This is a genomic window from Pseudomonas sp. SWRI99 (assembly GCF_014270125.1).
Taxonomy (GTDB): Bacteria; Pseudomonadota; Gammaproteobacteria; order Pseudomonadales; family Pseudomonadaceae; genus Aquipseudomonas; species Aquipseudomonas hamedanensis.
The window spans coordinates 1-57,671 of the sequence record NZ_JABWQR010000016.1 but is presented as its reverse complement, the minus strand read 5'-3'; the positions used below and the strand labels follow the sequence as shown (position 1 = coordinate 57,671).

Sequence of the window (57,671 nt, the reverse complement as noted above, 5' to 3'; positions counted from 1 at the left end):
GCCGGCGTGTCCGTCACCACCGCCAGCTACGTCATCAACGGCAAGGCCGAACAGCAACGCATCAGCAATGCGACCGTCGAGCGCGTGCGCGCGGTGGTCGATTTGCATGGCTTCACGCCCAATCCGCAAGCGGCCGGCCTGCGCAGCCGGCACACGCGCACGCTGGGTTTTATCCTGCCGGATCTGGAAAACCCCAGTTACGCGCGGATCGCCAAGCTGCTGGAGCAAGGCGCACGGGCGCGCGGTTATCAATTGCTGATCGCCAGTTCCGACGATGCGCCGGACAGCGAGCGGCAGTTGCTGCAACTGTTCCGCGCCCGTCGTTGCGATGCGCTGATCGTCGCCAGTTGCCTGCCCGCTGGCGATGACAGTTACCGTCAGTTGCAAGACAAGGGACTGCCGATCATCGCCATTGACCGGGTCATGGAGCCTGAGCACTTCTGTTCGGTGATCAGCGACGACCGCGAGGCCAGCCTGCATCTGACGCAAAGTCTGCTCGACCCGCAGCTCAAGCAGATCGTGCTGCTCGGCGCCCGCCCCGAGCTGAGCATCAGCCAGGAACGTGCCGCCGGTTTCCGCGAAGCGCTCAGCGACTTCAAAGGCGAAGTGCTGGTCGAACACGCCGAGTCGTTCAGCCGCGAGTGCGGCAAGCAATTGATGGAAGAACTCCTGCAACGTCTGGGGCATTTGCCGGATGCGCTGGTGACCACGTCCTACGTGCTGCTGCAAGGCGTGTTCGACGCGCTGCATGACTTCCCGCTGAAATCCCGCCCGCTGCGCCTCGGCACGTTTGGCGACACGCAACTGCTGGACTTCCTGCCGCTGCCGGTCAACGCCATGGCTCAGCAACACCAGTTGATCGCCGACAAGGCGCTGGAACTGGCGCTGGCCGCGGTCGAACAAGACGATTACCAACCGGGCGTGCAAGCCATTGCGCGGACCTTCAAGCAGCGTATTCATCGGGACTGAATCGTGGAGCTGATTGACAGTCACACCCACCTCGACTTTCCCGACTTCGACGCCGATCGCGCAGAGTTGCTGGCCGAAAGTCGCGCCCTTGGCGTGCGGCGCATCGTCGTGCTGGGCGTGTATGAGGATAACTGGCAACGGGTGTGGGATCTGGCGCAGAGCGATCCGGATTTGTATGCCGCATTCGGTTTGCACCCGGTGTTTCTCGATCAGCATCGCCCCGACGATTTAAACGCCCTCGGTGATTGGCTGACACGGCTACGCGGTCATCGGCAGTTGTGCGCGGTGGGCGAGATCGGCCTGGATTACTTCATCGAAACCCTGGACCGCGAGCGGCAGCAGGCGCTGTTCGAGGCGCAGCTGCAATTGGCGGCGGACTTTGAGTTGCCGCCGCTGATCCATGTGCGCCGCAGCCATGCGGCGGTGATCGCCACGCTCAAGCGCTTCAAGCTCAAACGCGCCGGGATCATCCACGCCTTCGCCGGCAGTCGCGAGGAGGCGCGGGAATACATCAAGCTCGGTTTCAAACTGGGTCTGGGCGGCGCACCGACCTGGCCGCAGGCGTTGCGCATGCATCGGGTCTTGCCTGAACTGCCGCTGGAGTCAGTGGTGCTGGAAACCGACTCCCCGGACATGGCGCCCGCGATGTTCCCCGGTCAGCGCAACAGCCCGGCGCATTTGCCGGCGATTTGCGCAGCGCTGGCTGAGTTGATGAATATCACTCCTGAACAACTCGCCGCTGCCAGCACCGCCAACTGCTGCGAAGTCTTCGGCTGGTAACCGATCCCCTTGTAGGAGTGAGCCTGCTCGCGATAGCGGTGTGTCAGTTACCGATATTTTTTCAGACAGACCGCGATCGCGAGCAGGCTCACTCCTACAAGGGATTTGTGTGGGACTCAGACGCGAAACGCGCTGATAAGTTGTTTGAGTTCAACGACCTGCACCGACAACGCGCGGCTCGCATCTTCGGTCTGGTGTGCCCCCTGCGCGGTGCGCTCGCCGGCGCGGTTGATCTCGACAATGTTCTGATCGATGTCATGGGCCACCGCGGTTTGCTGTTCCACCGCAGCGGCGATCTGCTGGTTCTGATCGACGATCATGCCCACGGCGCCAAGAATGTTTTCCAGCGCCTGCTGCACCTTCTCCGATTGCCCCACCGTGCCGTTGGCCATCTGATGACTGATGCCCATGGCCTTCACCGCCGCGCCGACGCCGCCATGCAGTTTGGCGATCATCTGCTCAATCTCTTCGGTCGATTGCTGCGTGCGTTTGGCCAAGGTGCGCACTTCATCGGCGACCACGGCAAAACCGCGTCCCTGCTCACCGGCCCGGGCCGCTTCGATCGCGGCGTTGAGCGCCAGCAGGTTGGTTTGCTCGGCGATGCTCTTGATCACTTCGAGCACGCGGCTGATCGACTGGCTGTCGCTGGCAAGTTGATTGATCACCAGCACCGACTGATCGATCTCGCTGGCCAGTGCGGCAATGCTGCCTTGTTGCGATTGCACCAGACCGCGACCGCTGAGGGTCTCGTCGTTGACGCTGTGGGCGCTGTTCACCGCCGCGGCGGCGCTGCGCGCGACCTCCAGCGACGTCGCTGACATCTGGTTCATCGCCGTCGCTACTTGCTCGATCTGCGTGCGCTGCCCGGCAACGGCCAGGTTGCTTTGCGCCGACACCACTTCGACCTGCCCGGCCTGACGCTCGACCTCGCCGACGGTCTGGCCCACCCGCTCGATCAGGTCGTGAATTTTCTTCACCGTGCCGTTGAACACCTCGCCCAGCTCACCCAGTTCGTCACGGCTGCTGGCCTTGAAGTTGACCGTCATGTCCCCCGCCGCCACCTTGTCCATCATAGCGCCAAGGCTTTTCAGGGTGGTGCGGGTCGAGGCGTAGAAACCGCCGTAGAGATAAAAAATCAGCACGAACACTACCGACAGTGCAGACGCCTGCAGAATCATGTGCGTGCGGTTCTGCGCCAGGCGTTGCTGCAATTGGCGGTCGAGGAATTTCAGGGTCGCTTCGTTGAGCTGATAAGTCTTGTCGATGAGCACCGTGACCTGATCGTAGAACGCCTGCCACGGCGCATCGAGAGTGTCGGCCATGACCACTTGCTCTTCGAACAGCTCGCTCGCTTGCTTGAGCGAGGCCTTGCTGCTATCGGCGTGTGCGCTGAGGGTATCGCGCGCTGCGCTGCTGGAACCGAGGGCGTCGTGCAGTTTCAAGGCGTACTCGGCCTGGAGTTTTTCAATCTGCGCCAACAGTTCATCAAACCGGGTACTCGATGCGCTGTTGAGAAAGCCCTGCCCCAATGAATACGAGCCCATGGCGCGACCTTCGCCGAGGGTTTGTGTGACCGTCGGCGTCACCAGGGTCAGCAGTTCGCTGAGTTGACGGATGTCACTCTGGTTGTCGCGGCTCAATCCGGCCTGACTGGTGATGATCTGGCTGAAAATCTGCGCGCTGGCCAGTAGCTTGCCAATCAAGGCACTTTTGCTTTGCAGCGAACTCTCCGCCTGCTGGGCCTTGAACGCAGCAATCATCTCATCGCGCTTGGCGTCGAACACTTTGATCTGTTCAGGGTCCTCGGTCATTGCTGTCAGCCCTTGCAGGCGTGCCAACAGGGCCTGTTCGAGCGTGCCGATCTGCGCCTCGACATCACCCGCCTTGCCGGATTGGCCGAGGGTGACGTCGATCTGCACCAGATTGTTCAAGGTTTCCAGATCCCGGCGCAGGCTCAGGCTGCTGCCCAGCAGGTCGAGGCTTTGCAGTTCGACGCGGGTGCCTTGAAATTCGCGATAGGAGTCGCGCACCAGATAGAAATTGGTCACCAGCATCGGCACCAGAAACAGCACGCTGATCAGGCTGAACTTCATGCCGAAGCTCAGACGGTTCATCAGCGAGACGGCGGGATAGAGCAAGCTCTTCACGGGGAGTCTCCCTTGGTTTTTCTTGTTTTTATTGGCAGGCGCAGGGCGACAGCAGATAGCCACTATCGGGCGCTATCTCTGTATAGCTCAAATCGAAGGGAGGTTTTGTAACTTAAGGTTAACAACAGGAGGACAATGAAAGATCACGGTGGCGAGGGAGCTTGCTCCCGCTCGGCTGCGCAGCAGGCGCAAATCAGACGACGCGTTTTGGCTGATTAACAGCGAGGGCGGCTTCGCCACCCGGCGGGAGCAAGCTCCCTCACCACAATGAATTTCACTTTGGCTTGTCAGTGAACCAGAACAGTCCACAGGGCAAACCCGGCATACCACAGCACCGCCGCGCGCAGCAGCAGTTCCCAGAGGCAATCGAGGGTGGTGATGCCTTCCGGACCGGCCACCGGCGGCGGGATTTCTCCGGCCGCCAGGCCGACTTTGTTTATCAGTTGCGCCGCGCTGATGTTCCAGTTGAGCAGTTCATGCAGCATCACCCGGCTGACCGCGACAAAGTTGCCGACCAGGGCCAGGCTCGCCGCGAGCAATCGCACCGGCACCCAGTCGAAGGCGTGACGCATCTGTGCCGCGCGCTCGACCAGCGCCGGGTTTTGCCCGTGCTCTTCGGCCAGCGCCAACAAGCGATAAGCCAGTGCAACCACCGGACCGAGCAGGAAATACCAGAAGATCACCGCGAAAAAGCTTTGATAGGCTTGCCACAACAGGTGCCCCTGCACACGTTCGAGCAACTGCTCGCCGCTGTCGGCGCAGATATTCAGATCGCGCTTGGCAACATGCGCCGCCGCTTGCAGATCCTCACGGCGCCAGGCATCGCGGAACGGCCCGAGGCCGCCGAGCAAATCGCCACGGCCCAGGCTATAAATCACCACCAGCAAATGCACCGGCAGTGCGAGCAAACCGTACGCCACCGGTTCCAGTACCACCAGCAGCAAACCGAGCAAGGCGACCGGCAGCAGCACCAGAATCGTCAGCACCAGCCAGGGCTGTTTCGCCAGCCGCTCGCCGGCTTCGAGTTTGTGCAGTTCGCGGATCCATCCGCCGTCGCGTTGAAGCCGATGGCGCAGGGCCGAAAACTTCTCGATCCACACCGCCAGCAGTAACACCAGAAAACTCATTGTCCTTCCTCTTTTGCCAGGGCGGCGCGGTAGCGTGCCCAGTCGAATGCCGGTCCCGGGTCGGTCTTGCGGCCCGGAGCGATATCGCTGTGTCCGCAGATACGCTGATCGGTGATAGCCGGAAAACGTGCCTGCAACTGCCGGGTCAGCGCAGTCAACGCCTGATACTGCGCATCGGTGAACGGCAGATCATCGGTGCCTTCCAGCTCGATGCCCACGGAAAAATCGTTACAGGTTTCGCGGCCTTCGAACACCGATACGCCCGCATGCCACGCGCGCTCCAGACAGGAGACAAACTGCGTGACCTTGCCGTCACGTTCAATCAGAAAATGCGCCGATACGCGCAAGTCAGCGATGCCTGCAAAGTAAGGGTGTTCGGTGACATCCAGACGATTCTGGAAAAACTCCTGCACTTTGCCCGTGGCAAATTGTGCCGGCGGCAGGCTGATGTTGTGGATGACCAACAGGGAGATTTCGCCCGCCGGGCGTTCATTGAAGTTGGGCGATGGGCAAATCTGCACCCCGTGACACCACCCGCTAGCGGGATCCAACTGCATACCGATTCCTTCAACGCCGACTGTGTTGGCGCCCAGTATGCCGCGATCCGCCCCCACCGCGCGATCACTTGCCGCGATTGAGTCGCCGCAGATGACCCAGCACCGACTCCAGCGCACGGTCGAAGAGCAAGGTGTCGTCCAGTATGCGCACCGTGCCACGGCAAAACGCCTGGGCCAGGTCTGTGCGACTGCGCTCCAGCACTTTCATGCCGGTGCGGTCGACAAAAACGTATTGGCCCGTCGCGTCGATGATCGCGGCGAGCTTGCAGCGCAACGCCTGCCCGTCCTCGTCGTCAAACGTCACCCAATGGCCCATGCGCAGTTGCTCAACCTGGCGCAGGCCGGCGTCGTCCTGTGGCACACCCGCCGACGGTGTCGCGGCAGCAATGGGGTCGGCGCCCAGCTGCAAAACGTCTGGCGACACTTCAATCATGCCCGTTGCGTGGCGATCCGTATCATCAGAACGCTCCAGCACGCGGACATGCAGCGCTTCCAGCGCACTGAAGAATTCACTGGTAGCAAACGGATCGAACGCCGTGCTGCTCAAGCCATCACGCAGCGACTTGAGCAAACCCGGCAGCAGCGCCAGCAGACGCAAGCTGGACTCGGCGTCGTCATGACGCTGCACGCTCCAGATCAATTGTTCCATGGTCTGCACGTCGGCCTGCCACTCGGCAGACTGGTCGCCATGTTTGAGGCAGGTCAACAGCAGCACTTTGCTCCAGGCCTGCTGCACAAACGCAAGCACCGAGGCCGGCAACACTTCGCCCAACAGCGCCTGCTGCAACGCTTGTTCGACGCGACGCCGGGCCAGGTCGGCTTTCGCCCGGCCTTCTTCGGCGTCACGCAAGCGCTGTTCGAGCAGCTCGGTGCGCCGGCGTTCGTCCTGGGTGAAGGCGAGGAAATCGGCGAGCAGTTCGGAGAATATCGCCGGATCATCGACAAACTCCGTCAGCAGGCGCTGCACCACTTGCTCGATGCGCACGTAGAGACTGTCCCGAGCATCGCCGTCACAGTCGCTCCAGCCCATGGCGGCATCGGCGATTTCATTGAGCAGGCGTCGCGCCGGATGCGTGCTGCGGCTGAAGAAACTCTTGTCGAGCACGGCAACCTTGAGCATCGGAATCTGCAACCGGGCAATCAGCGCCTTGAGCGAGTCGGGGACATTGCGATCCTCGAGAATGCACTCGAAGACCATGGCAATCAGGTTGATGACATCTTCGTCGGCGGTGCCGACCACACGGGATTTGCCGCTCCTGACGCTGACCCGGGTCAGCAATTGTTCGAGCTGGTTGCGCAGATCGAAGTCTTCCTGCGCCTCAAGCGCCGGCACGTATTGTTGCAAGTGCGAGAGCAAGCGCAGCAGATCGCGCGTATTGATCGGTTGCGCCGGGGCGCCGGGCTCCAGTGTGGGCGCGACACGGCCACGCACATGCACCAGTAATTGCTGCAACGCCGCGAACGCTTCCTCCACGCCGTCATCCGCTGGGGGCGGATCGTCGTGTACTTCGAAGGAAATGTCGGCTGACGCATGCTCGCTCTTGCGCCGCGTCGTCGCCGGTTTCAAATGCGGCAAGACGCCGGTAGCGAGCAGCAGTTGGTTGGCTTCGGCATACAGCTGTTCGGTGTCGGCCAGCACATAGCGTTCGAACAGCTTGAGCAGGATCAGCTTGACCTTGATTTCGACGCCGAGGTTACGTCCGGCCTGCAAGAAGTACTCGCAGAGCATCGCCGGGCCGAGCGGGTTGTGCGGATTTTCCAGACGGTTGCCAAGCAGCGCACTGAACCGTGCCGTCAGTTGATCAAGCGCGAAGCCATCACGCTTGAGCACGCGGCTGACCATGGTTTGCACGGCAACGGTACGCTCCCTGTCATCGGTGCGCGGCGCCGACTCTTCAATCACCCGCGTGCGTGGCAGGCGATCGGCAGCGGGATCGTATTGGGTAAGGCTGGCAAAGGCTTCGAAGAATTGTTCGAGAAAGCCGCGCTCGATGTTTTTGCGCTTGAGGCGCAAATCGCGCATGGCTTCGAAAAAGATATTCTGATCAACGTCATTACGCGCCCGATCAGCCATTTCAAACAGCGTGTCGTCAGCGTTATCGAACAGCTCCTGCAAGCCGTGGCGCAACTGCTGGGCGGCCTTGTCGCGAACCTGAAGCAGAATCACCGGCAGGCGGGCAAGCGGCGCGCGATCAGCCTGATCGCCAGCGGCCCTGTGCAAAGGCACTACTTTCCCGTCGTTGTGCATCCAAGCCTCCTGGAGCGGTGATTCGGTTCGTCGTTTTGACACTGCCCCGGTGGAGTCGTTCGTCAAAGCCATGACGTCAAATACAAGGCGGATTATCTTGCAAAAGATGTCCGCGATGCTATAGGCGTCAGGGTTTCCCCTATGCCCGCGCCCCTCTGTGACGACGGCGCCGCGCACGCGGCTTACGGAAAAATCGACCAGATGCAGTCAGCCGCGCGCGTTCTCGCCTTGGGTTGGCTCGCGCCCTGCCCCTATAATCGAATCACTTTGTTTGTGGAGTCCGTTATGCCGAATCTACGTCTCGCCGATCTGACCGCCGAAATCGAAGCCAACGTGCGCCGTGCGTTGCTCGAAGACGTCGGCAGCGGCGACATCACCGCGCAACTGATCCCGGCCGAGCGCCTGGCCAAAGCCACCATCATTACCCGTGACGACGCGGTCATCTGCGGCACTGCGTGGGTCGATGCGGTGTTTCGCCAGCTCGATCCGCGCGTGGCGGTGCATTGGCAAGTGGTCGATGGCGAACGGGTCAAGGCCAATCAGCCGTTGTTTCATCTGGAAGGTCCGGCCCGTTCACTGCTGACCGGCGAACGCAGCGCGCTGAACTTTTTGCAGTTGCTTTCGGGTGTGGCGACGCGTGCGCAGTACCTGGCGGACTTCGTCGCGCAAACGCAGGTCAAACTGCTCGACACCCGCAAGACCCTGCCCGGCCTGCGTCTGGCGCAGAAATATGCGGTGACCTGCGGTGGCTGCCACAACCACCGCATCGGTCTCTACGACGCCTTCCTGATCAAGGAAAACCACATCGCCGCCAGCGGTGGCATCGCCGAAGCGGTGGCTGCCGCACACAAGATCGCCCCGGGCAAACCGGTCGAGATCGAAGTGGAAAGTCTTGGAGAACTGAAGGAGGCGCTGGAAGCCGGCGCCGACATCATCATGCTCGACGAGTTGAGCCAGGATGACATGCGCGAAGCCGTACGCCTGAATGGCGGCAAGGCGAAACTGGAAGCCAGCGGTGGCATCAACGAAAGCACACTGCTGCCGATCGCCGAGACGGGCGTGGATTACATCTCCATCGGCGCGATGACCAAGGACGTCAAAGCGGTGGACCTGTCGATGCGCCTCAGCCTTTAAACGCAGCGGCAAGCTACAAGCTACAAGCTACAAGCTACAAGCCAGAGCGCTTTTGCTTTGACTTGCAGCTTGTAGCTTGAAACTCGCAGTTGCTTTTATACGACGAGATTGTTCATCTCGCAGTACTCGTCCCACTCGACACCCAATACTTCAGCCGCCTCTTTATGCAGTTCCAGGCGCTTGGCCTCAAACTCCTCCGGCGTGCTGGTGTATTTGAGGGTCAGCTCCCACGGCTGCAAGCCCTGCGCTTCGGCTTCGTCTTCGAAGGCCCACTGGATCTGGTCTTTCTGATCATCAGGACTCAGGTCCTTGATCTCTTCCCGCAATTGCGGCGTTTCTTCGAGGTACTTAACCAGCGCTTCTTCGTGCCTGGCTTCTTGGGATAATTCTTTAGCGGTCATGGCGTTCTCGCTGATCTGGGAATGGAAGATGGATCTGGATCATCAAGGATCTCTCTGACGCAGGAAGCCATTGGTAGCTCGGTTTTCCTGGCCTTCAGAACCATTCGTGGATCATCTGAAAACAAAGGTGCTTGCTTGTCTGGGACAGAGGAATCCTAACAGAGACGCAAGCCAGTGCAACCGGGGGAATGAAGGGCGGTATGCGCCTGGTTACAGTTTCCTGTTTCCATGCGCGAAATTCACTGCGTATAAATCCCCACCAATCGCCTTTTAGGTTACGACAAACGAAACCTTCACATTGACCGCCCAAGAACATGCAACTATATTCAGTTGCAACAAAAGGCCAGTATGTCAAAGACTGAAAAACTTCTCGCCAAGCTAATCAACGGGCACAGCGCATTCACATGGTCCGAGCTTGTCACGCTGTTAGGTCGGCTTGGTTACTCCCAGCTGGAAGGATCCGGTAGCAGGATCAAATTCGACAATGGGGATCCGAGCGCAATGATCAACCTGCACAAGCCACATCCCGGAAATGAGATCAAGACATACGCAAGACGCCAGATTATCGAGCAACTGAAAACAGGAGGCCTGATTCCATGAGTTCCCAGCTGCACTACAAAGGCTATGTTGGCTCTATTGAAGCGAGCACCGAGGATAAGTGCCTGTTCGGAAAACTCCTTTTCATCAGGGCGCTGGTGAATTATGAAGGACAAACGGTGGCTGAACTGGAAGCAGCCTTTCGCGAGGCGGTAGATGACTATTTACAAACCTGTCAGCACCTCGGGCAGAAGCCTGAAATCCCGTGCAAAGGTTCGTTCAATGTTCGCATCGGGCACGATCTGCACTTGGCAGCGGCTTTGGCAGCAACCCGTCAAAATGTGTCGTTGAATGATCTGACACGCCAAGCACTGAACGAATACCTCCAACACCACGCATAAAACCGAAGGCGAAAAAATTTTTGCCCGAGACAGGAATCGAACCTGCGACCTTCGCGTTACGAGTGCGCTGCTCTACCGGCTGAGCTACACGGGCGGTGGGCTAAACCTAGCACTGGACTCGGGCTGCGGCAAATTTGTGGGCTGCCTGATGGTTTTCTTTTGAAAACTACATTTGTGGCAATTTCTTTATTTCAGGCAAAAAAATGCCCCCGCCGTTTGCACGGCGGGGGCATTTTCATTGGGCTAAAGCGTTGGGGGGATTAAACGCCCGAAGCCTTGGCCGCTGCCACGTCTTTGATGGACAGCTTGATACGGCCGCGGTTGTCCACGTCCAGTACCAGCACTTCCACTTCCTGGCCTTCTTTGAGGATGTCGGTCACTTTCTCTACACGAGCGTCGCTCAGCATCGAGATGTGCACCAGACCGTCCTTGCCCGGCAGGATGTTGACGAATGCGCCGAAGTCGACGATGCGCTCAACCTTGCCGACGTAGATCTTGCCGATTTCGGCTTCGGCAGTGATGCTCAGAACGCGCTGACGCGCTGCTTCTGCGGCATCCTTGGTTTCGCCGAAGATCTTGATCGAGCCGTCGTCTTCGATGTCGATCGAAGCCTTGGTTTCTTCGCAGATCGCACGGATGGTCGCGCCACCTTTACCGATAACGTCACGGATCTTGTCGGTGTCGATCTTCATCGCGATCATGGTCGGTGCGTTGGCCGACAGTTCGGTACGCGACTGGCCAATGATCTGGTTCATCTGGCCGAGGATGTTCAGGCGCGCTTCCAGGGCCTGGCCCAGAGCGATTTCCATGATCTCTTCGGTGATGCCCTTGATCTTGATGTCCATCTGCAGCGCGGTCACACCTTTGGCGGTACCGGCTACCTTGAAGTCCATGTCGCCCAGGTGATCTTCGTCGCCGAGGATGTCGGTCAGGACGGCGAACTTCTCGCCTTCTTTAACCAGACCCATGGCGATACCGGCAACGGGTGCCTTCATCGGCACACCAGCGTCCATCAGCGCGAGGGAAGCACCGCACACGGAAGCCATCGAGCTCGAACCGTTGGATTCGGTGATCTCCGAAACCACGCGGATGGTGTACGGGAACACGTCAGCGGCTGGCAGCATCGCCGACACCGAACGACGGGCCAGACGGCCGTGGCCGATTTCGCGACGACCGGCGCCACCCATGCGACCACACTCGCCTACCGAGAACGGCGGGAAGTTGTAGTGCAGCATGAACGGGTCTTTCTTTTCGCCTTCCAGAGTGTCCAGCAGTTGTGCGTCACGGGCGGTGCCCAGAGTCGCGACTACCAGAGCCTGGGTTTCGCCACGGGTGAACAGCGCCGAACCGTGAGTCTTCGGCAGAACGCCGACTTCGATGTTCAGCGGACGTACGGTTTTGGTGTCGCGGCCGTCGATACGTGGCTTGCCGTTAACGATGTTTTCGCGAACGGTGCGGTATTCGATTTCGCCAAAGGCAGCTTTGACTTCAGCAGCGGAAGGCTGGCCTTCTTCACCGGACAGCTTGGCAACCACCTGATCCTTCAACTCACCCAGGCGAGCGTAACGGTCGGCCTTGATGGTGATGGTGTAAGCCTGGGAGATCGCTTCGCCGAACTCGGCACGGATAGCGCCCAGCAGTTCGGTGGCTTCAGGCGCAGGCGCCCAGTTCCAGGTTGGCTTGGCGGCTTCGGCAGCCAGCTCTTTGACAGCGTTGATCACAACCTGAAATTCGTCGTGAGCGAACAGTACCGCGCCCAGCATCTGGTCTTCGGTCAGCTCTTTGGCTTCCGATTCAACCATCAGCACAGCGTCGGCAGTACCGGCCACGACCATGTCCAGGCTCGAAGCGGCTTGCTGTTCGTAAGTCGGGTTCAGCAGGTAGCCGGTGCTTTCGTGGAAAGCCACGCGAGCGGCGCCGATCGGGCCGTCGAATGGAATGCCGGAAATGGCCAGGGCAGCCGAGGTACCGATCATCGCAGCGATGTCCGGATCGGTCTTCTTGCTGGTGGAAACGACGGTGCAGACAACCTGCACTTCGTTCATGAAGCCTTCTGGGAACAGCGGACGGATCGGACGGTCGATCAGTCGGGAAGTCAGGGTTTCCTTCTCGGAAGGACGGCCTTCGCGCTTGAAGAAACCGCCAGGGATCTTACCGGCAGCGTAAGTCTTTTCCTGGTAGTGAACGGACAGAGGGAAGAAACCCTTGCCCGGATCGGCTTGCTTTGCACCGACGACAGTCACCAACACGCTGACGTCGTCGTCAACGGTGACCAATACTGCGCCGGAGGCCTGACGGGCGATACGGCCTGTCTCGAGGGTAACGGTCGATTGACCGAACTGGAATTTTTTGATTACCGGGTTCACGGTGTCCTACCTTCTTTGTGGCTCTTGGGGGAAACGGTTTCTTGCGAATTCTTGGGCAATCTCGGGAATCGGCCCGAGGGCAATTGTCCGGGTGTTACAGGTAAAGCCATATTGCAGATAAAACTTGAGGCTGGGAGCCTGCAAGGCGCCAGCGGAAAACCGCTGACGTCTGGCAGACAACCAACCTCATAGCGCAATCGCTGATTAGCGACGCAGACCCAGGCGAGCGATCAGAGCAGCGTAACGGCTCACGTCCTTGCCTTTCAGGTAGTCCAGCAGCTTGCGACGCTGGTTTACCATGCGGATCAGACCACGACGGGAGTGGTGATCTTTACCGTTGGCCTTGAAGTGACCTTGCAGTTTGTTGATGTTGGCGGTCAGCAGTGCAACCTGCACTTCTGGCGAACCAGTGTCACCAACAGCTTGCTGGTAGTCAGCAACGATTTGAGCTTTTTCTTGAACGTCGAGAGCCATGAGGCAATCCTTCCTTATCAGGAAACTGTTTCAGGGAAACAGCTTCAACAGGCCAGGGACAAATCCCTGTATCTATAAATGAGTAGTGACCATGCCTGTTAACAGCCACACTCGCCGGCCCGCTTACGCAGACCGGTTCCGGTCATTCTGACCGAATCAAGCGACGCGGCGCGATGCGCCCGTCTTCGCTCACTTCACCGATACCGATGAAGCGACCATTGTGATCCTGTACCCGCACCATGCCGAACTTCGGCGCATCCGGGGCACGCACCGGCTGGCCGTTGAGCCAGTAGAACGCGCTCGCTTCGGAGAAGTGCAGTAACGGCCAATCCTGCAGGCCGCTGTCCGATGGCATCAGGAAGCGATCGACCGCTTCGTTGCCGCCTTCGGCATGTACCGCTTCCAGCTCTTCGAGGGTCACGGTTTGCGCCAGGGTAAAAGGCCCGGCCTGGGTCCGACGCAGTTCTGCGACGTACGCACCACAACCGAGTTGCTCACCGATATCCTCCACCAGGGTGCGAATATAGGTGCCCTTGCTGCAGTCCACCGCAAGTCGCGCAGTATCGCCTTCGAAGGCCAGCAATTCCAAGCGCGCAATAGTAACAGAACGCGGTTCGCGCTCCACTACTTCGCCTGCACGTGCCAGTTTGTACAACGGCTGGCCATCACGCTTGAGCGCCGAGTACATCGGCGGTATCTGACTGATTTGCCCGCGAAATTTCGGCAGCACCGCTTCGACATCGGCGCGACCAACGGTCACCGGACGCTCCTGCAAAACTTCACCTTCGGCATCGGCCGTGGTGGTGGTCTTGCCCAATTGCGCAAGAGTCTCGTAGCCCTTGTCGGAATCGAGCAGGTATTGCGAGAACTTGGTCGCCTCGCCAAAGCACAACGGCAGCACGCCGGTGGCCAGCGGGTCGAGGCTGCCGGTGTGCCCGGCCTTCTCGGCATTGAGCAGCCAGCGCACCTTCTGCAAGGCGGCGTTGGAGGTGAACCCCAACGGCTTGTCCAGCAGGATGATGCCGCTGACGTTACGACGGATACGTTTGACCTGAGCCACCGAATTACTCCTTGGTGTCTTCAGGTGCAGGAGCGGCAACGTGCTGATTGTCTTCAGCCACGGCACGCTCGATCAATGCCGACAGGTGCGCGCCACGCACGACGGACTCGTCGTAGTGGAAGTGCAATTGCGGCACGCTGCGCAGCTTCATTTCACGGGCCAGTTGCATGCGCAGGAAACCTGCGGCGGCATTCAGCACCTTGATGCTTTGCGCGATGTCTTCAGCGTTGTCCTGGCCCATCACGGTGATGAAAATTTTCGCGTGACCGACGTCACGGGACACTTCCACAGCGGTAATGGTGACGAGGCCGACGCGCGGATCCTTGACTTCGCGACGGATCAGTTGAGCCAGCTCGCGCTGCATCTGATCGCCGATACGTTGGGTACGGCTGTATTCTTTTGCCATGATTTGTTACCTGTTACTGCCCAGCGGTGAGATCCGCAAGGTCTGAAAGCGGCAAACGCCCGGCCTGACAAAAGCCAGACCGGGCGTTGCGTTTAGAGTCCGGACGCTGTGCCGTGCATTTGCATGCTACGGCCCATCGTGGCCCTTGAAGTGCGCGAGTCAGAGGCTGCGAGCAACCTGAACCTTCTCGAAGACTTCGATCTTGTCGCCGACTTTGACGTCGTTGTAGCTCTTCACGCCGATACCGCATTCCATGCCGGCACGGACTTCGGAAGCGTCATCCTTGAAGCGGCGCAGGGATTCCAGCTCGCCTTCGAAGATAACGATGTCTTCACGCAGTACACGGATCGGACGGTTACGGTGCACAACACCTTCGATCACCATGCAACCGGCGATCGCGCCAAACTTCGGCGAACGGAACACGTCGCGCACTTCGGCCACACCCAGGATGTTCTCGCGAACATCGCTGCCGAGCATGCCGGTCAGGGCTTTCTTGACGTCTTCGATGATGTCGTAGATCACGTTGTAGTAACGCATATCCAGACCTTCCTGCTCGACGATCTTGCGAGCGCCGGCATCGGCACGCACGTTGAAGCCGAACAGTACAGCGTTGGAAGCCAGTGCCAGGTTGGCGTCGGACTCGGTGATACCACCGACACCGCCACCCACTACGCGCACTTGTACTTCGTCGTTGCCCAGGCCATTCAAGGCACCGTTCAACGCTTCCAGCGAACCACGGACGTCGGATTTGAGGACGATGTTAAGCGTCTTCTTCTCGGCCTGACCCATGTTTTCGAAGATGTTTTCCAGCTTGCCGGCGTGAGCGCGAGCCAGTTTGACTTCGCGGAACTTGCCTTGACGGAACAGAGCCACTTCACGGGCTTTCTTCTCGTCGGCAACCACGCTCATCTCGTCGCCAGCGTCCGGCGTACCGTCCAGGCCGAGAATCTCGACAGGGATGGAAGGACCGGCTTCCTTGATTGGCTTGCCGTTCTCGTCGAGCATGGCACGCACGCGGCCATAGTTCGAACCGACCAGAACCATGTCGCCTTGGCGCAGGGTACCGTCTTGAACCAGCACGGTCGCAACCGGGCCACGGCCCTTGTCGAGACGCGATTCAACCACAACACCACGGCCAGGAGCCGACGGGGTTGCCTTCAGTTCGAGAACTTCGGCTTGCAGCAGAACGGCTTCAAGCAGCTCGTCAACGCCAGTACCCATCTTCGCCGAAACCGGAACGAATGGTGTGTCGCCACCCCACTCTTCGGAAGTCACGCCGTGAACCGACAGTTCGCTGCGGATGCGATCGAGATCGGCGCCCGGCTTGTCGATCTTGTTCACCGCTACCACCAGAGGCACGCCAGCAGCCTGCGCATGCTGAACCGCTTCGATGGTTTGTGGCATCACGCCGTCGTCCGCTGCAACCACAAGGATCACGATGTCGGTCGCCTTGGCACCACGGGCACGCATTGCGGTAAACGCAGCGTGACCCGGGGTGTCGAGGAAAGTGACCATGCCGCGATCAGTCTCAACGTGGTAAGCACCGATGTGCTGGGTGATACCGCCGGCTTCGCCAGCCGCTACCTTGGCGCGACGAATGTAGTCGAGCAGGGAAGTCTTACCGTGGTCAACGTGGCCCATTACGGTCACGACTGGAGCACGGGAGAACGACTCACCTTCAAACTTCAGGGACTCGGCCAGGGAATCTTCCAGGGCGGTGTCGCTGACCAGGGTCACTTTGTGGCCCAGTTCTTCGGCTACCAGTTGAGCAGTTTCCTGATCAAGCACCTGGTTGATGGTCGCTGGGGTACCCAGTTTGAACATGAACTTGATGATTTCAGCAGCCTTGACCGACATCTGGTTGGCGAGATCGCCAACGGTGATGGTCTCACCGATCTGCACGTCACGCACGACAGGGCCGGTCGGGCTCTGGAAACCGTGGGCGTTGCGCTTCTTCAGCTTGGCCTTGCCGCGACCACCACGACGGAAGCCATCGCTTTCTTCGTCGGTGGTCCGAGGTGCCACACGTGGCGCCGGGGCTTTTTCTTTGACCGATGCACGATGCGGAGCGTTTTTGCGCTCGCCATCGCCGCCACCGCTGCGACGATTGTTATCGTCGGCACGTGGCTTGTCCGGACGGCGCTGTTCGTTCTGCTTGTTGCGAACGTCAGCCGACGGCGCTGGAGCAGCGGCAACCACCGGTGCGCTTTCGCGAACAGGCTCGGCTGCGGCAGCCGGCGCCGAAACGGCGTTGCTGGCAGCGTTCTGCGCGGCAGCAGGCTGGCGACGCGCTTCTTCTTCGGCGCGTTGCTTGGCTTCTTCTTCAGCCTTCTGACGGGCAGCATTTTCTACTGCGCGACGCTCATCCAGTTCACGCTTGCGCTCGGCCTCGATTTCTTCCGGGCTGCGCTGTACGAAAACTTTCTTCTTGCGAACTTCAACGCTGATGCTCTTGCTACCAGCCACACGCAGGGTGCTGGTGGTTTTACGCTGCAGCGTGATCTTGCGTGGTTCTTCCACTTTCGCCTTGTGACTGCTCTTCAAGTGAGTCAGCAGGGATTGCTTCTCACTGTCAGTCACATTTTCGTCGGCGGCGGTGTGCGGCAGACCTGCCTCACGCATCTGCTGCAACAGGCGCTCTACCGGTGTTTTGACCTCATCGGCCAGTTGTTTCACCGTGACTTGCGTCATGCACTTCTCTCCTCAGGCCGCGCCTAATTACTCGAACCAGTGGGCTCGGGCGGCCATGATCAACTTGCCGGCACGATCATCGTCAATGCCGTCGATGTCGAGCAGGTCGTCAATAGACTGCTCGGCCAGGTCTTCGCGGGTAATTACGCCGCGCACCGCCAGTTCCATCGCCAAATCCTTGTCCATACCCTCAAGCGAGAGCAGGTCTTCGGCCGGATGGGCGTCTGCCAGCTTTTCCTCAGTAGCGATGGCTTTGGTCAACAAACGATCCTTGGCGCGAGCGCGAAGCTCGTTGACGATGTCCTCGTCAAAGCCGTCGATGTTGAGCATTTCTTCCACCGGTACGTAGGCAATCTCTTCCAGGCTGGTGAAGCCTTCGTCAACCAGCACCTGAGCCAGTTCTTCGTCGACTTCCAGCTCGTCGATGAAGTTGCGCAGGATGTCGCCGGTTTCCGCTTGCTGCTTAGCCTGGATGTCCGATTCGGTCATCACGTTCAGGGTCCAGCCAGTCAATTGGCTGGCCAGACGTACGTTCTGACCACCGCGACCGATGGCCTGAGCCAGATTGTCTGCGCCAACGGCGATGTCCATGGCATGGGCATCTTCGTCAACAATAATTGCCGCAACCTCGGCCGGGGACATGGCGTTGATCACGAACTGCGCCGGGTTGTCGTCCCACAGCACGATATCAACACGTTCACCGCCCAATTCACCCGATACTGCCTGGACGCGCGAACCGCGCATACCGATGCAGGCACCTTGTGGATCGATGCGCTTGTCCTTGGAGCGAACGGCGATCTTGGCGCGCGAACCCGGATCACGGGACGCAGCCATGACCTCGATGAGGCCTTCAGCAATTTCCGGCACTTCGATACGGAACAGCTCGATCAGCATTTCCGGCGCGGTACGCGACAGGATCAACTGCGGGCCGCGGTTCTCGGTGCGGATTTCCTTGAGCAGCGCACGCAGACGCACGCCGACACGGAAGGTTTCGCGAGAAATGATGTCTTCACGGGCCAGCAACGCTTCAGCGTTGTTACCCAGATCGACGATCACGTTGTCGCGGGTGACTTTCTTCACGGTGCCGGAGATGATTTCTCCCAGACGCTCGCGATAGGCGTCAACCACCTGTGCGCGCTCGGCTTCACGCACTTTTTGCACAATGACCTGCTTGGCAGTCTGTGCAGCAATGCGGCCGAACTCGATCGATTCGATTTTTTCTTCAACGACGTCGCCGACCTTGGCACCAGGATGCGTTTCAGCAACCTTGCTTGGCCAGGTTTCGATGGCCGGATCATCGAGATCATTCTCTTCGACGACCGTCCAGCGACGGAAAGTTTCGTAAGAACCGGTGTGGCGGTTGATTTCCACACGCAGGTCAACTTCGTCTTCAAAACGCTTCTTGGTAGCAGTGGCCAGAGCCAGCTCCAGCGCTTCAAAAATTACGCTTGCCGGTACACCCTTTTCATTGGATACCGACTCAACAACCAGCAGTACTTCTTTGCTCATCGTACGCCTCGCCTTTCGCAAGCCATTGGATCCGCGGGATCCGCGTCTCAGTCAAAACTGGGAATAATGTTGGCCTTGTCGATCATATCGATCGGCAACAGGAACTCGTGGTCTTCTACCTGCACCACGACGTCCTGCTCTTCTACACCGCGCAGAAGGCCCTGAAAGTTGCGTCGACCTTCAAAAGGCGAGCGCAGCTTGATCTTCACTTGTTCACCAACGAACTGGGCGAACTGCTCAAGAGTGAACAGTGGGCGCTCCATGCCTGGCGAGGAAACTTCAAGGGTGTATTCGCTGGTGATCGGGTCTTCAACATCCAGAACACTGCTGATCTGACGGCTGACAATGGCGCAATCGTCCACCAGCACGCCACCCTCTTTATCGATATAAACGCGCAACATCGAGTGTTTACCCTGAGACGAAAACTCGATACCCCAGCATTCATAGCCCAGGGCCACGACCACCGGGGCCAGCAAGGCCTGCAACTCTTCTAGCTTGCTCGACACCTGAACCCCCTAGTGCATGATATGTGCATGCTCTGCAAAATAAAAAAATGGGCATAACGCCCATCCTTGAAACGCCGTCGAACAGCGGCGTTGAAGTGTCCAGCTAACAAAAAGCCCCTTAAAAGGGGCTCCTGAAACTGGTTGCGGGGGCCGGATTTGAACCGACGACCTTCGGGTTATGAGCCCGACGAGCTACCAGACTGCTCCACCCCGCGACAAAGCTGGGGCGGAAGTATACGACCGATCCCTTTTAGGGTCAATGTAACCTTCCACCTGCAAGAAAGCCCGCAACAGCGGGCTCTCCTGACTAATTGGTACCGAGAAGGGGACTCGAACCCCTACACCCTATGGGCACAACCACCTCAAGGTTGCGTGTCTACCAATTCCACCACCTCGGCAAAACTACGTTTGAAACCCTTCTTACTTCTGCTCTTGAGCTGGAGGTACGTCAGTCGCTGGAGTAGCCGACTTTTGCTCTTGAAGCACCGGGACATCATCAGAAGCCGGTTGTTGCTTAGGTACTTCCAACACTGCTGGATCTGGCAATCCTGCTTGAGTCAGCTGATGAGCTTTCTCTTTAGCAAAGTAACCTAACCCCAAGCTGGTTATGAAGAAACCGGCGGCAAGTATAGCAGTAAACTTACTAAGAAAGGTAGAGGAACCTTGGCTTCCGAACACAGTATTTGAAGCACCTGCTCCGAAAGACGCGCCAGCGTCCGCACCCTTACCCTGCTGCAGCAAAACCAGAGCAACTACGCCCAATGCACCCAGCAGATGAAAAACGACTACGACTGTTTCCAGCATTTTTTCAGTTTCCCGCGGCGCGACAGATCGCACCGAACTCATCTGCATTCAGGGAAGCTCCACCAATGAGCCCCCCATCGATATCCGGCATGCCGAACAGTTCGACCGCATTGGCCGCCTTCACGCTGCCGCCGTATAGAAGCCGCACACCTCGTGCGACTTCAGAATTCTCTGCCGCCAACTGCTCGCGAATGGCTTTATGCACATCCTGAGCCTGTTGCGGCGTTGCAGTCAGTCCGGTACCAATGGCCCAGACCGGCTCGTAAGCAATGACTGCCTTGGCAAAGGCACCGACACCCAGCTCCTCGATGATGCTGCCCAGCTGACGCCCGACAACCTCAAGAGTTTTCCCGGCTTCGCGCTGCTCAAGGGTTTCCCCTACACACAACACCGGGATCAAGCCACATGCCTGTGCCGCTGCGAACTTGCGATTCAGCATTCCGTCTCGCTCGCCCAGAATCTGACGGCGTTCGGAGTGCCCGACAAGCACGAGGGAACAACCTGCATCCACCAATTGACTCGGCGCAATTTCACCGGTCAATGCGCCTTGCATGGCTTCCACCGCAGAATTCTGCGCGCCGACCGAAATCGACTTGCCTTTCAAGCCATCAATCACTTGATTGATATGCAAGCAAGGCGGGAATACCGCGACATCAACACCGCTTGGCAAGGCCAGATGACGAAGGCCGTTGATCAGCTCAGCGACGCTGGCGCGGGTACCGTGCATCTTCCAGTTACCAGCTACCATAGGGCGACGCATGCTGTACCTCGTCGGTCAAAGTGGGCGCAGATGTTACCCAACACAATCATGGCTGGCAAGCCGTATCAGGCAGAAACTTCAGTTACCAGTTTTGCCAGTTCCTCGGCGTAGCCGCGAACCTGTGTTTCGTCCTCGCCTTCGACCATCACACGCACGAGCGGCTCTGTTCCGGACTTACGCAGGAGCACTCGACCGCGCCCCGCCATGGCCTGGGTAACACGCGCACTGGCTTCCTTGACAGCGGGATGCTCCAGCGGGCTTTCGCCACCACCGAAACGCACATTGATCAGCACCTGGGGACATTTGCGCAATGCCTGACGAGACTGCGCCAAGCCTTCATTGCGAGTCTTCAGCGCCATCAGCACCTGCAGCGCCGCGATGATCGCATCGCCGGTGGTCGTGTGATTGAAGCAAACGATATGCCCCGAATTCTCACCACCGACCAGCCAGTCGCGTTCCAGCAATTCGGCAATCACATAGCGGTCGCCGACGTTGGCGCGAATGAACGGAATCGAAAGATCCGCCAGGGCCAGTTCGAGACCCAGATTACTCATGAGGGTCCCTACTACACCGCCGTGCAGCTTTCCGCGCTCATGCAGGTCGCGGGCGATAATGAACAGCAGTTCGTCACCATCAACAATGGCGCCTGTGTGATCGACCATCAAGACCCGATCACCGTCGCCATCGAACGCGATACCCAGGTCGGCGTGTTCGGCCAGCACTGCAGCCTGCAACTGATCCATATGGGTCGAGCCGCAGTTGTCGTTGATATTCAGCCCGTTTGGCTGTGCCGACAACACGACAACTTCCGCACCCAGCTCGCGGAAAACACTGGGCGCCACCTTATAGGTCGCACCATGGGCGCAGTCGAGGACAATCTTGAGGCCGGAAAAGCTGGTACCGGTCGGCACGCTGCTCTTGCAGAATTCGATATAGCGCCCGGACGCGTCGTTGATTCGCGACACCTTACCGATCTTGCTCGACTCGACCACGGTCATCGGTGCATCGAGCAATTCCTCGATCATCAACTCGACCTCATCCGGCAGCTTGGTGCCCTTGCCAGAGAAAAACTTGATGCCGTTATCGTCATGAGGGTTGTGCGAGGCACTGATGACAATGCCGGCCTCGGCCTGGAACGTACGCGACAGATAAGCAATGGCCGGTGTCGGCATCGGGCCCAGCAGCATCACGTCAGCACCTGCCGATGTCAGACCTGCCTCGAGTGCAGATTCGAACATGTAGCCGGAAATTCGCGTGTCCTTGCCAACCAGCACCTTGCAGGCGCCCATCTTGCGGAACGCCATGCCCGCCGCCCAGCCGAGCTTGAGCATGAAGTCAGGAGTAATCGGGTAAACACCGACACGACCACGAATGCCGTCGGTGCCAAAATATTTCTTGCTCATAAGTACTCCATCATTCTTATTCGGCTGATTCCACGGCCGCGATCATCCGCACCACATCTACCGTTTCCGCCACATCATGGACGCGCAATATACGCGCCCCCTTGGCCGATGCCAGTGCCGCCAGCGCCAGACCGCCGTACAGTCGCTCGCCCACGGGACGATTCAAGGCGTGCCCGATCATGCTCTTGCGCGACACGCCGACCAACAGGGGTCGCCCCAGCGCATGAAGACCTTCCATATGCTTGAACAAGCTTAGATTGTGCTGCAGGGTCTTGGCGAAACCGAAACCGGGGTCGAGGATGATACGCTCGGCAGGAATACCCGCCAACGCACATTGCGCCATGCGCTCGACAAGAAACTCGCCAACCTCGCGGGTGACATCCTGATACTGCGGATTGTCCTGCATATCGCCAGGCTCACCCAGCATATGCATAAGACAGACCGGCAGCCCGGTTGCCGCCGCCGCGTCCAGTGCGCCATCGCGCCTGAGCGAGCGCACGTCATTGATCAATCCGGCGCCAAGCCGCGCGCTTTCACGCATGACGGCAGGGGTCGACGTATCGACCGAGATAATGACATCCAGCTCGCGACTGATCAGCTCGACGATCGGCGCTACGCGCTCAAGCTCCTCCAGCGGCGAAACTGCTCGCGCACCCGGCCGGGTCGATTCGCCACCGACATCGATCAGTGTCGCACCGGCCAGCACCATCGCTTCGGCATGACGCAACGCCGCATCGAGCTGGCTGTAGCGGCCACCATCTGAGAAGGAATCAGGAGTGACATTGAGAATGCCCATGACATGCGTCTGGGCCAAATCAAGAACCCGGTTGCCGCAAGGCAACCGGGTCAGGGACTGTACAGAAGTCATTTCAAGCCTTAAACGTCAGCAGCCGGACCACCGATCGGTTTCTCCGGACGCTCGTCCTGCACGACGGGCGGCGGAGGCGTACCGGTGCCACCTGACCAGTCGCGCGGCTCGCGAGGCGTACGACCCGCCATGATGTCGTCAATCTGTTCCGCATCAATGGTTTCATACTTCATCAATGCATCAGCCATTGCATCGAGCTTGTCACGGTTGTCCGTGAGGATCTGTTTGGCGGTGCCGTAGCAGTGATCAATGATGCTGCGCACTTCAGAGTCGATCAATTTGGCTGTCTCACCGGAGAAGCTGGCAGCCTGACCACCACCGCCGCGACCGAGGAACACTTCACCCTCTTCTTCGGCGTACATCAGCGGACCGAGCTTTTCCGACAGGCCCCACTTGGTGACCATGTTCCGCGCAATCTGACTTGCGCGCATGATGTCGTTCGAGGCACCGGTCGTAACCCCGTCGAAGCCCAGGGTCATTTCCTCAGCGATACGGCCGCCATACAGCGAGCAGATCTGACTGATCAGCGCACGCTTGGACAGGCTGTAGCGATCCTCTTCCGGCAGGAACATCGTCACACCCAGCGCTCGACCGCGCGGGATGATCGAGACCTTGTAGACCGGGTCATGCTCAGGCACGACACGACCAACAATGGCGTGACCGGCTTCGTGATAAGCAGTGTTCTGCTTCTCTTTCTCGGACATGACCATGGATTTGCGCTCGGCGCCCATCATGATCTTGTCCTTGGCCAGCTCGAACTCTTTCATCTCGACAATACGCTTGCCGCTGCGCGCAGCGAACAGCGAGGCCTCGTTGACCAGGTTGGCCAGGTCGGCACCCGAGAAGCCCGGGGTACCACGTGCGATCACGGCCGGAGCGACGTCGTCACCCATAGGCACTTTGCGCATGTGCACTTTGAGAATCTGCTCGCGACCACGAATGTCCGGCAAGCCCACCACCACCTGACGGTCGAAGCGGCCCGGACGCAGCAGCGCAGGGTCGAGTACGTCTGGACGGTTGGTCGCAGCAATCACGATAATGCCGTCATTCATTTCGAAGCCGTCCATCTCTACCAGCAACTGGTTGAGAGTCTGCTCACGCTCGTCATGACCGCCGCCCATACCGGCGCCACGATGGCGACCTACGGCGTCGATCTCATCGATGAAGATGATGCAAGGCGCGTGCTTCTTGGCCTGTTCGAACATGTCACGGACACGGCTGGCACCGACACCGACGAACATCTCGACGAAGTCAGAACCGGAAATGGTGAAGAACGGCACTTTCGCTTCGCCGGCAATCGCCTTGGCGAGCAAGGTTTTACCGGTACCCGGTGGGCCAACCATCAGCACGCCGCGCGGAATGCGACCGCCCAGGCGCTGGAACTTGCCCGGATCACGCAGGAATTCAACCAGTTCGCCCACTTCTTCCTTGGCTTCGTCGCAACCGGCAACGTCAGCCAGGGTGGTTTTCACCTGATCTTCGGAAAGCAGGCGCGCCTTGCTCTTGCCGAAACTCATCGGCCCGCCCTTGCCACCGGCACCGCCCTGCATCTGGCGCATGAAGAACATGAACACCGCGATGATCACCAGGATCGGGAAGCTGGCGACCAGAAGCTGGGTCCAGATGCTTTGCTGCTCAGGCTGCTTGCCCTCAACCACTACATGATTGTCGACCAGGTCGCCGATCAAGCCGTTGTCCTGAATTGCCGGACGAATGGTCTTGAAGCTGTCGCCATCGGTGCGCTTGCCGGTAATCACATAGCCATCAACGGCTACGCGCTCGACCTTGCCATCCTTGACCTGCTGGATGAAGTCGGAATAGTTGAGGGTCTGCGGCTCGTTAGGGCTGGAGAAGTTGTTCATCACCGTCACCAGGACAGCCGCGATGATCAACCACAGGATCAGATTCTTTGCCATATCGTTCAATTAACTACCCTCTGAAGCAAGCTCCGCTACTGGCGCGCGCTTCGCATGATATTCACCGGCCTAACTTACTACATTACCTACAACTCTGGCAGGCGCCGTCTGTAACCCTTTGTGAAACACTTTCTACACAATATTCGCTTATGCAGGCAGAGCGAAATATGAAAAACCTATCGCCCCACCGAAAAAACCCGTTTTATTCATTACCGCCGCGGTAGCCCCAAGCCAACATATATTGCTCACGGGAGCTGCCACGGGAGGAGTCTGGCTTGATCATCTGGATCTTGTCGAATTTCTTGCGAGCATCCTTCAGATAAACATCGAACCCTTCGCCCTGGAAAATCTTGATAACGAAATTGCCACCGGGCTTGAGTATCCGCTCCGCCAGATCAAGGGCGAGCTCGCAGAGAAACATGGCTTTGGGCATGTCCACTTCGGGCGTACCACTCATATTGGGGGCCATATCGGAAATCACAAGGTCCACCTGTGAATTACCCACGGCCTCAAGAATCTCGGCAAGCACGGCATCCTCAGTGAAGTCGCCCTGAATGAAATGCACGTCAGGGATGCTGTCCATTTCCAGAATGTCAGAGGCGATCAAGCGCCCCTGACCACCGATCAGCCGGCTGGTGACTTGCGACCAGCCACCCGGCGCCGCGCCGAGGTCGACCACGCTCATGCCCGGACGGATCAGTTTGTATTTTTCCTGGATCTCCAGAAGCTTGTAACTCGCACGCGAGCGGTAGCCATCCTTCTGCGCCTGCTTCACATAAGGATCGTTGACATGTCTTTTCAGCCAACCAAGGCTTGTCTTGGAACGCGCCATTGGGCACCTCGATGATAAGGGTCGTGATTAATTGGGCGGATCCACGAACCCTCGGGTAAAATGGCCGCCATTTTACAGAATCCAGACGAAAGGGTCAGATTATGCCGCTCACTCCAGAGCAGAAGAAACAGTACAAATCCATCGGCCACCACCTCAAGCCAGTGTTGACGGTGGCGGACAACGGTTTGACTGAAGGTGTGCTAGCCGAACTCGAACGCGCCTTGGCCGATCACGAGCTGATCAAGGTCAAGCTCAATATCCTCGACCGCGAGTCGCGCCTGGCGCACATCGCCGAACTGTGCAAGGTCGGCAAAGCGGACCTGGTTCAGGTCATCGGCAAGATGGCACTGATTTACCGCAAGAACTTCAGCGTCAACAAGCAGCTGTCGAACGTTCATCGCTTCAAGTGATGAACCGGGTCAGGGGTGTGCTTCGCGCACCCTGCCACTCCATCCCGGCACCGGCTGCATCACCAGTACCAGCCCGGAAAAGCCCAGCACCAGGTAACTGAACACCTGCCAGCGCTGCGCATCCGGCCAGCCGACACGCACTGCGATATACATCGCGCACGCGTACAACGCCATCAACAACACTTGCCCGCGAAAATCCCGCCATAGACTGCCAGGGCCCTCGGCCTGTACCAGCACCAAAACCTGAAAGACCACGCATAAAGCGGCGAATCCCACCACCAGCACTTCAAATGCGCTGGCAACTTCGTCGATCAACAGCGGCGCCAGACCGATCTGGCCCAACGCCGGCTGCAAACCGATGTGAATCAACCATAGACCACCGACCCAAAGCATCTGGGTCAGCTGCCAAAGCATGGCGCCCGCATGCAGCGGGCGCCTTCTTTCAGATGTGACGAACTTCGACAATCTCGTACTCGATCACGCCGCTTGGCGTTTTGACGGCGACCACGTCGCCCTCTTCCTTGCCGATCAAGGCGCGGGCCAGCGGCGAACCGACAGAAATCTTGCCGAGTTTGAAGTCAGCCTCATCCTCACCCACGATGTGGTAAGTGACGCTTTCATCCGTCTCGACATTGGCGATTTCAACGGTTGTGCCGAAAATCACTTTGCCGGTGTGCGGAATGGTGGTGACGTCGATGATCACAGCGTTCTGCATACGGCCTTCGATGTCACGAATCCGCGCCTCGACCATGCCTTGCTGTTCGCGCGCAGCATGGTATTCAGCGTTTTCTTTCAAGTCACCCAACTCGCGGGCCGTACCAATGTCCTGGCTGAGCTTCGGACGAACGACCTTGGTCAGGTGAGCATGTTCTTCTTCAAGGGCTTTGGCGCCCTGAACAGTCATCGGGTACTTGGTTATGCTCATGCCTTCAATCCTGCGTGTAGATCCTGCAAGCGGCGCACGGTCTTTTCCGGACCGAACTTCAGCGCTTCGCAGATCGCTTCGCCCGCAGCAATGGTCGTGGTGCAGTAAATCTTGTGCTGCAGGGCGTTACGACGAATGGAATACGAATCGGCGATCGACTGACGACCTTCGGTGGTGTTGATGATCAGCGTGACTTCGTCATTCTTGATCATGTCGACCACGTGCGGACGACCCTCGGTCACCTTGTTCACGCGGCGCACTTTCAGGCCTGCCGCTTCGATCAGCTTGGCAGTGCCGGCAGTGGCGACCACTTCGAAACCCAAGTTGATCAGATCACGGGCCACGCCTGCAACCAGTGGCTTGTCGTCGTCGCGCACGCTGATGAACGCGGTACCGCCGGTCGGCAGCACTTCGCTGGCGCCCATCTGGGCTTTGGCAAATGCCTCACCGAAGGTGTCGCCGACGCCCATCACTTCACCGGTCGACTTCATCTCTGGGCCGAGGATCGGGTCAACGCCAGGGAATTTGGCGAACGGGAACACCGCCTCTTTCACGCTGTAGAAGTTCGGGATGATTTCTTTGGTGAAACCGATTTCTTTCAAGGTCTTACCGGCCATCACGCGAGCAGCGATCATGGCCAGGGACACGCCGATGCACTTGGACACGAACGGCACGGTACGCGAAGCGCGCGGGTTGACTTCGATGACGTAGATGTCTTCGCCCTGCAAAGCCAGCTGCACGTTCATCAGGCCGACAACGCCCAGTTCAAGGGCCATTTTCTTGACCTGTTCGCGCATCTCGTCCTGGATGTGCGCTGGCAGCGAGTACGGCGGCAGCGAGCATGCGGAGTCACCGGAGTGAACACCGGCCTGTTCGATGTGCTGCATGATCGCGCCGATTACCACGTCTTTGCCGTCGCACACCGCATCCACGTCCATTTCGATGGCGCAGTTGAGGAAGTGGTCGAGCAGCACCGGGCTGTCGTTGGACACTTGCACCGCGTCACGCAGGTAACGCTTGAGCTCGTCTTCCTTGTACACGATTTCCATCGCGCGGCCGCCCAGTACGTAGGACGGACGCACCACCAGCGGATAACCGATTTTCGCTGCAGCGCGAACCGCTTCGTCTTCGCTGCGCACGGTGGCGTTTGGCGGCTGACGCAGATTCAGGCGCTCGACCATTTGCTGGAAACGCTCACGGTCTTCAGCGCGGTCGATGGCGTCCGGGCTGGTGCCGATGATCGGTACGCCGGCCGCTTCCAGGGCGCGAGCCAGTTTCAGCGGAGTCTGACCGCCGTACTGGACGATCACGCCTTTCGGCTTCTCGACGCGGCAGATTTCCAGTACGTCTTCCAGGGTTACCGGCTCGAAGTACAGACGGTCGGAAGTGTCGTAGTCGGTGGAAACGGTTTCCGGGTTGCAGTTGACCATGATGGTTTCGTAGCCATCTTCGCGCAGAGCGAGCGCCGCGTGAACGCAGCAGTAGTCGAACTCGATGCCCTGACCGATACGGTTCGGACCGCCACCCAGAATCATGATCTTGTCGCGACCCGACGGCGCGGCTTCGCACTCTTCCTCGTAGGTCGAGTAGAGGTAAGCGGTGTCGGTGGCGAACTCGGCGGCGCAGGTGTCAACGCGCTTGTAGACCGGGAACACTTCGAGTTTCTGACGGTGCGTGCGCAGATTCTTCTCGGTCACACCCAGCAGCTTGGCCAGACGCTGATCGGAGAAGCCTTTGCGCTTGAGCTTGAACATCAGGTCACGATCGATCGAGGACAGACCGAGGGTCTTGACCTTCTCTTCTTCCTTGATCAGGTCTTCGATCTGCACCAGGAACCACGGATCGATCATGTTCATGCCGAAAATGTCTTCGACCGACAGACCGGCGCGGAAGGCGTCCGCCACGTACCAGATACGCTCGGCGCCCGGTACGGTCAGCTCGCGCTTGAGCACGCTCATGCTTTCCGGATTGCTCAGATCGAGCTTCTCGTCGAGACCGCAAACGCCGACTTCCAGACCACGCAGGGCTTTCTGCAGGGATTCCTGGAAGGTCCGGCCGATGGCCATGACTTCGCCCACTGATTTCATTTGCGTGGTCAGACGCGCGTCAGCCTTGGCGAATTTCTCGAAGGCAAAGCGTGGCAGCTTGGTGACGACATAGTCGATCGACGGCTCGAAGGACGCCGGGGTCTTGCCGCCGGTGATGTCGTTCGACAGCTCGTCGAGGGTATAACCCACAGCCAGTTTGGCCGCGACCTTGGCGATCGGGAAACCGGTGGCTTTCGAGGCCAGTGCCGACGAACGCGAAACGCGCGGGTTCATTTCGATCACGACCATACGGCCAGTGTTCGGGCAGATACCGAACTGCACGTTGGAACCGCCGGTTTCGACGCCGATCTCGCGCAGTACCGCCAGGGAGGCGTTACGCAGGATCTGATATTCCTTGTCGGTCAGGGTCTGCGCCGGCGCAACGGTGATCGAGTCACCGGTGTGCACGCCCATCGGGTCGAAGTTTTCGATCGAGCAGACGATGATGCAGTTGTCCTTTTTGTCGCGGACAACTTCCATTTCATATTCTTTCCAGCCGATCAGCGATTCGTCGATCAGAAGCTCTTTGGTCGGCGACAGATCCAGACCACGGGCGCAGATTTCTTCGAACTCTTCACGGTTGTACGCAATACCGCCACCGGTGCCGCCCATGGTGAAGGACGGACGAATGATGCACGGGAAGCCCAGAGTCTCGAGGACCGCGTTGGCTTCTTCCATGCTGTGGGCGATACCGGAACGCGGGCACGCCAGGCCGATGGACTTCATCGCCTTGTCGAAACGCGAACGGTCTTCAGCCTTGTCGATGGTGTCGGCGTTGGCACCGATCATCTCTACGCCGAATTTCTCCAGAACGCCTTCGCGCTCCAGGTCCAGCGCGCAGTTCAGCGCAGTCTGGCCACCCATGGTTGGCAGCACGGCGTCCGGACGCTCTTTTTCGATGATCTTGGCCACGGTCTGCCACTTGATCGGCTCGATGTAGGTGGCGTCGGCCATGTCCGGGTCGGTCATGATGGTGGCCGGGTTGGAGTTCACCAGGATGACGCGGTAACCCTCTTCGCGCAGGGCTTTGCAGGCCTGGGCGCCGGAGTAGTCGAATTCGCAGGCCTGGCCGATCACGATCGGGCCAGCGCCAAGAATCAGGATGCTTTTAATGTCTGTACGTTTTGGCATGGGTTGTCACTCAAATCCGCAGGTCAGTCGGCAAGCCGTCTTGATCGATTTCTGAAGTCCCGAAGGGGCCGCCGTTAACGGGGCCACCCTCGAGCGCTTCTCTCTACAGTCTCAAGGCGAACGCTTAGCGTCGCTTGGCCATCTCGTTGATGAAGCGGTCGAACAGTGGCGCAACATCGTTCGGGCCCGGGCTTGCCTCAGGGTGGCCCTGGAAGCTGAACGCGCTCTTGTCGGTGCGCTCGATACCTTGCAGGGTGCCGTCGAACAGCGATTTGTGGATCGCGCGCACGTTGGCTGGCAGGGTGGCTTCGTCTACTGCAAAACCGTGGTTCTGGCTGGTGATCATCACCACGCCTGTGTCCAGATCCTGCACCGGGTGGTTGGCACCGTGGTGGCCGTGGCCCATTTTCAGGGTCTTGGCGCCGGAAGCCAGGGCCAGCAACTGGTGGCCGAGGCAGATGCCGAATACCGGAGTTTCGGTTTCCAGCACTTCCTTGATCGCCTGGATCGCGTAGTCGCATGGCTCAGGGTCACCCGGGCCGTTGGACAGGAACACGCCGTCCGGCTTGAGCGCCAGCACGTCGGCAGCCGGGGTTTGCGCCGGTACCACGGTGACGCGGCAACCGCGCTCGACCAGCATACGCAGGATGTTGACCTTGACGCCGTAGTCGTAAGCGACCACGTGGTAAGGCAGCTCGGAAGCTTCGATGGTCGCGTGGCTGTCGGTTTTCAGATCCCAGACAGTCGAGCGCCATTCGTATTGAGTCTTGGTGCTGACGACTTTCGCCAGGTCCATGCCCTTCAGGCCCGGGAAGCCTTGCGCAGCGGCGATCGCCGCTTCTTCGGAGATGTTGTCACCGGCCATGATGCAGCCGTTCTGTGCGCCTTTTTCACGCAGGATGCGCGTCAGGCGACGGGTGTCGATACCGGCGATGGCCACGACATTGTTGGCTTTCAGGTAATCGGACAAGGACATCGTGTTACGCCAGTTGCTCGCAACCAGCGGCAGGTCACGGATGACCAGGCCAGCGGACCAGACGCGGTCAGACTCGGCGTCTTCAGGCGTGGTGCCGGTGTTGCCGATGTGCGGGTAAGTCAGGGTAACGATCTGCTGGGCGTAGGAAGGATCGGTAAGGATTTCCTGATAGCCGGTCATTGCGGTGTTGAACACCACCTCACCAACGGTCTGACCGTCGGCTCCAATGGCTTCGCCGCGAAAAATGCTGCCATCAGCAAGGGCGAGTATGGCTGGCTTAGTCAAGAAGACCTCCCGTAAATAACGCATGAAAGGGCAATCGCAGGTTGTAAAAAAGCGGAGTGACGTATGGACACGTCACCCCGCTTCTTCACTGAAATTATTCTGCGCGCTTTTAGTGGACACACTAAAGCTGTAGCTTACAGAAAAGGGCGTTTTTGGTCCACCGCTAAAGAGCCTTAAAGGCCGGAGAATGCGACAGGCCGTCGCCAAGCGGTAAAAACCGGCGCAAACAGGGCGTTTGCGCCGGATTCAGCAACAGCTCAACGCAGGTCGAGCACGTCCTGCATGTCATACAGGCCTGGCTCGCGACCATCCAGCCACAGCGCCGCACGCACCGCGCCCTTGGCGAAGGTCATGCGGCTAGAAGCCTTGTGGGTGATCTCGACGCGCTCGCCATCAGCAGCGAACAGCACGGTGTGGTCACCAACGATGTCGCCGGCACGCACAGTGGCAAAACCAATGGTTTCACGCTCACGCGCACCGGTTTGTCCTTCGCGACCGTAGACCGCGACCTTCTTCAGATCGCGACCCAGCGCATCGGCAATCACCTCGCCCATACGTACCGCCGTGCCCGACGGCGCATCAACCTTGTGGCGGTGATGAGCCTCCATGATTTCGATATCGACATCATCACCCAGCACCCGTGCAGCAGTGTCGAGCAACTTCAGGCACAGGTTGACGCCAACGCTGAAGTTGGCGGCAAAGACGATCGGAATGTCCTTGCCCGCGTCGGCCAGCAATTGCTTCTCTTCGACACTGAAACCGGTCGTGCCGATGATCATCGCCTTGCCGTGCTTGCGGCAGAACGCGAGATTCTTCAGGGTCACGGTCGGATGGGTGAAGTCGATCAGTACGTCGAATTCTTCAACCACACGATCCAGATCACCGGACAGCGGCACGCCGATACGGCCCAGCGCTGCCAGCTCACCGGCATCCGCACCGACCAGCGTGCTGTCAGGACGATCCACCGCAGCGGTCAGGCCGGCGCCCGGCGTTTGCTGCACCGCTTCGATCAGGGTCTTGCCCATGCGCCCGGCGGCGCCCATCACTGCAATACGTCGCATGCCGACTCCTTACAAATCGCCGAAGAAGCGTTTCACACCGTCAAACCAACCGGTGGTTTTCGGCGAGTGACTGTTGTCATCGGCCAGGGAGCTGCGGAATTCCTCCAGCAGTTCGCGCTGACGACGGTTCAGATTGACCGGCGTCTCGACCGCCACGCGGCACATCAAGTCGCCCGCACCACCGCCACGCACCGGCGCCACGCCCTTACCGCGCACGCGGAACTGCTTGCCGGTCTGGGTACCTTCAGGGATTTTCAGTTTGACGCGACCGTCGAGGGTAGGAATTTCCAGCTCGCCGCCCAGCGCCGCATCGACGAAGCTGATCGGCACTTCGCAGAACAGATGCTTGCCGTCACGCTGGAAGATGTCGTGCTCGCGTACATTGATGACAACGTACAGGTCGCCAGTCGGCCCGCCCTGGGTACCCGCTTCGCCTTCGCCGGACAGACGAATGCGGTCGCCGGTGTCGACGCCAGCCGGCACTTTGACCGAAAGGGTTTTGTATTCTTCGACGCGACCGTCGCCGTGGCAGGAGTCGCACGGATCAGAAATGATCTTGCCCTGGCCATGGCAGCGCGGGCAGGTCTGCTGCACCGAGAAGAAGCCCTGCTGCATGCGCACCTGGCCGATACCGCCGCAGGTCGGGCAGGTCGAAGGCGACGAACCTTTCTTGGCGCCCGAACCATCGCACGGCTTGCAATTGACCAGCGTCGGAACACGGATGTTCACGGTAGTACCGCGCACCGCTTCTTCCAGATTCAGCTCCAGGGTGTAGCGCAAATCGCTGCCACGCTGGGCGCCGCCACGGGAACCGCCGCGACCGCCGCCGAAGAAGTCACTGAAGACGTCGCCAAAGATGTCGGAGAAGTTCTGCCCGCCAAAACCGGCACCGCCGCCGCCCATGCTCGGGTCGACGCCGGCATGACCATATTGGTCGTATGCCGCGCGCTTGCTGGCATCGGACAACACTTCATAGGCCTCGTTGGCCTCTTTGAATGCCTCTTCCGAAGCTTTGTCGCCCGGATTACGGTCGGGGTGGTGCTTCATTGCCAGGCGGCGATAGGCCTTCTTCAGGTCCGCTTCGCTCGTGCCCCGCTCGACACCCAATACTTCGTAATAGTCACGCTTTGCCATAAGTTTCTTTGCACCCTTAAGGACGTTCGGCAAACCTCTCCTGAGCCTCGCCAAACTCGTTGAGCCCCCATTAAGGCCCGGACCCAACTCACGTCAATTCAACGATCCTGGTCTTGATTGATGCGGTATCTGCGGCGAGAAAAGCAGGAGCATTTTCAGCCATACCGCCAGCAAGCGAGCGTTGTCGCATGCTGTAAAAATTCGCGTATTCCAGATACGCCAACGCGGGAGGCAAGCTCCCGCGCGGCGACATCCTACCAGTCACCGCCGCAAGGCAGTCAACCGGGCGACCAACAACTTACTTGTGGTCTTTGACTTCTTCGAACTCGGCATCGACAACGTCGTCAGCCTTCTCAGCCGATTCGCCTTGCGGGGCCGCGCCATCAGCTGGCTGAGCCTGTTCGGCGTACATCTTCTGAGCAACCGGAGCAGAGACTTTCGACAGCTCTTCAACCTTGGCTTCGATGGCAGCCTTGTCGTCGCCTTTGACGGCGGCTTCCAGGGCAACCACTGCAGCTTCGATGGCAGTCTTCTCTTCGGCAGTGACCTTGTCACCGGCGTCAGCGACCATTTTGCGAGTCGAGTGAACCAGCGCGTCACCCTGATTGCGGGCAGCGGCCAGCTCTTCGAACTTGCGGTCTTCCTCAGCGTTAGCTTCGGCGTCACGCACCATGCGCTCGATTTCCTCGTCGGACAGACCGGAGTTGGCCTTGATCACGATCGACTGAGTCTTGCCGGTCGCCTTGTCTTTCGCGCCGACGTGCAGAATGCCGTTGGCGTCGATGTCGAAGGTAACTTCGATCTGCGGCACACCACGTGGAGCAGGTGGAATGTCGGCCAGGTCGAACTTGCCCAGCGATTTGTTCTGTGCGGCTTGCTTGCGCTCGCCCTGCAGAACGTGAATGGTCACAGCGCCCTGGTTGTCGTCGGCAGTCGAGAACACTTGCGATTTCTTGGTAGGAATCGTGGTGTTTTTCTCGATCAGCGCGGTCATCACGCCACCCATGGTTTCGATACCCAGGGTCAGCGGGCTGACGTCGAGCAGCAGAACGTCTTTCACATCACCGGCCAGAACAGCGCCCTGAATCGCGGCACCCATGGCAACGGCTTCGTCAGGGTTGACGTCTTTACGTGCTTCTTTACCGAAGAAATCGGTCACCAGCTTCTGCACCAGTGGCATACGGGTCTGACCACCGACCAGAATCACGTCGTTGATCGCGCCAACGTCGATACCGGCGTCTTTCATGGCGATGCGGCAAGGCTCGATGGTGCGCTGAACCAGGTCTTCAACCAGTGCTTCGAGCTTGGCACGCGAGATCTTCACGTTCAGGTGCTTGGGACCGGTGGCATCTGCAGTGATGTACGGCAGGTTGACGTCGGTCGACTGAGCGGACGACAGCTCGATCTTGGCTTTCTCAGCGGCTTCTTTCAGGCGCTGCATGGCCAGCGGGTCACCCTTGAGGTTCATGCCGCTTTCTTTCTTGAATTCGTCAACGAGGTAGTCGATCAGACGAATGTCAAAGTCTTCACCGCCCAGGAAAGTGTCACCGTTGGTGGCCAACACTTCGAACTGGTGCTCGCCGTCAACTTCAGCGATTTCGATCACGGAAACGTCGAACGTACCGCCACCCAGGTCATAAACGATCACGGTGTGATCGCCCTTGGCCTTGTCCATACCGTAAGCCAGCGCGGCTGCGGTCGGTTCGTTGATGATACGTTTTACGTCCAGACCAGCGATGCGGCCGGCGTCTTTGGTCGCCTGGCGCTGGCTGTCGTTGAAGTAGGCCGGAACGGTAATCACCGCTTCGGTCACTGCCTCGCCGAGGTAGTCTTCGGCGGTCTTCTTCATCTTCTTCAGAATTTCAGCCGAGATTTGTGGCGGCGCCATTTTCTGGCCGTTCACTTCAACCCAGGCGTCATTGTTGTCAGCCTTGACGATCTTGTAAGGGACCATCTGGATGTCTTTCTGCACAACTTCTTCGTCGAAACGACGACCGATCAGACGCTTTACTGCGTACAGGGTGTTGTGCGGGTTGGTCACAGCCTGACGCTTGGCCGACTGACCTACCAGAATTTCGCCGTCGTTGGCGTAAGCGATGATCGACGGCGTGGTACGCGCGCCTTCAGCGTTCTCAATAACTTTAGCCTTGCCGTTTTCCAGCACGGAGACGCAGGAGTTGGTAGTCCCCAGGTCGATACCGATAATTTTGCCCATGTTCACTCTCCCGAAACTTTGGATTTTGTTGCCGCAGCAGTGGTGGCTAACTGCGGTAGCACTTAAACGCTTGACTTCTAAATGGGGGCCTTGCGGCTAATTTCAAGCCTGTTCGTCAATCGAAGGCGAAACTGGCGCAGGGGCCTTGCTGACCACGACCATGGCCGGGCGCAGCAGGCGACCATTGAGCTGATAGCCCTTCTGGAACACTTTCAGGACGCTGTTCGGTTCGACGTCAGCGCTTTCCTGCATGGCCATTGCCTGATGGAGAACGGCGTTGAACGGTTCATCATGCGGATCGATCGCTTCAAGCTGATAACGCTTGAGGGTGTCGTTGAACATTTTCAGGGTCAGCTCGATGCCTTCGCGCATCGGACGGATGCTTTCATCGTCCGGGTTCGACAGTTCGAGACCGCGCTCCAGGCTGTCGACGATCGGCAGCAGGTCGCCGGCAAATTTTTCCAGCGCAAACTTGTGCGCCTTCTCGACATCCTGTTCGGCACGGCGGCGGACGTTCTGCAGATCGGCAGCTACACGCAGAGACTGATCCTGCGCGGCGGCCAACTGCTCTTCGAGCACTTGCACACGGGTCGCCAGGTCATCCCCCGAACCTTCCGGCGCCTGATTGGCTTCTGGGTTTTGCGTATCTACTGTCTGTTCGTCAGCCATGGAATTCTCCTTTCAATTTCGTCCGCGAGCCTGACTCGCGCTTCTGCCCCGGTATATGGGGCCGCAAAATCAGGCTTCAAGGGCTTTGAAAAATTAACCCTACAAAAAAGTGCCGCTTTCTCATTCCCGAACGCGCTAAGAAGATCTTCAATTCAAGCAAATCGAGCTAAAGGAGGTGATTGTCAGGGCGAAACAAAACACTGTATAAATAACCAGACCTCAAGCCTGGGAGCGGCCGTCATGCTGGTGCACCTGTCTGTACATAACTACGCCATCGTTGAACATCTCGATCTCGAACTCGATCGCGGGATGAGCGTGATCACAGGGGAAACCGGCGCCGGCAAGTCGATCATGCTCGATGCGCTGGGCCTGACCCTGGGCGATCGTGCCGACAGCGGCGTGGTGCGGCCGGGCGCCGACAAGGCCGATATTCTGGCGACCTTCGACCTGGCGGACATCCCCGAAGCCAGCGCCTGGCTGGCCGAGCGCGATCTGGACATCGACGGGCCGTGCATCCTGCGTCGGGTCATTACCTCGGAGGGCCGGTCGCGCGGCTATATCAATGGCACGCCCTGCCCGCTTGGCGATCTCAAAGCCCTTGGCGAATTGCTGATCGACATCCACAGCCAGCACGAACATCAGTCGCTGCTGAAAACCGACACCCATCGCCGCCTGCTCGACGAATACGCTGGCGCCACCGACCTGGCCCGCCAGGTGCAACTCGCCGCCCAGCGTTGGCGCCAGACCCGGCAAGAGCTGGAGCGCCTTTCCAATTCCGGCGATGAGCAACGCGCCCGCCATCAACTGCTCAGCTATCAGCTCGAAGAACTGGAAAACCTCGGCCTCGGCGAAAACGAACTGGAACAACTGGAGCAGGAACACAAGAACCTGACCAACGCCGAAGCCCTGCTCGGCATTTGCCGACAGGTGATTGAGCAATGCAGCGAGAGCGATTCCGGCAACGTGCTCAATGCACTCACCGCGAGCCTCAACCGCTTGTCCAGCGTGAACAACTCGGTCGGTGCACTCGGCGAAGCCAGCAGTCTGCTGACCAGCGCGCAGATTCAGGTTGAAGAAGCGGTCGGCGAGCTCAACCGCTTCCTCGACAATTTCGACGCCGACCCGGCGCGCCTGCAATACCTGGAAGAACGCCTCGACGCGATCTATACCCTGGCGCGTAAACACCGGATCCAGCCCACCGAAGTCGCCGAGATGCAACAGAAGCTGCTGGATGAAATTGAAACCCTCAACGCCAATGACGAATCCATCGAGCGCCTGGGTGAAGAGCTGGCGTCCTATGCCCGCCACTATCAACAGAAAGCACGCGAACTCAGCGACCTTCGCCATCAGGCGGCGGGCGGTCTCGCCAGTGCGGTGGAACAGGAAATTCAGCGACTGGGCATGCCTGGCGGTCGGTTCACCATCGAATTGAAAGCCAATAACAGCGACGAACTGCTGCCGAACGGACTGGAGCAGGTCGAACTGCTGGTCAGCGCCAACCCTGGTCAACCGCTCAAAGCCTTGGCAAAAGTGGCATCCGGGGGTGAGCTGTCGCGGATCAGCCTGGCGATTCAGGTGATCACCGCACAGACGTCTCGCGTTCCCACGCTGGTATTCGACGAAGTCGACGTAGGTATTGGCGGCCCGACTGCCGAGATTGTCGGCCAGTTATTACGGCGCCTCGGTGATCGTGGCCAAGTGCTGACCGTGACCCACTTGCCGCAAGTGGCGGCGCAGGGACATCAGCATCTGTTCGTGCACAAGGTTCGCGATGAAAAAGCGACTCACACGGCCGTCGCGAAGCTGAGCAAGAATGAGCGCATCGAAGAAGTCGCGCGGATGCTCGGTGGTATCGATCTGACCAAGGAGTCCCTGGCCCACGCTAAAAAAATGGTAGTGACCGCGAAGGCTTAACAAGCAATAGAAAGCACGAAGGCGACCCTTGGGTCGCCTTCGTTCGTTTCGCGAATGTGAAATTCGCGCGACATGCTTACTTTTTCTTGCGTACGTACAGCACCAGGTTGTGATCAACCATCTCGAAGCCATGCTTCTCGACAATCGATTTCTGAAGTTTCTCGATTTCTTCGTCGAAGAACTCGATCACTTCACCCGATTCCACGTTGACCATATGGTCGTGGTGGCCGCCATCAGCCAATTCGAAGACCGCGTGGCCGCCGTCGAAGTTGTGGCGGACCACGAGGCCAGCCGCTTCGAACTGAGTCAGAACACGGTAAACCGTGGCCAGACCGACGTCCTCACCAGCTTCCATCAACGCCTTGTAGACGTCTTCGGCACTCATGTGGCGCTGCTCGGTGGAGTCGAGCATTTGCAGGATCTTGACCCGTGGCAGGGTCACTTTGAGGCCGGCTTTGCGTAGTTCGCTATTTTCAACCATGGTCAGCTTTCTCGCGATGCTGCTTCGCAGCTTCTCTTAATGCGGGTATGATCGGCGTTTACGTTGTCCCAGCCAAGATAGTGGAAGTCGCCCACCGATGCAAAACACCAAGCTCTTGCTAACCAGTTTCACCTTTGTGGGACTGCTCGCACTCGCCGGTTGTTCATTCCCCGGGGTTTACAAAATCGACATCCAGCAGGGCAATGTCGTCACGCAGGACATGATAGACCAGTTACGCCCGGGAATGACCCGGCCGCAAGTACGGTTTATCATGGGCAACCCTCTGCTTGCCGACACGTTCCATGCCGATCGCTGGGATTATCTGTACAGCCTGCAACCGGGTGGCGGTGAACGCCAACAGGAACGCATCAGCGTTATCTTCAATTCCAACGACCAGCTTGTCAGCCTGTCCGGTGACTTCATGCCGGGCGTCAGCCGTGACGAAGCCATTCTCGGCAAGGACAGTGGCACAACCGTGACCGCGCCTGCTGAAAACGCCGAGAAGCCAGCAGCGGAAAAACCGGCCAAGCCCGGTTCGATGCTGGATCAGATCCAGAAAGAAGTCGATGGTGTGGAAACCGTACCGGTTCCAACGCCAGAGCCGCTGGACACCTCGCCGCAGTAATTCGCGAGGCAATAAAAAACCCGGAGATTCCGGGTTTTTTATTGCCTGCCGTTCGTGCTGATCAAGTATTCCGAGATTTGGCCTCGGCCGCTTTCGCCGCGCGCAAGCGTCGCACTTCTTTAGGATCGGCCAGCAACGGTCGGTAGATTTCGATGCGATCACCCGCTTGAACCGCGCGTGAATCGGCATCGGCAACCACTTTGCCAAAAATACCCAGCGGACACTCCGCCAGATTCAGCTCAGGAAACTCTGCCGCGATTCCCGATGCCTGCGCCGCCGCGCGAACGGTCACGCCCTCAGCCACGCTGACCGCGCGTAAAACCTGCCGATCAACCGCCGCGTAGACGACTTCTATGTCGATCATCGGCTCAACCGTGCATCTGCTTGGCGCGCTGGCAGAAAGCATCCACCAACTGATTGGCGGCCTGATTGAACAGCGGGCCCAACGTAGCTCGCACCAGCGGCCCGGCGTAATCGAAGGACAAATCCAGACTGATCTTGCAGGCCTTTTCGTTCAGCGCCTTGAATACCCAGACGCCGTGCAATTGATTGAACGGACCTTCTTCAAGGTTCATTTCGATCGACTGCCCCGGCACCAGCGTATTGCGCGTGACGAAATGCTGACTGAGCCCGCCCTTCGCCACGCCGACACTGGCGCGCATATGCTCCGGCGAGCTTTCCAGCACCTCGGCCTCCGAGCACCACGGCAGAAACTCCGGATAACGCGCCACGTCGTTGACCAGGTCGTAGAGAAATTGCGCCGGGTAAGGCAGCAGCGCCGATCGTTGAATATGTGTCGTCATGTAAGCGTTACTTCCAGAGCTGAGCGGCAAAGACTACAAGAATGCCGATAGGCGCCACGTAGCGCATCAAGAACAAAGACAGGGCAAACAGCAACGGATTGCGGATCGACAATTCGTCACGTACCGCTTCGCGCCCCATCACCCACCCGGCGAACAGTACGAAGCACAGGCCGCCCAACGGCAACATGATCCGCGAGGTGAAGAAATCGATCACACCAAAGAAGTCCAGACCGCTCTGCGCACCCCATTGGTAGAGGCTGAATACCCCGCCTTCGTTCACGAAAAACTTGGCCTCCTTCCAGATATTAAAGGAGAACACCGTGCCCAGACCAACGAACCAGCAGGTGAACGCCAGCCAGAAAGTCACCCAGGTGCGGCTGATTTTCGTGCGTTCAACCAGATAAGCCACCATCGGTTCGAGCAAGGAAATCGCCGAACTCCAGGCTGCCACCGCGACGAGCACAAAGAACACCACGCCCATCAATTGGCCGAAAAATACATTACCAAAAGCAAATGGCAGGCTGACGAACATCAGACCCGGGCCTTCACTTGGGTTCAGGCCAGCGGCGAACACAATAGGAAACAGCGCCAGACCGGCCACCAGTGAAACGAAGGTATCCAGCAACGCCACGCCAACAACCGTGCCCGACAGCGAGGTGTTCTTCGGCATGTAGGCGCCATAGATCATGATCGAGCCGACCCCGACGCTCAGCGAGAAGAACGCGTGCCCCATCGCCGGCAGCAGGCCGTCGAGGACTTTTTCCGGGTGGAAGTCGAACATGAAATGCACGCCTTCCATGAAATGCCCGGTGGTCATGCTGTAACCCAGCAGCACCAGAATCATCACAAACAGCAACGGCATCATGATCCGCAGGCTGCGCTCAAGCCCGGCGACGACGCCTTTGGCGATCACATAGGCCGACAGCAGCATAAAAATCGTGTGCCAAAGTGTCAGGCGCCACGGATTGGAGATGACATTGCCGAAGTACGCGCCAACCTGATCAGCCGTCGCGCCCTGAAAATCTCCGCGACCCATATCGACGATGTAATCCAGCGACCAGCCGCCAACCACGCTATAGAAAGACAGAATCAGCAACGCCGTGATCATCCCGGCAAACGCGCCCCACGACCATTTGGCCGAGTGCCCGGCTTCCAGCGCCAGGACCTTCAGGGCATTCGCCGGACTTTGCCGCGCACGCCGGCCGATCAGGGTTTCGGCGAGCATGACAGGGACGCCGATCAGCGCGATGCACGCCAGGAACATCAGTACAAACGCACCGCCGCCGTAGACCCCGACCATGTACGGGAACTTCCAGATACTACCCAGTCCCACGGCCGAACCGGTCGCGGCGAGTATGAATACCCAGCGGCTAGCCCAACTGCCGTGGACAGAAACCTTGTCTGTCGACATCGTTTATCACGCCCAAGCGTTAGAAAAAGAGGCCGCATTGTCCGGGATTCACTCAACCTGCTCAAGCACGCAGCAACACCGTAGCCGACAGCCGAACAACTCCATATAATGCCGCCCCTATGGCTAAACAGAAGAAACACCCAACAGGGACCATCGCGCAGAACAAAAAGGCGCGACACGATTACTTCATCGAGCACAAGTTCGAGGCTGGTCTGGTCCTGGCCGGCTGGGAAGTAAAAAGTCTGCGGGCGAGCAAGCTACAGCTGGTCGACAGCTATGTGCTGCTCAAGGACGGCGAAGCATGGTTGCTCGGCAGCCACATCACGCCGTTGATGACCGCGAGTACCCACGTCATCGCCGACCCGGTGCGCACGCGCAAGCTGCTGCTCAACCGCCGCGAGCTGGAAAAGCTCGCCGCCGCCGTGCAGCAAAAGGGTTACGCCTGCGTCTGCCTGTCCTGGTACTGGAGCAAGCACATGGTCAAGTGCGAGATCGCTCTGGGCAAGGGCAAGAAGGAATACGACAAGCGTGACACCGAGCGCGAGCGCGATGCCGGTCGTGAACTGCAACGTGCGGTGCGCAACAAGGGCAAGGAAGACTGATTCCCGGCCTGTGGCGAGGGAGCTTGCTCCCGCTCGACTGCGCAGCAGGCGCATTTGGTTCTCGCGATTATCGATAAAAGCGAGAGCCGCTGCGCGCCTCAGCGGGAGCAAGCTCCCTCGCCACAATTAATCTGCCACCTCACATCCCCTTGCGCCGCTCCGCCCGAGCCATGCGCTGAACCTCCTGCCTCACCTCTTCAAGCACTTCCTGCACATACAAAATATGTCGGCTGGACACTTCACGCGCCTGCTCCGCCCGTCCTTCGATAATCGCCAGATACAATTCGCGGTGCTGGGTAATCAGCATGTCGCGGGTTTCCGTGCGCTGTTTGTACATGCCGCCAATGTTGGTCACGACGTTGCGCTTGAGCAGATCGAACAGCCCGCGAATGGTGTGCAGCAACACGGCGTTATGACTGGCCTCGGCAATCGCCAAATGAAATTTCGCATCCGCCGCGCCTTCCTCGGCCCGACTCACTTCGTCATGACGCGAATAGCAATCCTGCAGCTCTTCGAACGCGGCGGTCAGCCGCTCGCGATCAACATCGGTGGCGCGCAATGCGGCGTAATAGGCGCACGATGCCTCCAGAGTGTGCCTAAATTCCAGTAAATCCCGTTGCGCCTCGGGATTGCTTTCGAGCAATTGCAACAGCGGATCACTGAACGTCGAGCCGAGGGATTCCACCACATAGTTGCCGCCGCCCTGACGACTGACCAGCAAGCCTTTGGCCGCCAGTTTCTGGATCGCCTCACGCAACGACGGGCGTGATACGCCAAATTGTTCGGCCAGCGTGCGCTCCGCCGGAAGCCGCTCGCCCGACTTCAGCGTGCCCTCGAGGATCATCCCCTCAAGGCGCTCGACAATATCGTCAGACAAACGGCGCTGCCGAATCTGATCAAAGCCCATAACTCATTTCTCCACGATCCCGACCGCTCGCCGGGCTGTCTATTCTGGCCTATCCGCGCGCCGCCCACACCTGCCAGACGCCACTTCGCCAAACCGGATCAGTTGCCTTCTGCACCGCATCTTCGACGAAAGTTTCAGGGCGGCAAATTGACACACCGCCATCAAGGCTTTTACCCTAGCCAACAGCGATTGTAAATTGGTATTACCAATTATCCAAGAACGCTGACAGTGCCTGACCAACAACAATTAGGGGCCACCCCACTATGCAAACCTGGCAACAGCTCTACAGCCCGCTCGGCAGTCTCGGCGTCTCCGCTCTCGCGGCCGTCATCCCCATCGTGTTTTTCTTCCTCGCGCTGGCGGTGTTCCGCCTCAAAGGCCACGTGGCCGGCAGCATCACCCTCGCCCTATCGATTGCCGTGGCAATTTTCGCCTTCCAAATGCCGGTGGACATGGCGTTCGCCGCTGCCGGTTATGGCTTCGCTTACGGTCTGTGGCCAATTGCCTGGATCATTGTCGCGGCGGTGTTCCTCTACAAACTGACGGTGAAAAGCGGTCAGTTCGAGGTCATCCGCAGCTCGGTCCTGTCGATAACGGACGACCAGCGTTTGCAGGTGTTGCTGATCGGTTTCTGCTTCGGCGCATTTCTTGAAGGTGCTGCCGGTTTTGGCGCGCCGGTGGCGATTACTGCCGCACTCCTTGTAGGACTGGGCTTCAATCCGCTGTACGCCGCCGGTCTGTGCCTGATTGCCAACACTGCGCCCGTGGCCTTTGGTGCTCTGGGGATTCCGATCATCGTCGCAGGCCAGGTCACCGGCATCGACGCCTTCAAGATCGGCGCCATGACTGGCCGCCAACTGCCACTGCTGTCGTTGTTCGTGCCGTTCTGGCTGGTGTTCATGATGGACGGCCTGCGCGGCGTGCGGGAAACCTGGCCGGCCGCGCTGGTGGCAGGCTTGAGCTTCGCCATCACTCAGTACTTCACGTCCAACTTCATCGGCCCGGAACTGCCGGACATCACCTCGGCCCTGGCCAGCCTGATTTCCCTGACCCTGTTCCTGAAAGTCTGGCAACCACGACGCGCGGCCGGCCAGCACATCGTCGGCGCCGTGTCCGCCTCGGTGGTCAGCGCCAGCGTCGGCGGTTTCGGCCAGAAGCGCACGACCGTGGCTTCGCCCTACAGCCTCAGTGAAATTATCAAGGCCTGGTCGCCATTCCTGATCCTCACCGTGCTGGTGACCATCTGGACGCTGAAACCTTTCAAGGCGACGTTCGCGGCGGGCGGCTCGATGTACAGCTGGGTCTTCAATTTCGCCATTCCGCATCTTGACCAACTGGTGATCAAAACCGCGCCAATCGTAGCCAACCCGACGGCCATCCCGGCGGTATTCAAACTTGATCCGATTTCCGCGACCGGCACGGCGATTTTCTTCTCCGCACTGATTTCGATGCTGGTGTTGAAGATCAATTTCAAAACTGGTCTGACCACTTTGAAAGGGACATTCTACGAGCTGCGCTGGCCGATCCTGTCGATCGGCATGGTGCTGGCGTTCGCCTTCGTCACCAACTACTCCGGCATGTCCTCGACCATGGCTTTGGTATTGGCCGGAACCGGCGCTGCGTTCCCGTTCTTCTCGCCGTTTCTCGGCTGGCTGGGCGTGTTCCTGACCGGCTCCGATACTTCGTCCAACGCGCTGTTCAGTTCGCTGCAAGCGACCACCGCGCACCAGATCGGCGTCAACGACACCCTGCTGGTGGCGGCAAACACCAGCGGCGGCGTGACCGGCAAAATGATTTCGCCGCAATCGATCGCCGTGGCCTGCGCCGCGACCGGTCTGGTCGGCAAGGAATCGGATCTGTTCCGCTTCACCCTCAAGCACAGCCTATTCTTTGCAACGATTGTCGGTTTGATCACCTTGGCTCAGGCCTACTGGTTCACCGGCATGCTGGTGCATTAAGACTACATACAACACGGAAAAAACCGACGCCGGCCCGTGATCCGGCGTCAGCAATTCACCACCGGGTCTGTAAGGCTGCTGAAAGCAACGCGCTTTATATTCAGCAGCCGCAGCAGACGGATAACCGGGCCCACCCGGAGACACGCCTGATGAGCGAGCTTTTTTACAACGCTGTGCCGAACGCGACTCGCGTGGCACCGCCACTGCCCGAACCTCGGCAATACCCCAGCGAGAAACCGTCGCGGGTCTATCTGTTCGGCACGTGTGTGGTCGACCTGTTCTACCCCGAAGCCGGGATGGACGCGATCCGTCTGCTGGAGCGTGAAGGGATTCGGGTCGAGTATCCGCAAGGGCAGAGTTGCTGCGGGCAACCGGCCTACACCTCGGGTTACACCGAGCAGGCGCGGACGGTGGCGCGCTCGCAACTGGCGCTGTTCGCCGGGGATTATCCGGTGGTGGTGCCTTCGGGTTCCTGCGCCGGCATGCTGCGCGAACATTACGCCGACTTGTTCAAGGACGAGCCGCAAACGTTGAAACAGGTGCAGGCTCTCGCAGCGCGCACTTATGAACTGGCCGAATTTCTGCTGTTCGTCTGCAAGGTGCAGCTCAAGGACAGCGGCGAACCGGTGAAAGTCGCGCTGCACACCTCGTGTTCGGCGCGCCGCGAAATGAACACCCACCTGCACGGCCGCGAGTTGTTGGCGCAGTTAAGCAACGTCGAGCGGGTCAACCACGATCACGAAAGCGAATGCTGTGGCTTCGGTGGGACATTCAGCGTCCGTATGCCAGACATTTCCGGCGCGATGGTGGCTGACAAGACCCGAGCGTTGAAGGAGTCCGGCGCGCACAAGGTACTAAGCGCCGACTGCGGCTGTTTGATGAACATCAACGGCGCACTGGAGAAACAGCAGGAAGCGTTGCGCGGCCAACACCTGGCGAGCTTCCTCTGGCAGCGAACCGGAGGTGCGCAATGAGCACCTCAGCGATAATTCCTACGGTCGCCGTAGAAGAAGATTTTCGCACCCGGGCACACAATGCCCTGGGCGATGCGCAGTTGCGGAACAACTTCCGCACTGCCATGGATTCACTGATGACCAAGCGGGCAGCGGCTTTCAGCGATGCCCACGAAAGAGAACACTTGCGCGCACTGGGCAATTCGATCAAGGCCCGCGCGCTGTCCAGGTTGCCCGATCTGCTTGAGCAACTGGAACAGAACCTGACCCGCAACGGTGTGACAGTGCACTGGGCGGAAACGGTGGACGAGGCCAATGGCATCGTCTTATCGATCATCCGCGCTCACGAGGCGCGGCAAGTGATCAAGGGCAAATCGATGGTCAGCGAAGAGATGGAGATGAACCATTTCCTCGAGGCTCGGGACATTGAATGTCTGGAGTCCGACATGGGGGAGTACATCGTCCAGCTCGACCACGAGAAGCCTTCACACATCATTATGCCGGCGATCCACAAGAATGCCGGTCAGGTCGCGTCCTTGTTCCACGACAAACTTGGCGTGGAATACACCAAGGACGTTGACCAACTCATTCAGATCGGTCGCAGGGTCCTGCGGCAGAAATTCTTCGAAGCGGACATCGGCGTCTCCGGCGTCAACTTCGCCGTGGCCGAAACCGGCACCCTGCTGTTGGTGGAAAACGAAGGCAACGGGCGCATGACCACCACCGTGCCCCCCGTGCACATCGCCGTCACCGGCATCGAAAAAGTCGTGGAAAACCTGCGCGACGTGGTGCCGCTGCTGTCATTGCTGACGCGCTCGGCACTGGGCATTCCGATCACCACCTACGTCAACATGATCTCCGGCCCGCGCAAGGAGCATGAACTCGACGGCCCGCGAGAAGTGCATCTGGTGCTGCTCGACAACGGTCGCAGCCAGGCCTTCGCCGACAGCGAATTGCGCCAGACCCTCAACTGCATCCGCTGCGGCGCCTGCATGAATCATTGCCCGGTGTACACCCGCGTCGGTGGCCATACCTATGGCGAGGTTTATCCGGGCCCGATTGGCAAAATCATCACCCCGCACATGGTCGGCCTCGCGAAAGTGCCGGATCACCCGAGCGCGTCTTCGCTATGCGGTGCATGCGGTGAGGTCTGCCCGGTAAAAATTCCGATCCCGGCCATCCTGCGGCGTCTGCGCGAAGAAAACGTCAAAGCCCCGGACTCGCCTCACCAGGTCATGCGCGGTCAAGGCAGCAAGTATTCGCGCAAGGAACGTTTTATCTGGAACGCCTGGGCCAAGCTCAATAGCTCGCCGGCGCTGTACCGACTATTCATTTTTTTCGCCACTCGCCTGCGCGCACTGACGCCGAAAAACGTCGGTCCCTGGACGCAGAACCACAGCGCACCAAAACCCGCCGCGCGTTCATTGCATGACATGGCCCGCGAGCATCAGGCCAAACAGGGAGATCGCTGATGAGCGCCAAGCAAAATATCCTCGGCAAACTGCGGAAAAGTCTGACGGGCACCACACCGATCGCTGATGACTTCGATGTCGATCTGGTGACGCAGCCTTATACCTACAGCCCCGAACAACGCATCCCGCAACTGCGCAAACTGATGGAAGCGGTGCACACCGAAATCCACCTGACCTCAGGTGCCGAGTGGCCAGCGCTGCTTGCGCAACTGCTGCGTGACCGCCAATTGCCGAGCCTGCTGATCGCACCGACCACGCCGCATGGGCAACGCATCACACAGCACTGGGCGAATAATCCTGATCTACCGGCGCTGAAATCCTACGACCGGCCGATGGAAGAGTGGAAAGCCGAGCTGTTCAACGACACCCCGGCCAGCCTCACCGGCACCCTCGGCGCCATCGCCGCCACCGGCAGCCTGATCATCTGGCCCACCCGCGAAGAGCCGCGCTTGATGAGCCTGGTGCCACCCATCCATTTCGCCCTGCTCAAGGCCAGCGAGATCCGCGACAACTTCTATCAGGTGCAACAGGAATTCGAATGGGCGCAAGGCATGCCGACCAACGCGCTGCTGGTCTCCGGCCCGTCGAAAACCGCCGATATTGAGCAGGTCCTCGCGTACGGCGCGCATGGCCCGAAAGACCTTGTGGTGCTGATTCTGGAGGATCAATGAGTCTTCCTGCTGCTTTCCTGCGTGACGCCGAGCAACTGATTCCGGCGGACCGCCGCTTCGACGATCCGCTGTCGACCCTGGCCTTTGGCACCGATGCGAGTTTCTATCGGCTGATCCCGAAACTGGTGATCCGCGTCGAATCCGAAGACGAAGTGGTGGCGCTGCTGAAACTGGCCCAGCGCGACAACGTGCCGGTGACCTTCCGCGCCGCCGGCACCAGCCTGTCCGGACAGGCGATCAGCGATTCCGTGTTGATTGTGCTTGGGGATAACTGGAACGCGCGGGAGATTCGTGGCCAAGGCACGCAGATCCGTCTGCAACCGGGCGTTATCGGCGCGCAGGCCAACGCCTGGCTGGCGCCGTTCGGACGCAAGATCGGCCCCGATCCGGCATCGATCAATGCCTGCAAAATCGGCGGCATCGTCGCCAACAACGCCAGTGGCATGTGCTGCGGCACCGCACAGAATACCTATCACACGCTGGCCGGCATTCGTCTGGTGCTGGCTGACGGTACGCGTCTGGATACCGAAGACGCTTCCAGCGTTGCGGCGTTTCGTTCGAGCCACGGCGATCTGCTCGAACGCTTGGCGACATTGGGCCGCGAGACCCGCGCCAATTCCGAACTGGCCGCGCGAATCCGCTACAAATACCGTCTGAAAAATACCACTGGCCTGTCGCTCAATGCCCTGGTGGATTTCGACGAGCCTGTGGATATCTTGAGCCACCTGCTGGTCGGCTCCGAAGGCACGCTCGGCTTTATCAGCGCGGTGACCTACGACACCGTGATCGACCACCCGAACAAGGCCTCGGCGCTGATCGTGTTTCCGGATGTCGAAACGTGCTGCAACGCGGTTACCGTGCTGAAAAGCCAACCAGTGTCAGCGGTCGAGTTGCTGGACCGACGCAGTCTGCGCTCGGTGCAGGACAAAAAAGGCATGCCCGCTTTCGTACAACTGCTGTCGGAAAATGCCTGCGCGCTGCTGATTGAATCCCGCGCGGCCTCGTCTACTTTGCTGCAGGAACAACTGGCGCAAATCATGGCGTCTCTGCGCAACTTCCCCGTAGAAAAACAAGTCGATTTCACCGAAGATCCCGTGGAAAACGCCCGTCTCTGGGCCATCCGCAAGGACACCTTCCCCGCCGTCGGTGCGGTGCGCAAAACCGGCACCACAGTCATCATCGAAGACGTGACCTTCCCGGTCGAGCAACTGGCCATCGGCGTCAACCGCCTGATCGAGCTGTTCGACAAACATGCCTACGACGAAGCGATCCTTTTCGGACACGCACTGGAAGGCAATCTGCACTTCGTCTTCACCCAAGGCTTCAACAACCCGGAAGAAGTCGCACGCTATCAAGCGTTCATGGACGACGTCGCACAACTCGTCGCAGTTGAATTCGGCGGCTCGCTGAAGGCCGAACACGGCACCGGACGCAACATGGCGCCGTTCGTCGAACTGGAATGGGGCAGCGATGCCTATCAACTGATGTGGCAGCTCAAACGCCTGCTCGACCCGAATGGCATTCTCAACCCGGACGTGGTGCTGAGCGAAGATCCGCAGATCCACCTCAAACACCTGAAACCGCTGCCGGCGGCCGACGAGATTGTGGATAAGTGCATCGAGTGCGGTTTCTGCGAGCCGGTCTGCCCGTCGAAGGGCCTGACCCTGAGCCCGCGCCAGCGCATCGTGATCTGGCGCGATATCCAGGCGAAAAAACGCGCAGGCATCGATACCACCGAACTGGAAAAAGCCTACGACTACCAAGGCATCGACACCTGCGCCGCGACCGGTCTGTGTGCGCAACGCTGCCCTGTAGGCATCAACACCGGCGAACTGGTGAAAAAGCTGCGTGGCCGACACGCCACGCATCAGAAAACCGCTGACTGGATCGAAGGAAATTTCGCCAAGACCCTGCAAGGCGCGCGCTTCACTCTGCACGTCGCCAACGGCGCGCGAATGTTGCTCGGCGCACCGCGTCTGGCGAAGCTGTCGGCAACCCTGACGCGCGTGTCCAAAGGCCAGGTGCCGCTGTGGACCAACGCCATGCCGCAACCGGAAAAAGCCATTCGCTTCAGCCCTAGCGTGGCAGACGAGCGTCCGCGAGTGGTTTATCTGGCCGCTTGCGTGTCGCGCGTCATGGGCCCGTCGGCTCGCGACAAAGAGCAAATGTCGCTGTACGACAAAACCCGTGGCCTGCTGGAAAAGGCCGGCTACCAAGTAGTCTTTCCCGACAATCAAGACAACCTCTGCTGCGGTCAGCCCTTCGCCTCGAAAGGCTACGCCGAACAAGCCGAGCACAAGCGCCAGGAACTGATCAGCGCCCTGCTCCACGCCAGTCGCGGCGGCCTCGATCCGATCTATTGCGACACCAGCCCGTGTACGTTGCGGCTGGTTCAGGACATCGGCGAAACGCGACTGGATCTGTACGATCCGGTGCGCTTCATTCGTACGCATCTGATGGATCGCCTCGATTTCACACCGCAGGACGCGCCGATTGCCGTGCACGTAACGTGCAGCACGCAGCATCTTGGCGAAAGCCAGGCGCTGATCGATCTGGCGCGCAAATGCAGCAAAACCGTGGTGATTCCCGAGGGCATTCACTGCTGCGGATTTGCCGGCGACAAGGGCTTCACCACACCGGAACTCAACGGTCATTCGTTGCGTACACTCAAGGACGCGGTGCAGCATTGCAGCGAAGGCATTTCCACCAGCCGCACGTGCGAAATCGGCCTGACGCAACACGGCGGGATTGACTATCACGGGCTGGTTTATCTGGTGGATCGGGTGACACAGGCGAGAACCGCCTGAAGAAAAAATAGAACCCTTGAGCGAGGCGGTAGTCCACAGAGTAAGCCCCGACCAATCGGGGCTTTTCCTCCATTCGGTGGCTCGCCCTGCGGTCAGCGAAGCCTGGATCCCTCAGTTCAAGGAGATACATATGAAGCGTTCTGTACTGTTAGGTCTGTTCGTTACTGCCTCGATGATGGCCTCCACTTCGTTCGCCGCTGACAAGCCTGCTGACTTGTGTGATGCCAATATTCAGACGATCAACAATTCCAAGGCGCAGTTGGCGTCTAAACCAGAGCTGGTTCAGCGCGCTGAAACCAGCGTGGCCAGAGCCCAGTCGCTCAAAGCCGAAGGCAAAATCGACGACTGCGTTGCGGAAACCTCGCAACTCATCGTGGAAATGCGCAAAGCCACCGGTACCAACAATTGATCAACGCGAGGCCAACCTTCGGGTTGGCCTCGCGGGCTGATTGGCGTACACTGTGCAGGCTTGTTGCTCAAACAGCTGTACTGAGCAATGAGTTCGGGGCCGTTTAGGATTCGACGCCGGTTGCGAAACTTTAGGTGCATGCCGAGTTGGTAACAGAACTCGTAAATCCACTGTTGCAACTTCTTATAGTTGCCAATGACGAAACCTACGGGGAATACGCTCTCGCTGCGTAAGCAGCCTTAGCCTTCCCTTCTGGTACCTTCGGGTCCAGCAATCATCAGGGGATGTCTGTAAACCCAAAATGATTGTCATATAGAACAGAATCGCCGTGCAGTACGTTGTGGACGAAGCGGCTAAAACTTACACAACTCGCCCAAAGCACCCTGCCCGTCGGGTCGCTGAGGGTTAACTTAATAGACACGGCTACGCATGTAGTACCGACAGCGGAGTACTGGCGGACGGGGGTTCAAATCCCCCCGGCTCCACCAATTCGATGAAGAAGACGCCTTAGGGCGTCTTTTTTTTGGCTGGGATTCGGTGCAATCAAGGATTTCAGTGCCGGTAGCCAATCCGCCCACCAGCCCCAGACGGTCAAGCAAACAACAGTCGATAAGTATTCAGCGGTGACAATAGCGACCAAGCCCGAGCCAAGGAAAAATGTCTCGATGAGGTGGGGTTCTAGCTAGCGCGAGAGCTCAATACCTCGAATGACCGTGTTAGCCTTAACCCAAGCTTGCCGCAACAGCCTGATGGGTAGTCTCACCATGATTAACGAACACCTGCCTGCACACGACCTCGATTTTTTCAGAGATGATGAGAATCAAAAGGCTCTCACGCAACCGGCAGGTTGAGGCTGTCTATTCAGCTAGCCCACAAGCGCTAGACTTAGCTTCTGAGAGTGCAAAAGCGATCCTTCGTGGACAGACTGGTCCAATCGCTCGCCCAAAACGTTTTACTGACATGAGCGATTGTTGAACCGTCGGGAAGCCTTCGCTATCAATTAGGATAGGAGCTGTCGCCGACCACGTTGAGCAAGGTCGTAGCCTGACCCTGTAAGCGACGTTGCAAGTCATTCGCCCGCGAAGTAATCACTGTCGAGTTGCTTCACTTCGTAAACTTGCTTGATGCTCACGCCAAGGTTGTTCTCTACCATCAGGCGCGCCAGTTCAACACCGTCGATCAACACCACTTTGATATCCAGCCCGAGCGCTGCCGTGCGAGCTCCCTCGGAAAAGTTGGAGGTCGTGATGAACACGCCCTTGCGCGCACGCTGTCGAGTGAGTGCGCCTATAAACTTATCGATTTCGGGGCGATGAACAGTGTTGGCCCAGCGCTTGGCCTGCAGATAGATCACATCAAGACCTAGCTTGTCTTCTTTAATGGTGCCGTCAATGCCGTCATCATTGGTCGCCTGGGTCGCCTTACCAGCCTCTTTGCGCGAGCCGCCATATCCCATGGATATCATTAGATCGACGACCAACTGTTCAAAAAAGCTAGGACTGGCTTGCCTAACTTGCATCAGCAACTCATCTGCCAAAGACTGCATCAGAGCCTGATGCGCCTCTGCTAGTTGCTCGTCTGGTGTGATTTCGGTAATACCAACGTTTAGCAAGGCGGGAGCGTCATCTGCTTGTGCTTTAGCCGTATGGAATTCTGCAAATTCAGGATACTGTTTCAGCCAGCTAACCGTGATTCGCTGCGGACCATTGGCCAAGGCGTCAAGACCACGCGGGGTAATTTGCACCATGCCCTTGGTCGGAATGCACAGCAGCCCAGCCTTATTCAGATATGTACGAGCCCAACCCACTCGATTGTTGATCACTGTCTGATAACCGGAAGGCAGGCGCTCCTTGCGTTCGTCCTCGGTCAGCTGAAACTGATCGGCTACCCGCTCGCGCAACTCATTTAGCGGCAGCGCCGCACCGTTCTGAACGGTGCTCAACACAGGGCGCATCACACTTTGAAAATCCGGAATAGCCACTGTTGCTCCTTAATTTACCGCCTGCTTCAGGCACCGCCCGTACGAATATCATCGAGGGTAGCTACCGTTTTGAGCATCTTCAAAATCACTAGCGCAAACGTTCGGCTCTTCAGAAAAAGATGACAAGAAAAAGGTGACAGCTTTATTTCTTCAAAATAGATCTGTCCACTTTTCCGTCTGTTCCGCGCGGAAACGCCTTATTTCAGAATCCGCTATGACTCCTCAGCCCTTCGCGTCCAGCCTGAGTTATCACGTACCCATCCGTACCGTTTGACTCAAGAAAGCCACGTTTTACCTGTGAATCGATTGTCCTGAAGGAGTAGGTTTCTAATTCGTGAGGCCCGCGCTGAAACTTACTTTCGGCATACAGAACGTAGCCAAGGCCAGCTGAGTTCAATGCAACGCTTTGGAGGTCTGTCAATTTGACCTTGGAGGTTGGTGTCGACGATGTCATATATCGATCTACCTGATCCTGTTGCGACAGCTGCTCCAGTTCACCCTCTTCCCAATCACTGGTCTCGACGTCGCCAGCCTTTCTCCTAGCTCGCAGCACGACGAAAGCAATCACTGCCAGCACTAACGCGGCCTTTAGATACGTATCCATGTGTTTCTCCCGACCTAAAACCCCGTAGTAGCTAACAGCCACCCACTGCCGTCAAGTAGACCTTTTTACGCGTCCTTTGCCAGTGGAAATTCTCTAACCGCCCTGATAGCGTCGAGTAGCGATTTCAAAAAAAAGGAGGCTTCATGGCTGTTGTACTGGATGGTTTACGCCCGCTCTACAAATCAATGCGTACTCAGGGGCTCGAACGGCAAAGGTTTCCCTATTCGCACGGTGTCGCAAATTTCGACGTGTTTTTCTTCATCGACTCACAGCCCTTTGAACTGCTTTTTGGCGCGCACGGCCACAACTTGGCTTTTAGCTTTAAGGTTCATGATGGCTTCGTTGTTCATGACTCTAGCTTGTCCAAGGAGGATTACAGGGAGCTGTGTAGAATCTTGAATCTCACGTACGACCCCGCGAATAAATTCTCACCCGCAAGTTTTTTGTCGAGCTTCAACAAGAAAATCCCTGCCACAGCAAAACCAGATCACGTACCTCAAGCTCACGAAACCGTTCGATTCCGAAGGGACGTCGCAGAGGCAGATAAGAAATATTTCTGCGGTTGGAGAAACAACAATATCCAGAAAGACAGAGTTACTCCTGAGAATCTGGCAAAGACCCTGGAGCTGCTAGGAAAATCGACTTACGAGATGTGCAAGCGCCGAAATATAAGTACTCGATGGACTGACATCGCGGCCGACCGAAGAGACTTTTTTCTTCCAGATTGATAAACAAAAATCCCGACACAATGGCCGGGTTTTCTCTGTTGTGTCGCGCTTGAAAAGCTAAACACGGTGCCACGAAAACAGGTGTTTATCCGCGCGGAGCTTTTCCAGCAGCAGCCGATTGGCGGGTTGGACTTATACGCGCAAGGCAGCGCCGCCAAAAGAAGAGCGCGCTCACCGGCCAGGCACGCAACATGATGCAGTTTGCCCTATGGACTGGCCTGCGCCCCAGCGAGCTCGTTGCGCTGGACTGGGGCGATATTGATTGGCTGCGGGAAGAAGGTCATGGTGAGCCGCGCAATGACCCAGGCTGGAAAAGGAGAGGCCGAGACGACGAAGACCGCGGCGGGTAGGCGTAGCGTGAAACTGCTTCGTCCTGCGATGGAAGCGTTGAAGGCGCAGAAAGCGCACACGTTCCTCGCGGACGCTGAGGTGTTTCAGAATCCGCGTACGCTTGAACGATGGGCGGGTGACGGCCCGATCCGCAAGACAATGTGGGTGCCAGCGATGAAGAAAGCTGGCGTTCGGTACCGCCGGCCGTACCAGACTCGCCACACCTACGCCTCGATGATGCTGTCGGCTGGTGAACATCCGATGTGGGTCGCCAAACAAATGGGACATACCGATTGGACTATGATTGCTCGAGGCTATGGCAGATGGATGCCTCACGCGGAAACCGACTCAGGAGCTAAAACTGAGGCTATTTCTTTGCACCGGCGGCTGGCGTCGCTTTGTCCGCTAAGAAATAGCAAAAAGCCACCAATCAGTGATAATTTGGTGCTCTCCTCACGAAGCAAAACCACAAGGCCGTGACAGGAGTCAAAAATAATCACGAAGGACAAGACGATGCTGAAAAGTGGTTACATTAGTTTTTTCAACGTTGATAAATGCGGTCTCTATCGAATGTTTAGCGACGAGCCAAAATCTCTTCGTCTAGCTGAAACCTTTTCCAAGCTTTCTGCTTGGAAGCAAGGAAGGAACTTCGAAGCAACCAATCCGTGGGATGCGAGAAAATATCGCAACAAAACGCCATGCTTTTGGCATGAAGTGCACTCTAACGAAGTAAATGGCGATTATTTACTGGTATTGTGGAAAGGCGATAGTGACCGCCACGGACCTCTATATGGAATCACGATCAATCCGGATGGAACAACAGAAAAAGCAATCAAACAAACTGAAACCAATAGCAACAAACCTATGGTCTGGGGCCGTCCTTGCTACTACTGGGTTACCCCAGAACTAAACATGATCGCTTCGATTAAGTTCGAAAACTCTAGAACCGACTCTAAAATGTTCCAAGAGTGGGTTACGGGGTGCATCAATCTCCGCGTAGACCTACCTGAAGCCAAGAAAATTACGACAGAGAAGGAATTCGTCAAAATAGAGTTCCCCACGGACAAGGATGACAATTATCGATACTCCTTCCAGTTCGACCTATCGATGAAGTCACTGGCGACTTCATCCGTCGAAATGAAAGAATTGGCCAAGAAGGTTACCCACATAATAAAGAGGGAAACCGTCTCAATTAAGGCCGTCGATAAACGGCGCGGATTCGCAAAGGTCTTCCAGCGATTTGAAGTCCCCTACACTTCTGCGGAGAATAATTCCAGTCGACAGGTCGAGCTGCGAATCGAATCCAAACCGACGCCAGCTGAAATCCAGAGTATTATTGAAGCCTATGCAGAGGATCATGAGCCGGGATCGTGGGAAAGAACCGGGTTCGCGGTAGAAGGCACCAATAGTATCGTCTGGGCTAGTAAATATAGACTTACACAAAACATGTCACTGGACGATGGCGGCAGCGATATTTTTGGAGCAGAAGACCTGTATAATTACATCCTAGCGAATCGCGATGTTTATCTGGAACCAATCCGCAAGGATGAAAGGCAGCAACAGGAGGCAGCGAATGCTTAAAATATTTGTCATGGCTATGTTCTCCTTAGCCATCGGCATACTAAGCTATAGCTTCAAGCTAGATATATCCTATACCGACTATAAAGATTACTGCACAATCCTGCTTGCAGTATCTGGAATGGTGTTTACAATCATGGGAATCTGGATTGCATTTGTGTACCCAAATGCGATAAAGAGACTTCAAGACCCAGATAAAATAAAGATAGCGGACTTTACTAAAACTCTGGAAGACACTCGCAGACTGGAAAGCATTGTTGGTAGCGTTTTAGAGTCGGCCACAGTAGCGACAGGCATAACATTAGTTTTTTTCGCAAAACTCATGATCACCGGCACAACCATATACAAAGGAAACCTTTTAATTTTTGAATCATCAGGAATAGCATTTATTGTTTTTCTTACATTGGTTCAGAGCTCGGCAATTTTTGGCGTGATATGGTCAAATTACCTATTCATCGCGGACTTGCACTCTAGGAGGGAGACGCAGGAGCGTCACAATGATTTCTGAATGACAGCTTTATGCCAGCTTTGTGACCAGAAGCCTTGAAACACAAGGACTAGACAGGGGGTTGGGGGGGGGGGGGGGGGGGGGGGGGGGGGGGGGGGGGGGGGGGGGGGGGGGGGGGGGGGGGGGGGGGGGGGGGGGGG

At 58.2% G+C, this 57,671-nt stretch carries 52 protein-coding genes, 3 tRNA genes and 1 other RNA gene (1 of these 56 running past the window's edge); 20 read left to right on the top strand and 36 right to left on the bottom strand.

The window, feature by feature from the left end; all coding sequences use genetic code 11:
* Positions 1–969, top strand: partial view of a catabolite repressor/activator gene (gene cra / locus HU743_RS14815; RefSeq protein WP_186547314.1) — the 3' portion only. The gene continues 27 nt to the left of window position 1, outside the view; only the last 969 of its 996 coding nucleotides appear in the window; its start codon lies beyond the left edge, outside the window; its stop codon occupies positions 967–969.
* 3 nt (positions 970–972) lie between these two features.
* Positions 973–1,749: a TatD family hydrolase gene (locus HU743_RS14810; protein ID WP_186649419.1), complete on the top strand. Its 777-nt coding sequence runs from the start codon at positions 973–975 to the stop codon at positions 1,747–1,749.
* A 116-nt stretch (positions 1,750–1,865) separates the two neighbouring features.
* On the opposite strand, the gene HU743_RS14805 is transcribed toward HU743_RS14810, so the two are convergent.
* The 4 genes from HU743_RS14805 to HU743_RS14790 all read right to left on the bottom strand — a co-directional run bounded on the left by HU743_RS14805 (position 1,866) and on the right by HU743_RS14790 (position 7,828).
* Positions 1,866–3,896, bottom strand: coding sequence for a methyl-accepting chemotaxis protein (locus HU743_RS14805; RefSeq protein ID WP_186547316.1), 2,031 nt, complete (start codon positions 3,894–3,896; stop codon positions 1,866–1,868).
* Positions 3,897–4,183: 287 nt separating this feature from the next.
* Entirely contained in the window at positions 4,184–5,023 is an 840-nt protein-coding gene (ampE, locus tag HU743_RS14800; protein ID WP_186630986.1) for a regulatory signaling modulator protein AmpE, read from the bottom strand.
* Positions 5,020–5,580 carry a 1,6-anhydro-N-acetylmuramyl-L-alanine amidase AmpD gene (gene ampD / locus HU743_RS14795; RefSeq protein ID WP_186618643.1) on the bottom strand — a complete coding sequence of 187 codons (561 nt, stop codon included), beginning with the start codon at positions 5,578–5,580 and terminating at the stop codon, positions 5,020–5,022. Before ampD ends, ampE begins: the two co-directional genes overlap by 4 nt.
* Before the next feature lie 64 nt (positions 5,581–5,644).
* Positions 5,645–7,828, bottom strand: coding sequence for a DUF1631 domain-containing protein (locus HU743_RS14790; RefSeq protein ID WP_186649417.1), 2,184 nt, complete (start codon positions 7,826–7,828; stop codon positions 5,645–5,647).
* 285 nt (positions 7,829–8,113) lie between these two features.
* Here HU743_RS14790 and nadC point away from each other — a divergent pair, with 285 nt between their 5' ends.
* A complete protein-coding gene (nadC, locus tag HU743_RS14785; protein ID WP_186649415.1) occupies positions 8,114–8,962 on the top strand; it encodes a carboxylating nicotinate-nucleotide diphosphorylase in 849 nt (282 codons plus the stop codon).
* 95 nt (positions 8,963–9,057) lie between these two features.
* On the opposite strand, the gene HU743_RS14780 is transcribed toward nadC, so the two are convergent.
* Positions 9,058–9,363 (bottom strand): DUF6388 family protein, encoded by a 306-nt coding sequence (locus HU743_RS14780; protein ID WP_186618641.1) that lies wholly within the window; start codon positions 9,361–9,363, stop codon positions 9,058–9,060.
* A 348-nt stretch (positions 9,364–9,711) separates the two neighbouring features.
* Here HU743_RS14780 and HU743_RS14775 point away from each other — a divergent pair, with 348 nt between their 5' ends.
* On the top strand, positions 9,712–9,963 hold the full coding sequence (locus HU743_RS14775; protein ID WP_186618640.1) for a type II toxin-antitoxin system HicA family toxin: 252 nt from the start codon (positions 9,712–9,714) through the stop codon (positions 9,961–9,963).
* Positions 9,960–10,301 carry a type II toxin-antitoxin system HicB family antitoxin gene (locus HU743_RS14770; RefSeq protein ID WP_186618639.1) on the top strand — a complete coding sequence of 114 codons (342 nt, stop codon included), beginning with the start codon at positions 9,960–9,962 and terminating at the stop codon, positions 10,299–10,301. Before HU743_RS14775 ends, HU743_RS14770 begins: the two co-directional genes overlap by 4 nt.
* Positions 10,302–10,322: 21 nt before the next feature.
* On the opposite strand, the gene HU743_RS14765 is transcribed toward HU743_RS14770, so the two are convergent.
* From HU743_RS14765 to rlmE, 16 genes are all read right to left on the bottom strand, one after another.
* Positions 10,323–10,395: transfer RNA gene (locus tag HU743_RS14765), tRNA-Thr, on the bottom strand.
* A gap of 166 nt (positions 10,396–10,561) precedes the next feature.
* Positions 10,562–12,667 (bottom strand): polyribonucleotide nucleotidyltransferase, encoded by a 2,106-nt coding sequence (gene pnp, locus HU743_RS14760; protein WP_186618638.1) that lies wholly within the window; start codon positions 12,665–12,667, stop codon positions 10,562–10,564.
* A 204-nt stretch (positions 12,668–12,871) separates the two neighbouring features.
* The gene (rpsO, locus tag HU743_RS14755) at positions 12,872–13,141 is read right to left on the bottom strand and encodes a 30S ribosomal protein S15 (protein ID WP_016771751.1); all 270 of its coding nucleotides are present in this window, start codon (positions 13,139–13,141) and stop codon (positions 12,872–12,874) included.
* Between the two features lie 142 nt (positions 13,142–13,283).
* Entirely contained in the window at positions 13,284–14,201 is a 918-nt protein-coding gene (gene truB, locus HU743_RS14750) for a tRNA pseudouridine(55) synthase TruB (RefSeq protein ID WP_024011571.1), read from the bottom strand.
* Positions 14,202–14,205: 4 nt separating this feature from the next.
* On the bottom strand, positions 14,206–14,607 hold the full coding sequence (gene rbfA / locus HU743_RS14745) for a 30S ribosome-binding factor RbfA (protein WP_016771753.1): 402 nt from the start codon (positions 14,605–14,607) through the stop codon (positions 14,206–14,208).
* 159 nt (positions 14,608–14,766) lie between these two features.
* The gene (gene infB, locus HU743_RS14740) at positions 14,767–17,298 is read right to left on the bottom strand and encodes a translation initiation factor IF-2 (protein WP_186618637.1); all 2,532 of its coding nucleotides are present in this window, start codon (positions 17,296–17,298) and stop codon (positions 14,767–14,769) included.
* 27 nt (positions 17,299–17,325) lie between these two features.
* A complete protein-coding gene (nusA, locus tag HU743_RS14735) occupies positions 17,326–18,807 on the bottom strand; it encodes a transcription termination factor NusA (protein ID WP_024011569.1) in 1,482 nt (493 codons plus the stop codon).
* A 47-nt stretch (positions 18,808–18,854) separates the two neighbouring features.
* Positions 18,855–19,313 (bottom strand): ribosome maturation factor RimP, encoded by a 459-nt coding sequence (gene rimP, locus HU743_RS14730; RefSeq protein ID WP_186649413.1) that lies wholly within the window; start codon positions 19,311–19,313, stop codon positions 18,855–18,857.
* Positions 19,314–19,451: 138 nt separating this feature from the next.
* Positions 19,452–19,528: transfer RNA gene (locus HU743_RS14725), tRNA-Met, on the bottom strand.
* A gap of 97 nt (positions 19,529–19,625) precedes the next feature.
* A tRNA-Leu gene (locus tag HU743_RS14720) sits at positions 19,626–19,711 on the bottom strand.
* Positions 19,712–19,733: 22 nt separating this feature from the next.
* A complete protein-coding gene (gene secG / locus HU743_RS14715; protein WP_016771756.1) occupies positions 19,734–20,117 on the bottom strand; it encodes a preprotein translocase subunit SecG in 384 nt (127 codons plus the stop codon).
* A 4-nt stretch (positions 20,118–20,121) separates the two neighbouring features.
* Positions 20,122–20,877, bottom strand: a complete 756-nt coding sequence (tpiA, locus tag HU743_RS14710; protein ID WP_186547344.1) for a triose-phosphate isomerase — start codon at positions 20,875–20,877, stop codon at positions 20,122–20,124.
* Positions 20,878–20,942: 65 nt separating this feature from the next.
* Positions 20,943–22,280 (bottom strand): phosphoglucosamine mutase, encoded by a 1,338-nt coding sequence (glmM, locus tag HU743_RS14705; protein WP_186547345.1) that lies wholly within the window; start codon positions 22,278–22,280, stop codon positions 20,943–20,945.
* Positions 22,281–22,296: 16 nt separating this feature from the next.
* A complete protein-coding gene (gene folP, locus HU743_RS14700; protein WP_186649412.1) occupies positions 22,297–23,148 on the bottom strand; it encodes a dihydropteroate synthase in 852 nt (283 codons plus the stop codon).
* Between the two features lie 8 nt (positions 23,149–23,156).
* The gene (gene ftsH / locus HU743_RS14695; RefSeq protein ID WP_101158080.1) at positions 23,157–25,064 is read right to left on the bottom strand and encodes an ATP-dependent zinc metalloprotease FtsH; all 1,908 of its coding nucleotides are present in this window, start codon (positions 25,062–25,064) and stop codon (positions 23,157–23,159) included.
* Positions 25,065–25,266: 202 nt separating this feature from the next.
* On the bottom strand, positions 25,267–25,896 hold the full coding sequence (gene rlmE / locus HU743_RS14690) for a 23S rRNA (uridine(2552)-2'-O)-methyltransferase RlmE (RefSeq protein WP_186547347.1): 630 nt from the start codon (positions 25,894–25,896) through the stop codon (positions 25,267–25,269).
* Positions 25,897–25,997: 101 nt separating this feature from the next.
* On the opposite strand from rlmE, the gene HU743_RS14685 reads away from it, so the two are divergent.
* Positions 25,998–26,306, top strand: coding sequence for a YhbY family RNA-binding protein (locus HU743_RS14685; RefSeq protein ID WP_186547348.1), 309 nt, complete (start codon positions 25,998–26,000; stop codon positions 26,304–26,306).
* 9 nt (positions 26,307–26,315) lie between these two features.
* Here the strand turns inward: HU743_RS14685 and HU743_RS14680 are convergent, their stop codons facing one another.
* The 8 genes from HU743_RS14680 to grpE form a co-directional block, all read right to left on the bottom strand.
* On the bottom strand, positions 26,316–26,720 hold the full coding sequence (locus HU743_RS14680) for an MFS transporter (RefSeq protein WP_186547349.1): 405 nt from the start codon (positions 26,718–26,720) through the stop codon (positions 26,316–26,318).
* Between the two features lie 28 nt (positions 26,721–26,748).
* Positions 26,749–27,225 (bottom strand): transcription elongation factor GreA, encoded by a 477-nt coding sequence (greA, locus tag HU743_RS14675; RefSeq protein ID WP_186547382.1) that lies wholly within the window; start codon positions 27,223–27,225, stop codon positions 26,749–26,751.
* Positions 27,226–27,227: 2 nt separating this feature from the next.
* Entirely contained in the window at positions 27,228–30,449 is a 3,222-nt protein-coding gene (gene carB / locus HU743_RS14670; protein ID WP_126360072.1) for a carbamoyl-phosphate synthase large subunit, read from the bottom strand.
* A gap of 124 nt (positions 30,450–30,573) precedes the next feature.
* Positions 30,574–31,710 (bottom strand): glutamine-hydrolyzing carbamoyl-phosphate synthase small subunit, encoded by a 1,137-nt coding sequence (carA, locus tag HU743_RS14665; RefSeq protein WP_016771765.1) that lies wholly within the window; start codon positions 31,708–31,710, stop codon positions 30,574–30,576.
* 257 nt (positions 31,711–31,967) lie between these two features.
* Positions 31,968–32,771 (bottom strand): 4-hydroxy-tetrahydrodipicolinate reductase, encoded by an 804-nt coding sequence (dapB, locus tag HU743_RS14660; protein ID WP_041477928.1) that lies wholly within the window; start codon positions 32,769–32,771, stop codon positions 31,968–31,970.
* Positions 32,772–32,780: 9 nt separating this feature from the next.
* Positions 32,781–33,905, bottom strand: a complete 1,125-nt coding sequence (gene dnaJ, locus HU743_RS14655; protein ID WP_186547350.1) for a molecular chaperone DnaJ — start codon at positions 33,903–33,905, stop codon at positions 32,781–32,783.
* Between the two features lie 298 nt (positions 33,906–34,203).
* Positions 34,204–36,120: a molecular chaperone DnaK gene (gene dnaK / locus HU743_RS14650; protein ID WP_039759567.1), complete on the bottom strand. Its 1,917-nt coding sequence runs from the start codon at positions 36,118–36,120 to the stop codon at positions 34,204–34,206.
* Between the two features lie 102 nt (positions 36,121–36,222).
* Positions 36,223–36,789: a nucleotide exchange factor GrpE gene (grpE, locus tag HU743_RS14645; protein ID WP_186649409.1), complete on the bottom strand. Its 567-nt coding sequence runs from the start codon at positions 36,787–36,789 to the stop codon at positions 36,223–36,225.
* A 240-nt stretch (positions 36,790–37,029) separates the two neighbouring features.
* Between grpE and recN the strand changes: the two genes are divergently transcribed.
* Entirely contained in the window at positions 37,030–38,703 is a 1,674-nt protein-coding gene (gene recN, locus HU743_RS14640; RefSeq protein WP_186649406.1) for a DNA repair protein RecN, read from the top strand.
* A gap of 76 nt (positions 38,704–38,779) precedes the next feature.
* Here recN and fur read toward each other — a convergent pair whose 3' ends face one another.
* Positions 38,780–39,184, bottom strand: coding sequence for a ferric iron uptake transcriptional regulator (fur, locus tag HU743_RS14635; RefSeq protein ID WP_016771770.1), 405 nt, complete (start codon positions 39,182–39,184; stop codon positions 38,780–38,782).
* 97 nt (positions 39,185–39,281) lie between these two features.
* Here fur and HU743_RS14630 point away from each other — a divergent pair, with 97 nt between their 5' ends.
* The gene (locus HU743_RS14630) at positions 39,282–39,809 is read left to right on the top strand and encodes an outer membrane protein assembly factor BamE (RefSeq protein WP_186547353.1); all 528 of its coding nucleotides are present in this window, start codon (positions 39,282–39,284) and stop codon (positions 39,807–39,809) included.
* Between the two features lie 61 nt (positions 39,810–39,870).
* On the opposite strand, the gene HU743_RS14625 is transcribed toward HU743_RS14630, so the two are convergent.
* From HU743_RS14625 to HU743_RS14615, 3 genes are read right to left on the bottom strand one after another with little or no spacing between them, the layout of a single operon-like run.
* Positions 39,871–40,173, bottom strand: a complete 303-nt coding sequence (locus HU743_RS14625; protein ID WP_186649403.1) for an RnfH family protein — start codon at positions 40,171–40,173, stop codon at positions 39,871–39,873.
* A gap of 4 nt (positions 40,174–40,177) precedes the next feature.
* A complete protein-coding gene (locus HU743_RS14620; RefSeq protein WP_186547355.1) occupies positions 40,178–40,612 on the bottom strand; it encodes a type II toxin-antitoxin system RatA family toxin in 435 nt (144 codons plus the stop codon).
* A gap of 7 nt (positions 40,613–40,619) precedes the next feature.
* Positions 40,620–42,023 (bottom strand): sodium-dependent transporter, encoded by a 1,404-nt coding sequence (locus HU743_RS14615; protein WP_186547356.1) that lies wholly within the window; start codon positions 42,021–42,023, stop codon positions 40,620–40,622.
* A 119-nt stretch (positions 42,024–42,142) separates the two neighbouring features.
* On the opposite strand from HU743_RS14615, the gene smpB reads away from it, so the two are divergent.
* Positions 42,143–42,625: an SsrA-binding protein SmpB gene (gene smpB, locus HU743_RS14610; RefSeq protein ID WP_007915208.1), complete on the top strand. Its 483-nt coding sequence runs from the start codon at positions 42,143–42,145 to the stop codon at positions 42,623–42,625.
* A 139-nt stretch (positions 42,626–42,764) separates the two neighbouring features.
* On the opposite strand, the gene HU743_RS14605 is transcribed toward smpB, so the two are convergent.
* Positions 42,765–43,532, bottom strand: a complete 768-nt coding sequence (locus tag HU743_RS14605; protein WP_007915207.1) for an FCD domain-containing protein — start codon at positions 43,530–43,532, stop codon at positions 42,765–42,767.
* Positions 43,533–43,795: 263 nt separating this feature from the next.
* Between HU743_RS14605 and HU743_RS14600 the strand changes: the two genes are divergently transcribed.
* The 7 genes from HU743_RS14600 to ssrA all read left to right on the top strand — a co-directional run bounded on the left by HU743_RS14600 (position 43,796) and on the right by ssrA (position 52,290).
* The gene (locus HU743_RS14600; RefSeq protein ID WP_186649400.1) at positions 43,796–45,490 is read left to right on the top strand and encodes a lactate permease LctP family transporter; all 1,695 of its coding nucleotides are present in this window, start codon (positions 43,796–43,798) and stop codon (positions 45,488–45,490) included.
* Positions 45,491–45,639: 149 nt separating this feature from the next.
* Positions 45,640–46,464 (top strand): (Fe-S)-binding protein, encoded by an 825-nt coding sequence (locus HU743_RS14595; protein WP_186630997.1) that lies wholly within the window; start codon positions 45,640–45,642, stop codon positions 46,462–46,464.
* Positions 46,461–47,915, top strand: a complete 1,455-nt coding sequence (locus HU743_RS14590) for a LutB/LldF family L-lactate oxidation iron-sulfur protein (protein WP_186649396.1) — start codon at positions 46,461–46,463, stop codon at positions 47,913–47,915. The genes HU743_RS14595 and HU743_RS14590 overlap by 4 nt, the downstream gene beginning before the upstream one ends.
* Complete coding sequence (locus HU743_RS14585) at positions 47,915–48,586, top strand: lactate utilization protein (RefSeq protein WP_186630999.1); 672 nt, start codon at positions 47,915–47,917, stop codon at positions 48,584–48,586. The genes HU743_RS14590 and HU743_RS14585 overlap by 1 nt, the downstream gene beginning before the upstream one ends.
* On the top strand, positions 48,583–51,393 hold the full coding sequence (locus tag HU743_RS14580) for an FAD-binding and (Fe-S)-binding domain-containing protein (RefSeq protein ID WP_186649393.1): 2,811 nt from the start codon (positions 48,583–48,585) through the stop codon (positions 51,391–51,393). Before HU743_RS14585 ends, HU743_RS14580 begins: the two co-directional genes overlap by 4 nt.
* Positions 51,394–51,523: 130 nt before the next feature.
* Positions 51,524–51,802 carry a hypothetical protein gene (locus HU743_RS14575; RefSeq protein WP_093104826.1) on the top strand — a complete coding sequence of 93 codons (279 nt, stop codon included), beginning with the start codon at positions 51,524–51,526 and terminating at the stop codon, positions 51,800–51,802.
* A 95-nt stretch (positions 51,803–51,897) separates the two neighbouring features.
* Positions 51,898–52,290: a transfer-messenger RNA gene (gene ssrA / locus HU743_RS14570) on the top strand.
* A 581-nt stretch (positions 52,291–52,871) separates the two neighbouring features.
* Here the strand turns inward: ssrA and HU743_RS14565 are convergent.
* Both HU743_RS14565 and HU743_RS14560 read right to left on the bottom strand, forming a co-directional pair.
* Positions 52,872–53,783 (bottom strand): restriction endonuclease, encoded by a 912-nt coding sequence (locus HU743_RS14565; protein WP_186649391.1) that lies wholly within the window; start codon positions 53,781–53,783, stop codon positions 52,872–52,874.
* A 202-nt stretch (positions 53,784–53,985) separates the two neighbouring features.
* Entirely contained in the window at positions 53,986–54,387 is a 402-nt protein-coding gene (locus HU743_RS14560) for a hypothetical protein (RefSeq protein WP_186649389.1), read from the bottom strand.
* Positions 54,388–54,530: 143 nt separating this feature from the next.
* On the opposite strand from HU743_RS14560, the gene HU743_RS14555 reads away from it, so the two are divergent.
* The 4 genes from HU743_RS14555 (at position 54,531) to HU743_RS14540 (ending at position 57,531) form a co-directional block, all read left to right on the top strand.
* Positions 54,531–55,115, top strand: a complete 585-nt coding sequence (locus tag HU743_RS14555) for a DUF6037 family protein (protein WP_186649387.1) — start codon at positions 54,531–54,533, stop codon at positions 55,113–55,115.
* 282 nt (positions 55,116–55,397) lie between these two features.
* Entirely contained in the window at positions 55,398–55,925 is a 528-nt protein-coding gene (locus tag HU743_RS14550) for a site-specific integrase (RefSeq protein WP_273508546.1), read from the top strand.
* Positions 55,926–55,958: 33 nt separating this feature from the next.
* Complete coding sequence (locus tag HU743_RS14545; protein ID WP_186649385.1) at positions 55,959–57,026, top strand: hypothetical protein; 1,068 nt, start codon at positions 55,959–55,961, stop codon at positions 57,024–57,026.
* Positions 57,019–57,531, top strand: a complete 513-nt coding sequence (locus HU743_RS14540) for a hypothetical protein (RefSeq protein WP_186649383.1) — start codon at positions 57,019–57,021, stop codon at positions 57,529–57,531. Before HU743_RS14545 ends, HU743_RS14540 begins: the two co-directional genes overlap by 8 nt.
* The last annotated feature ends 140 nt before the right edge of the window (positions 57,532–57,671 follow it).

Excerpts from the sequence above, each read along its gene's own strand:
- ampE (WP_186630986.1), bottom strand. The coding sequence starts at position 5,023 with ATGAGTTTTCTGGTGTTACTGCTGGCGGTGTGGATCGAGAAGTTTTCG.
- ampD (WP_186618643.1), bottom strand. The coding sequence starts at position 5,580 with ATGCAGTTGGATCCCGCTAGCGGGTGGTGTCACGGGGTGCAGATTTGC.
- HU743_RS14790 (WP_186649417.1), bottom strand. The coding sequence starts at position 7,828 with ATGCACAACGACGGGAAAGTAGTGCCTTTGCACAGGGCCGCTGGCGAT.
- nadC (WP_186649415.1), top strand. The coding sequence starts at position 8,114 with ATGCCGAATCTACGTCTCGCCGATCTGACCGCCGAAATCGAAGCCAAC.
- HU743_RS14780 (WP_186618641.1), bottom strand. The coding sequence starts at position 9,363 with ATGACCGCTAAAGAATTATCCCAAGAAGCCAGGCACGAAGAAGCGCTG.
- HU743_RS14775 (WP_186618640.1), top strand. The coding sequence starts at position 9,712 with ATGTCAAAGACTGAAAAACTTCTCGCCAAGCTAATCAACGGGCACAGC.
- HU743_RS14770 (WP_186618639.1), top strand. The coding sequence starts at position 9,960 with ATGAGTTCCCAGCTGCACTACAAAGGCTATGTTGGCTCTATTGAAGCG.
- rpsO (WP_016771751.1), bottom strand. The coding sequence starts at position 13,141 with ATGGCTCTCGACGTTCAAGAAAAAGCTCAAATCGTTGCTGACTACCAG.
- rbfA (WP_016771753.1), bottom strand. The coding sequence starts at position 14,607 with ATGGCAAAAGAATACAGCCGTACCCAACGTATCGGCGATCAGATGCAG.
- infB (WP_186618637.1), bottom strand. The coding sequence starts at position 17,298 with ATGACGCAAGTCACGGTGAAACAACTGGCCGATGAGGTCAAAACACCG.
- nusA (WP_024011569.1), bottom strand. The coding sequence starts at position 18,807 with ATGAGCAAAGAAGTACTGCTGGTTGTTGAGTCGGTATCCAATGAAAAG.
- secG (WP_016771756.1), bottom strand. The coding sequence starts at position 20,117 with ATGCTGGAAACAGTCGTAGTCGTTTTTCATCTGCTGGGTGCATTGGGC.
- tpiA (WP_186547344.1), bottom strand. The coding sequence starts at position 20,877 with ATGCGTCGCCCTATGGTAGCTGGTAACTGGAAGATGCACGGTACCCGC.
- glmM (WP_186547345.1), bottom strand. The coding sequence starts at position 22,280 with ATGAGCAAGAAATATTTTGGCACCGACGGCATTCGTGGTCGTGTCGGT.
- folP (WP_186649412.1), bottom strand. The coding sequence starts at position 23,148 with ATGACTTCTGTACAGTCCCTGACCCGGTTGCCTTGCGGCAACCGGGTT.
- ftsH (WP_101158080.1), bottom strand. The coding sequence starts at position 25,064 with ATGGCAAAGAATCTGATCCTGTGGTTGATCATCGCGGCTGTCCTGGTG.
- rlmE (WP_186547347.1), bottom strand. The coding sequence starts at position 25,896 with ATGGCGCGTTCCAAGACAAGCCTTGGTTGGCTGAAAAGACATGTCAAC.
- HU743_RS14685 (WP_186547348.1), top strand. The coding sequence starts at position 25,998 with ATGCCGCTCACTCCAGAGCAGAAGAAACAGTACAAATCCATCGGCCAC.
- HU743_RS14680 (WP_186547349.1), bottom strand. The coding sequence starts at position 26,720 with ATGCTTTGGCAGCTGACCCAGATGCTTTGGGTCGGTGGTCTATGGTTG.
- carB (WP_126360072.1), bottom strand. The coding sequence starts at position 30,449 with ATGCCAAAACGTACAGACATTAAAAGCATCCTGATTCTTGGCGCTGGC.
- dapB (WP_041477928.1), bottom strand. The coding sequence starts at position 32,771 with ATGCGACGTATTGCAGTGATGGGCGCCGCCGGGCGCATGGGCAAGACC.
- dnaJ (WP_186547350.1), bottom strand. The coding sequence starts at position 33,905 with ATGGCAAAGCGTGACTATTACGAAGTATTGGGTGTCGAGCGGGGCACG.
- dnaK (WP_039759567.1), bottom strand. The coding sequence starts at position 36,120 with ATGGGCAAAATTATCGGTATCGACCTGGGGACTACCAACTCCTGCGTC.
- grpE (WP_186649409.1), bottom strand. The coding sequence starts at position 36,789 with ATGGCTGACGAACAGACAGTAGATACGCAAAACCCAGAAGCCAATCAG.
- recN (WP_186649406.1), top strand. The coding sequence starts at position 37,030 with ATGCTGGTGCACCTGTCTGTACATAACTACGCCATCGTTGAACATCTC.
- fur (WP_016771770.1), bottom strand. The coding sequence starts at position 39,184 with ATGGTTGAAAATAGCGAACTACGCAAAGCCGGCCTCAAAGTGACCCTG.
- HU743_RS14630 (WP_186547353.1), top strand. The coding sequence starts at position 39,282 with ATGCAAAACACCAAGCTCTTGCTAACCAGTTTCACCTTTGTGGGACTG.
- HU743_RS14625 (WP_186649403.1), bottom strand. The coding sequence starts at position 40,173 with ATGATCGACATAGAAGTCGTCTACGCGGCGGTTGATCGGCAGGTTTTA.
- HU743_RS14620 (WP_186547355.1), bottom strand. The coding sequence starts at position 40,612 with ATGACGACACATATTCAACGATCGGCGCTGCTGCCTTACCCGGCGCAA.
- HU743_RS14615 (WP_186547356.1), bottom strand. The coding sequence starts at position 42,023 with ATGTCGACAGACAAGGTTTCTGTCCACGGCAGTTGGGCTAGCCGCTGG.
- smpB (WP_007915208.1), top strand. The coding sequence starts at position 42,143 with ATGGCTAAACAGAAGAAACACCCAACAGGGACCATCGCGCAGAACAAA.
- HU743_RS14605 (WP_007915207.1), bottom strand. The coding sequence starts at position 43,532 with ATGGGCTTTGATCAGATTCGGCAGCGCCGTTTGTCTGACGATATTGTC.
- HU743_RS14600 (WP_186649400.1), top strand. The coding sequence starts at position 43,796 with ATGCAAACCTGGCAACAGCTCTACAGCCCGCTCGGCAGTCTCGGCGTC.
- HU743_RS14595 (WP_186630997.1), top strand. The coding sequence starts at position 45,640 with ATGAGCGAGCTTTTTTACAACGCTGTGCCGAACGCGACTCGCGTGGCA.
- HU743_RS14590 (WP_186649396.1), top strand. The coding sequence starts at position 46,461 with ATGAGCACCTCAGCGATAATTCCTACGGTCGCCGTAGAAGAAGATTTT.
- HU743_RS14585 (WP_186630999.1), top strand. The coding sequence starts at position 47,915 with ATGAGCGCCAAGCAAAATATCCTCGGCAAACTGCGGAAAAGTCTGACG.
- HU743_RS14580 (WP_186649393.1), top strand. The coding sequence starts at position 48,583 with ATGAGTCTTCCTGCTGCTTTCCTGCGTGACGCCGAGCAACTGATTCCG.
- HU743_RS14575 (WP_093104826.1), top strand. The coding sequence starts at position 51,524 with ATGAAGCGTTCTGTACTGTTAGGTCTGTTCGTTACTGCCTCGATGATG.
- HU743_RS14560 (WP_186649389.1), bottom strand. The coding sequence starts at position 54,387 with ATGGATACGTATCTAAAGGCCGCGTTAGTGCTGGCAGTGATTGCTTTC.
- HU743_RS14555 (WP_186649387.1), top strand. The coding sequence starts at position 54,531 with ATGGCTGTTGTACTGGATGGTTTACGCCCGCTCTACAAATCAATGCGT.
- HU743_RS14550 (WP_273508546.1), top strand. The coding sequence starts at position 55,398 with ATGGTGAGCCGCGCAATGACCCAGGCTGGAAAAGGAGAGGCCGAGACG.
- HU743_RS14545 (WP_186649385.1), top strand. The coding sequence starts at position 55,959 with ATGCTGAAAAGTGGTTACATTAGTTTTTTCAACGTTGATAAATGCGGT.
- HU743_RS14540 (WP_186649383.1), top strand. The coding sequence starts at position 57,019 with ATGCTTAAAATATTTGTCATGGCTATGTTCTCCTTAGCCATCGGCATA.